55 protein-coding genes and 1 pseudogene (1 of these 56 cut by a window edge) are annotated in these 55,730 nt (G+C 73.1%); 23 read left to right on the forward strand and 33 right to left on the reverse strand.

Features of this window, described 5'->3' with window-relative positions:
• The first annotated feature begins 46 nt into the window (after positions 1-46).
• From dhaK to C3492_RS31550, 3 genes are all read left to right on the forward strand, one after another.
• A complete protein-coding gene (gene dhaK, locus C3492_RS31540) occupies positions 47-1,039 on the forward strand; it encodes a dihydroxyacetone kinase subunit DhaK (RefSeq protein WP_103816055.1) in 993 nt (330 codons plus the stop codon).
• A 67-nt stretch (positions 1,040-1,106) separates the two neighbouring features.
• Positions 1,107-1,712, forward strand: coding sequence for a dihydroxyacetone kinase subunit DhaL (gene dhaL, locus C3492_RS31545; RefSeq protein ID WP_103816056.1), 606 nt, complete (start codon positions 1,107-1,109; stop codon positions 1,710-1,712).
• Positions 1,709-2,119, forward strand: coding sequence for a PTS-dependent dihydroxyacetone kinase phosphotransferase subunit DhaM (locus tag C3492_RS31550; protein ID WP_103816057.1), 411 nt, complete (start codon positions 1,709-1,711; stop codon positions 2,117-2,119). The genes dhaL and C3492_RS31550 overlap by 4 nt, the downstream gene beginning before the upstream one ends.
• Positions 2,120-2,390: 271 nt before the next feature.
• On the opposite strand, the gene C3492_RS31555 is transcribed toward C3492_RS31550, so the two are convergent.
• Positions 2,391-3,092 (reverse strand): glycoside hydrolase family 75 protein, encoded by a 702-nt coding sequence (locus tag C3492_RS31555; protein ID WP_258056010.1) that lies wholly within the window; start codon positions 3,090-3,092, stop codon positions 2,391-2,393.
• 419 nt (positions 3,093-3,511) lie between these two features.
• On the opposite strand from C3492_RS31555, the gene C3492_RS31560 reads away from it, so the two are divergent.
• Positions 3,512-4,489 carry a fibronectin type III domain-containing protein gene (locus C3492_RS31560; RefSeq protein ID WP_103816058.1) on the forward strand — a complete coding sequence of 326 codons (978 nt, stop codon included), beginning with the start codon at positions 3,512-3,514 and terminating at the stop codon, positions 4,487-4,489.
• 218 nt (positions 4,490-4,707) lie between these two features.
• The gene (locus C3492_RS31565) at positions 4,708-5,298 is read left to right on the forward strand and encodes a hypothetical protein (RefSeq protein ID WP_103816121.1); all 591 of its coding nucleotides are present in this window, start codon (positions 4,708-4,710) and stop codon (positions 5,296-5,298) included.
• Positions 5,299-5,333: 35 nt separating this feature from the next.
• Here the strand turns inward: C3492_RS31565 and C3492_RS31570 are convergent, their stop codons facing one another.
• The 4 genes from C3492_RS31570 to C3492_RS31585 form a co-directional block, all read right to left on the reverse strand.
• Complete coding sequence (locus tag C3492_RS31570; RefSeq protein ID WP_103816059.1) at positions 5,334-5,879, reverse strand: PadR family transcriptional regulator; 546 nt, start codon at positions 5,877-5,879, stop codon at positions 5,334-5,336.
• A 31-nt stretch (positions 5,880-5,910) separates the two neighbouring features.
• Entirely contained in the window at positions 5,911-7,926 is a 2,016-nt protein-coding gene (locus C3492_RS31575; RefSeq protein ID WP_103816060.1) for an FAD-dependent oxidoreductase, read from the reverse strand.
• A gap of 162 nt (positions 7,927-8,088) precedes the next feature.
• Positions 8,089-8,463 carry a hypothetical protein gene (locus tag C3492_RS31580; RefSeq protein WP_103816061.1) on the reverse strand — a complete coding sequence of 125 codons (375 nt, stop codon included), beginning with the start codon at positions 8,461-8,463 and terminating at the stop codon, positions 8,089-8,091.
• 94 nt (positions 8,464-8,557) lie between these two features.
• Positions 8,558-9,439 carry a hypothetical protein gene (locus tag C3492_RS31585; protein WP_103816062.1) on the reverse strand — a complete coding sequence of 294 codons (882 nt, stop codon included), beginning with the start codon at positions 9,437-9,439 and terminating at the stop codon, positions 8,558-8,560.
• Positions 9,440-9,772: 333 nt separating this feature from the next.
• Between C3492_RS31585 and C3492_RS31590 the strand changes: the two genes are divergently transcribed.
• Entirely contained in the window at positions 9,773-11,851 is a 2,079-nt protein-coding gene (locus C3492_RS31590; protein WP_103816063.1) for a SpoIIE family protein phosphatase, read from the forward strand.
• Positions 11,852-11,922: 71 nt separating this feature from the next.
• Here C3492_RS31590 and C3492_RS31595 read toward each other — a convergent pair whose 3' ends face one another.
• Entirely contained in the window at positions 11,923-12,720 is a 798-nt protein-coding gene (locus C3492_RS31595; RefSeq protein WP_103816064.1) for a putative protein N(5)-glutamine methyltransferase, read from the reverse strand.
• Positions 12,721-12,927: 207 nt separating this feature from the next.
• Positions 12,928-14,022: a hypothetical protein gene (locus C3492_RS31600; protein ID WP_103816065.1), complete on the reverse strand. Its 1,095-nt coding sequence runs from the start codon at positions 14,020-14,022 to the stop codon at positions 12,928-12,930.
• A gap of 126 nt (positions 14,023-14,148) precedes the next feature.
• Between C3492_RS31600 and C3492_RS31605 the strand changes: the two genes are divergently transcribed.
• Positions 14,149-14,547 (forward strand): MarR family winged helix-turn-helix transcriptional regulator, encoded by a 399-nt coding sequence (locus tag C3492_RS31605; RefSeq protein WP_258056019.1) that lies wholly within the window; start codon positions 14,149-14,151, stop codon positions 14,545-14,547.
• A gap of 33 nt (positions 14,548-14,580) precedes the next feature.
• On the opposite strand, the gene C3492_RS31610 is transcribed toward C3492_RS31605, so the two are convergent.
• On the reverse strand, positions 14,581-15,342 hold the full coding sequence (locus C3492_RS31610; protein WP_103816067.1) for a GNAT family N-acetyltransferase: 762 nt from the start codon (positions 15,340-15,342) through the stop codon (positions 14,581-14,583).
• A gap of 277 nt (positions 15,343-15,619) precedes the next feature.
• On the opposite strand from C3492_RS31610, the gene C3492_RS31615 reads away from it, so the two are divergent.
• From C3492_RS31615 to C3492_RS31640, 6 genes are all read left to right on the forward strand, one after another.
• Complete coding sequence (locus C3492_RS31615) at positions 15,620-16,225, forward strand: sulfite oxidase-like oxidoreductase (RefSeq protein WP_103816068.1); 606 nt, start codon at positions 15,620-15,622, stop codon at positions 16,223-16,225.
• Positions 16,218-16,973 (forward strand): ferredoxin reductase, encoded by a 756-nt coding sequence (locus C3492_RS31620; RefSeq protein ID WP_103816069.1) that lies wholly within the window; start codon positions 16,218-16,220, stop codon positions 16,971-16,973. Before C3492_RS31615 ends, C3492_RS31620 begins: the two co-directional genes overlap by 8 nt.
• Positions 16,974-17,297: 324 nt before the next feature.
• Positions 17,298-17,882: a DUF3592 domain-containing protein gene (locus tag C3492_RS31625; protein WP_181140657.1), complete on the forward strand. Its 585-nt coding sequence runs from the start codon at positions 17,298-17,300 to the stop codon at positions 17,880-17,882.
• A gap of 246 nt (positions 17,883-18,128) precedes the next feature.
• Positions 18,129-19,097, forward strand: coding sequence for an acetylxylan esterase (locus tag C3492_RS31630; RefSeq protein WP_103816071.1), 969 nt, complete (start codon positions 18,129-18,131; stop codon positions 19,095-19,097).
• 109 nt (positions 19,098-19,206) lie between these two features.
• Positions 19,207-20,406, forward strand: coding sequence for a serine hydrolase (locus C3492_RS31635; protein WP_103816072.1), 1,200 nt, complete (start codon positions 19,207-19,209; stop codon positions 20,404-20,406).
• A 153-nt stretch (positions 20,407-20,559) separates the two neighbouring features.
• Positions 20,560-21,303 (forward strand): GntR family transcriptional regulator, encoded by a 744-nt coding sequence (locus C3492_RS31640; RefSeq protein ID WP_103816073.1) that lies wholly within the window; start codon positions 20,560-20,562, stop codon positions 21,301-21,303.
• Here the strand turns inward: C3492_RS31640 and C3492_RS31645 are convergent.
• The 3 genes from C3492_RS31645 to C3492_RS31655 all read right to left on the reverse strand — a co-directional run bounded on the left by C3492_RS31645 (position 21,273) and on the right by C3492_RS31655 (position 23,283).
• Entirely contained in the window at positions 21,273-22,046 is a 774-nt protein-coding gene (locus C3492_RS31645) for a class I SAM-dependent methyltransferase (protein ID WP_103816074.1), read from the reverse strand. The genes C3492_RS31640 and C3492_RS31645 overlap by 31 nt on opposite strands.
• A 130-nt stretch (positions 22,047-22,176) precedes the next feature.
• Complete coding sequence (locus C3492_RS31650; protein ID WP_258056011.1) at positions 22,177-22,641, reverse strand: hypothetical protein; 465 nt, start codon at positions 22,639-22,641, stop codon at positions 22,177-22,179.
• A gap of 27 nt (positions 22,642-22,668) precedes the next feature.
• Positions 22,669-23,283, reverse strand: a complete 615-nt coding sequence (locus C3492_RS31655) for a PadR family transcriptional regulator (protein WP_103816075.1) — start codon at positions 23,281-23,283, stop codon at positions 22,669-22,671.
• A 75-nt stretch (positions 23,284-23,358) separates the two neighbouring features.
• Between C3492_RS31655 and C3492_RS31660 the strand changes: the two genes are divergently transcribed.
• A complete protein-coding gene (locus tag C3492_RS31660; RefSeq protein ID WP_103816076.1) occupies positions 23,359-23,757 on the forward strand; it encodes a nuclear transport factor 2 family protein in 399 nt (132 codons plus the stop codon).
• Positions 23,758-23,787: 30 nt separating this feature from the next.
• Here the strand turns inward: C3492_RS31660 and C3492_RS31665 are convergent, their stop codons facing one another.
• Positions 23,788-24,672, reverse strand: coding sequence for a hypothetical protein (locus C3492_RS31665; protein ID WP_258056012.1), 885 nt, complete (start codon positions 24,670-24,672; stop codon positions 23,788-23,790).
• A 112-nt stretch (positions 24,673-24,784) separates the two neighbouring features.
• On the reverse strand, positions 24,785-26,035 hold the full coding sequence (locus C3492_RS31675; RefSeq protein WP_103816077.1) for a cytochrome P450: 1,251 nt from the start codon (positions 26,033-26,035) through the stop codon (positions 24,785-24,787).
• A 392-nt stretch (positions 26,036-26,427) separates the two neighbouring features.
• Between C3492_RS31675 and rho the strand changes: the two genes are divergently transcribed.
• Positions 26,428-27,576 carry a transcription termination factor Rho gene (gene rho / locus C3492_RS31680; RefSeq protein ID WP_103816078.1) on the forward strand — a complete coding sequence of 383 codons (1,149 nt, stop codon included), beginning with the start codon at positions 26,428-26,430 and terminating at the stop codon, positions 27,574-27,576.
• A 103-nt stretch (positions 27,577-27,679) separates the two neighbouring features.
• Positions 27,680-28,522: pseudogene (locus C3492_RS31685) on the forward strand (D-alanyl-D-alanine carboxypeptidase family protein); the annotation flags it as partial.
• A 59-nt stretch (positions 28,523-28,581) separates the two neighbouring features.
• Here C3492_RS31685 and C3492_RS46705 read toward each other — a convergent pair.
• From C3492_RS46705 to C3492_RS31745, 12 genes are all read right to left on the reverse strand, one after another.
• Complete coding sequence (locus C3492_RS46705; RefSeq protein ID WP_103816080.1) at positions 28,582-30,006, reverse strand: glycosyltransferase family 87 protein; 1,425 nt, start codon at positions 30,004-30,006, stop codon at positions 28,582-28,584.
• Entirely contained in the window at positions 30,003-31,421 is a 1,419-nt protein-coding gene (mptB, locus tag C3492_RS31695) for a polyprenol phosphomannose-dependent alpha 1,6 mannosyltransferase MptB (protein WP_103816081.1), read from the reverse strand. The genes C3492_RS46705 and mptB overlap by 4 nt, the downstream gene beginning before the upstream one ends.
• Before the next feature lie 211 nt (positions 31,422-31,632).
• Positions 31,633-32,562 (reverse strand): glutaminase, encoded by a 930-nt coding sequence (locus tag C3492_RS31700; RefSeq protein ID WP_373309367.1) that lies wholly within the window; start codon positions 32,560-32,562, stop codon positions 31,633-31,635.
• A gap of 203 nt (positions 32,563-32,765) precedes the next feature.
• Positions 32,766-34,178, reverse strand: coding sequence for an aspartate ammonia-lyase (gene aspA, locus C3492_RS31705; protein WP_103816082.1), 1,413 nt, complete (start codon positions 34,176-34,178; stop codon positions 32,766-32,768).
• A 118-nt stretch (positions 34,179-34,296) separates the two neighbouring features.
• Positions 34,297-35,313: an asparaginase gene (locus C3492_RS31710; RefSeq protein WP_103816083.1), complete on the reverse strand. Its 1,017-nt coding sequence runs from the start codon at positions 35,311-35,313 to the stop codon at positions 34,297-34,299.
• A 40-nt stretch (positions 35,314-35,353) separates the two neighbouring features.
• The gene (locus C3492_RS31715) at positions 35,354-36,793 is read right to left on the reverse strand and encodes an amino acid permease (protein ID WP_103816084.1); all 1,440 of its coding nucleotides are present in this window, start codon (positions 36,791-36,793) and stop codon (positions 35,354-35,356) included.
• Complete coding sequence (locus C3492_RS31720; RefSeq protein ID WP_103816085.1) at positions 36,790-37,467, reverse strand: FadR/GntR family transcriptional regulator; 678 nt, start codon at positions 37,465-37,467, stop codon at positions 36,790-36,792. Before C3492_RS31720 ends, C3492_RS31715 begins: the two co-directional genes overlap by 4 nt.
• A gap of 185 nt (positions 37,468-37,652) precedes the next feature.
• Positions 37,653-38,489 carry an undecaprenyl-diphosphate phosphatase gene (locus C3492_RS31725; RefSeq protein ID WP_103816086.1) on the reverse strand — a complete coding sequence of 279 codons (837 nt, stop codon included), beginning with the start codon at positions 38,487-38,489 and terminating at the stop codon, positions 37,653-37,655.
• Positions 38,490-38,907: 418 nt separating this feature from the next.
• The gene (locus C3492_RS31730; protein WP_103816087.1) at positions 38,908-39,867 is read right to left on the reverse strand and encodes an SMP-30/gluconolactonase/LRE family protein; all 960 of its coding nucleotides are present in this window, start codon (positions 39,865-39,867) and stop codon (positions 38,908-38,910) included.
• A gap of 53 nt (positions 39,868-39,920) precedes the next feature.
• The gene (locus C3492_RS31735; protein ID WP_103816088.1) at positions 39,921-40,208 is read right to left on the reverse strand and encodes a helix-turn-helix domain-containing protein; all 288 of its coding nucleotides are present in this window, start codon (positions 40,206-40,208) and stop codon (positions 39,921-39,923) included.
• 190 nt (positions 40,209-40,398) lie between these two features.
• Positions 40,399-41,961: a glycosyl hydrolase 53 family protein gene (locus C3492_RS31740; RefSeq protein WP_103816089.1), complete on the reverse strand. Its 1,563-nt coding sequence runs from the start codon at positions 41,959-41,961 to the stop codon at positions 40,399-40,401.
• 107 nt (positions 41,962-42,068) lie between these two features.
• Positions 42,069-44,090, reverse strand: a complete 2,022-nt coding sequence (locus C3492_RS31745; RefSeq protein ID WP_103816090.1) for a beta-galactosidase — start codon at positions 44,088-44,090, stop codon at positions 42,069-42,071.
• Between the two features lie 237 nt (positions 44,091-44,327).
• Between C3492_RS31745 and C3492_RS31750 the strand changes: the two genes are divergently transcribed.
• From C3492_RS31750 to C3492_RS31765, 4 genes are read left to right on the forward strand one after another with little or no spacing between them, the layout of a single operon-like run.
• Complete coding sequence (locus tag C3492_RS31750; protein WP_103816091.1) at positions 44,328-45,644, forward strand: ABC transporter substrate-binding protein; 1,317 nt, start codon at positions 44,328-44,330, stop codon at positions 45,642-45,644.
• Positions 45,641-46,567, forward strand: a complete 927-nt coding sequence (locus tag C3492_RS31755; RefSeq protein ID WP_103816092.1) for a carbohydrate ABC transporter permease — start codon at positions 45,641-45,643, stop codon at positions 46,565-46,567. Before C3492_RS31750 ends, C3492_RS31755 begins: the two co-directional genes overlap by 4 nt.
• Complete coding sequence (locus C3492_RS31760) at positions 46,564-47,469, forward strand: carbohydrate ABC transporter permease (protein ID WP_103816093.1); 906 nt, start codon at positions 46,564-46,566, stop codon at positions 47,467-47,469. The genes C3492_RS31755 and C3492_RS31760 overlap by 4 nt, the downstream gene beginning before the upstream one ends.
• Positions 47,466-48,497, forward strand: a complete 1,032-nt coding sequence (locus C3492_RS31765) for a LacI family DNA-binding transcriptional regulator (protein ID WP_103816094.1) — start codon at positions 47,466-47,468, stop codon at positions 48,495-48,497. The genes C3492_RS31760 and C3492_RS31765 overlap by 4 nt, the downstream gene beginning before the upstream one ends.
• On the opposite strand, the gene C3492_RS31770 is transcribed toward C3492_RS31765, so the two are convergent.
• Positions 48,478-48,825: a hypothetical protein gene (locus C3492_RS31770; protein WP_103816125.1), complete on the reverse strand. Its 348-nt coding sequence runs from the start codon at positions 48,823-48,825 to the stop codon at positions 48,478-48,480. The genes C3492_RS31765 and C3492_RS31770 overlap by 20 nt on opposite strands.
• A 460-nt stretch (positions 48,826-49,285) precedes the next feature.
• Here C3492_RS31770 and C3492_RS31775 point away from each other — a divergent pair, with 460 nt between their 5' ends.
• On the forward strand, positions 49,286-49,636 hold the full coding sequence (locus C3492_RS31775) for a VOC family protein (RefSeq protein WP_103816095.1): 351 nt from the start codon (positions 49,286-49,288) through the stop codon (positions 49,634-49,636).
• Between the two features lie 73 nt (positions 49,637-49,709).
• On the forward strand, positions 49,710-50,132 hold the full coding sequence (locus C3492_RS31780; protein ID WP_103816096.1) for a MarR family winged helix-turn-helix transcriptional regulator: 423 nt from the start codon (positions 49,710-49,712) through the stop codon (positions 50,130-50,132).
• Here the strand turns inward: C3492_RS31780 and pqqB are convergent.
• From pqqB to C3492_RS44850, 6 genes are all read right to left on the reverse strand, one after another.
• The gene (pqqB, locus tag C3492_RS31785) at positions 50,129-51,025 is read right to left on the reverse strand and encodes a pyrroloquinoline quinone biosynthesis protein PqqB (RefSeq protein ID WP_258056014.1); all 897 of its coding nucleotides are present in this window, start codon (positions 51,023-51,025) and stop codon (positions 50,129-50,131) included. The genes C3492_RS31780 and pqqB overlap by 4 nt on opposite strands.
• Before the next feature lie 280 nt (positions 51,026-51,305).
• Entirely contained in the window at positions 51,306-51,704 is a 399-nt protein-coding gene (locus tag C3492_RS31790) for an SseB family protein (protein WP_103816097.1), read from the reverse strand.
• Between the two features lie 425 nt (positions 51,705-52,129).
• A complete protein-coding gene (locus C3492_RS31795) occupies positions 52,130-52,717 on the reverse strand; it encodes an isochorismatase family protein (RefSeq protein ID WP_103816098.1) in 588 nt (195 codons plus the stop codon).
• The gene (locus tag C3492_RS31800) at positions 52,714-54,267 is read right to left on the reverse strand and encodes a cytosine permease (protein ID WP_258056015.1); all 1,554 of its coding nucleotides are present in this window, start codon (positions 54,265-54,267) and stop codon (positions 52,714-52,716) included. The genes C3492_RS31795 and C3492_RS31800 overlap by 4 nt, the downstream gene beginning before the upstream one ends.
• 88 nt (positions 54,268-54,355) lie before the next feature.
• The gene (locus C3492_RS31805; RefSeq protein WP_103816099.1) at positions 54,356-54,679 is read right to left on the reverse strand and encodes a DUF2795 domain-containing protein; all 324 of its coding nucleotides are present in this window, start codon (positions 54,677-54,679) and stop codon (positions 54,356-54,358) included.
• A gap of 9 nt (positions 54,680-54,688) precedes the next feature.
• Positions 54,689-54,844, reverse strand: a complete 156-nt coding sequence (locus C3492_RS44850; RefSeq protein ID WP_181140654.1) for a hypothetical protein — start codon at positions 54,842-54,844, stop codon at positions 54,689-54,691.
• A gap of 182 nt (positions 54,845-55,026) precedes the next feature.
• Here C3492_RS44850 and C3492_RS31810 point away from each other — a divergent pair, with 182 nt between their 5' ends.
• Positions 55,027-55,221 (forward strand): DUF2795 domain-containing protein, encoded by a 195-nt coding sequence (locus C3492_RS31810; protein ID WP_014670942.1) that lies wholly within the window; start codon positions 55,027-55,029, stop codon positions 55,219-55,221.
• Positions 55,222-55,280: 59 nt separating this feature from the next.
• Here C3492_RS31810 and C3492_RS31815 read toward each other — a convergent pair whose 3' ends face one another.
• A protein-coding gene (locus C3492_RS31815; protein ID WP_103816100.1) for a cytosine permease crosses the window boundary here: on the reverse strand, positions 55,281-55,730 show its final stretch. It continues 1,266 nt past the right edge of the window; 450 of the gene's 1,716 nt are visible here — the last part of the coding sequence; its start codon lies off the right edge, out of view; the stop codon is at positions 55,281-55,283.

The raw sequence follows: 55,730 nt of genomic DNA on the forward strand, positions 1-55,730 counted from the left end.
CGACGCCGGTCCTGGGCGAAAGCGCCGAGCTCACGAGGAGATACGCATGAAGATGCTGATCAACGTCCCGGAGACCGTCGTGGCGGACGCGCTGCGCGGTTTGGCTGCCGCGTACCCGGATCTGAACGTGGACGTGGAGCACCGGGTGATCGCCCGCCGGGACGCGCCCGTGGCCGGTCAGGTCGCGCTCGTGTCGGGCGGCGGCTCGGGGCACGAGCCGCTGCACGGCGGGTTCGTCGGCCCGGGCATGCTGTCCGCCGCCTGCCCCGGAGAGGTGTTCACCTCGCCGGTGCCCGACCAGATGGCGCGTGCCGCGGCGGCCGTGGACAGCGGCGCGGGTGTGCTGTTCGTGGTGAAGAACTACACCGGCGACGTGCTCAACTTCGACATGGCGGCCGAGCTGGCCGAGGACGAGGGCATCCAGGTCGCCAAGGTGCTCGTCGACGACGACGTGGCCGTCACCGACAGCCTCTACACGGCCGGCCGGCGCGGCACCGGCGCGACGCTCTTCGTGGAGAAGATCGCGGGCGCCGCCGCGGCCGAGGGGCAGCCTCTGGAGCGCGTGGAGGCCATCGGCCGCCAGGTCAACGAGAACTCCCGCAGCTTCGGCGTGGCCCTGAGCGCCTGCACGACCCCGGCGAAGGGCAGCCCGACCTTCGATCTGCCGGACGGCGAGCTGGAGTTGGGCATCGGCATCCACGGCGAGCCGGGCCGCGAGCGGCGGCCGATGATGACCTCCGGGGAGATCGCCGACTTCGCGGTCAACGCGATCCTGGAGGACATGCCGCCGCGCAGCCCGGTCCTGGTGCTGGTCAACGGCATGGGCGCGACGCCGCTGCTGGAGCTGTACGGCTTCAACGCGGAGGTGCAGCGGGTGCTCCGGGAACGCGGGGTCGCCGTGGCCCGCACCCTCGTCGGCAACTACGTCACCTCGCTGGACATGGCGGGCGCCTCGGTGACGCTGTGCCAGGCCGACGAGGAGCTGCTGCGGCTGTGGGACGCGCCGGTGAAGACCCCGGCGCTGCGCTGGGGAATGTGATACGGCGGAGCAGACGGCGACCGATCCCGGCCGAACGGCCGACAGCCCTACCACGCGAGGAGATCCAGTGCTCGACGCCGCATTCTTCCGCCGTTGGATGACGACGGCCGCCGCGTCCGTCAGTCGCGAGGCGGAACGGCTCACCGCCCTCGATTCGGCCATCGGGGACGCGGACCACGGCAGCAATCTGCAGCGCGGGTTCACGGCCGTGGCGGCCGCGTTGGAGAAGGAGGCGCCGGACACCCCGGGGGCCGTGCTGACGCTGGCCGGGCGGCAGTTGATCTCGACGGTCGGCGGTGCGTCCGGACCGCTGTACGGCACCCTGCTGCGCCGGACCGGCAAGGCGCTCGGGGACGCCGCCGAGGTCGGCGAGGAGGAACTGGCCGCGGCGCTGCGCGCGGGCGTGGACGGGGTCATGGCGCTCGGCGGGGCCGCACCGGGCGACAAGACCATGATCGACGCCCTGCTGCCGGCCGTGGACGCGCTCGGGGCCGGGTTCGGCGCCGCGCGGGCCGCCGCGGAGGAGGGCGCGCTGGCCACCACACCGTTGCAGGCGCGCAAGGGGCGCGCGAGCTATCTGGGCGAGCGCAGCATCGGCCACCAGGATCCGGGGGCGACCTCGTCGGCGCTGCTGATCGCCGCGCTGGCCGACACGGCGGAGGCGGAGCGGTGAGCGGGGAGAAGCTGGTCGGGATCGTGCTGGTGTCGCACAGCGCGGAGGTGGCCGCGTCTGTCGCCGAGCTGGCCAAGGGGCTGGCGGGCGGGGCGACGGCGGTACCGGTGGCGCCGGCGGGCGGCACCGAGGGCGGCGGGCTCGGCACCAGCGCCGAGCTGATCTCCGCCGCGGCGGCCTCGGTGGACCGGGGGGCCGGGGTGGCGGTCCTCACCGACCTGGGCAGCGCGGTGCTCACGGTGAAGGCGCTGCTCGCCGAGGGCGACGAACTGCCGGACGGCACGCGCCTGGTGGACGCGCCGTTCGTGGAGGGCGCGGTGGCCGCCGTGGTGACATCCGCCGCCGGGGCGGACCTGGACGCGGTGGAGGCCGCGGCAGCGGAGGCGTACAGCTACCGCAAGGTGTGACGCCGGGGGCCCCGGTCTGGTCCGTGACCCGACCGGGCTCCCCTGAGCGCGCCGACGACCAGCGGCGGCCGGCCCGGGCATCCCGCACCGGGCCGGTCCCTTGAGGCGCGACGCGCCCCGGCCGCCCCGGCCGCCCCGTCCGGGGCGGCCCGGGTGTGCCTGGGCCGGTCGGCCAGTGCCCCCAAGGGTTCCCCGACCGGGGCCGCCCCCGGGTCAGCGGGGTTCCCGGGGCCGCAGTGGTGGCGGCCGACGGGTCGCCCGGGCCGGGCGGTCAGTCGGTCGTGAGGAACTGTCTGGCCAGCCGCTCCCCTGTGGTCACCGCCTCCTCGTGGTCCTCGATGGGGGTGATCAGGGAGTTCCGGAAGAGGATGTACGTCACGTCGGAGGGTGCCCCGCCGGTGAGCGGGTCGGGGTCGATGCCCAGGCCCTGGGCGGTGGCGTAGGAGGCCTCGCCGATGAGGTCGCTCGGACCGGTGTCGCCGACGACCGCGTACTGCACCCGGTCACCGTGGACGACGGCCGCCACGGAGCCGCCCCGGATGCCGTGCGCGCGGTAGTCCCAGCGGGCGCTCGGGGCGGGGACCACGACGTAGGGCAGCTTCTCGGCGTTCAGGTGGAGGCCGTCGGACTGCTGGAAGGCCGTGGTGGGGGCGAAGACCGGGTCGGTGCTGGAGTTGCAGTGGATGGTGGGCCGGCCGTCGCAGTCGACGTCCAGGTCGGCCTTCCAGAAGACGGCGTCGTCGGTGCCGCAGACGGGGACGGTCGCGGGGCTGTCTGCGTCGGTGCGGTACCGGCCCCGGGAGAGCTCGGTGCACGTGTCGGTCCGGGCCAGCAGGTCGGCGGCGGTGACCCCGCCCTCGTCCCGGGCCGCGGGCCGCTCGCGGGGCGGGACGGCGGTGGCCGGGGCGGGCAGCGCCGCCGGGGCGATCAGGGCGGCGCCGGCCGCGGCCAGGATCAGCGACGGGACACGCACGATGGGGGACCCTCTCGTCGGGGACATGGCGGACATCCAGCACACTGTGGTGCGGCTCCGGGCGCAGGGCTACGGGGGCCGCCGCGAAGGGGCCGGATGGAGCACGCTTCTGACACCCCGTAAGGGGACAACCGGGCGAGCCTCGGGGCCCGGCGGAGACAACAGGGGCCGGGGATCCGGACCGGGTACCGGTCCGGATCCCCCGGCCACCCGCGCCGGCGCGGGATCGGCGACGACAGCGTGTCCGCGCCACAGGCATGAACTTCCCTGCCCTCTTGGGTAGTTCAGCCGTAGGGACACTCAGCATACGTAACATCCGGCGATGCTCACCAACGCGGCCCCCTTGCTGCGGCCGCACCGGCCGGGCATATTGGTCCGGACCTTTAGGGATGCCGAGGCCGTCCGGGGGAGGCAGAGCCGTGCGACGCGTTCCCGTTCCGCTCGTCCTGGTCTGCGGCTCGCTGCTGCTGGTCGCGTCCTGCGGCTGGAGCCGGTCCGACGACGGTGGCGGCGAGGGCCGGGTGCCCGGCGCCCCGGCCGGGGTCACCGCCGCGGCGGGCAGCGCCACGAGCGTCCATGTGATGTGGAACGCGGCACCGGAGGGCTCCGGGGTCCGCAGCTACGAGGTCTACCGCGGCCCCACCAAGGTGGCGGATGTACCGGGTTCGCAGCACATGGTGGACGTCACCAGGCTCAGGCCGTCCACCATGTATGCGTTCACCGTGCGAGCCCGGGACAGCGCGGGCCGGCTGGGCCCGCCGAGCCGGACGACACGCGCCCGGACGCCGGCGGCGACAGCGGCGGACCACTCGGCACCGACCCGGCCGACGAAGACCACCGGGCGGGCCGTGGGCAGCCGGGCGGTCCAGTTGTCCTGGGGCGCGTCGCGGGACGACCGGGGCGTGCTGTCGTACGACGTCTACCAGGGCGGAGTGAAGATCCACAGCGTCGGCGGGAACCAGACCGCCACCGTCGTCACCGGTCTGCGCCCCGGCAGCCGTTACGTCTTCACGGTCCGGGCCCGCGACGCCGCCGACAACCTCTCCCCCGCCGGCGCACCGGTCCGTCTGACCACACCGGGCACCGACGACGGCCGGAACACCGCGCCCACCGGGTTCAGCGCCGCGACCCACCGCGCCGGCGGGGCCCACTACATCGATCTGGCCTGGGACCCGCCGCGCACGGACGGGGTGATCACCGAGTACCAGATCGAGCTGGACCGCAGTGCGACCACCTCGCTGGTCTGGGGCGGCACACCGCCGCGCGGCCGGGCACGCCACAGCTTCTACGCCGGCACCGATGCCGGAGAGGAACACCGCGTGCGACTGCGGGCTCGCCTGCCGGACGGCACCTGGGGCGGCTGGTCGGCGGAGCGGACGGTGACCACGGGCGGCTGACCGGCGCACCCGCCAGGCGCGACCACGCACGGCCGACCGGCGCGGCCAGCCGACGTGTCCCGTCTGCGCCGGACGGCGGAACGCGTCACCCGACCGGGTCCGCCCCGCGTGCGGGCGGGTCGGGGGGCGCGTTGGCTGCGGTTGAGGCAGCACGGACGTTTCCCGACCCCCGGCGGCGCATGGGACGTACCGCCGACCGTGCCGCCGGAGGCCAGCCCATGCACACCTCGCGACTTCTGCTCCGACCCGGCCTGACCCTGGCGGCCGCCGCCCTCCCGGCCGTGCTCGCCGGGCCGTCCGCCGCGGTCTCGGGCATCTCGGTCAGCACCACCGGCACCACGGTCTCCGTGGTCACCAGCGCCTGCACCCTGATCAACGGCAGCTGGGGCACGGCGGCCCTGCTCACCAACCGGCAGGCGAACTTCGCCCAGGGCCGGCAGGTGGCCCTGTCCGGCACGTCCGTCAGCCAGTCCGCCGCCTGGACCGGGGTGAACCCGGGGACGTACACCGTGGTGGTGGTCTGCTCCAGCGGCCTCACGGCGGGCAGTCAGTCGGTGATCGTGTCGGCGTCCGCGCCCGTGTCCGCGAGACCGACGATCCCCGCGACGCGACCGACGGTCACCGCGACGCGACCGACGATCTCCTCGACGTCCAGCCCGGCACCGTCCCGGGGCGTGATGGGCGGGCTCGGCGGCGCCGCCCGCGACTACGGCACGTTGACCCTGGGCGTCGGCGCGGCCCTGGTCGGCGCCGGGGTCGTCGCCACGGGCTGGGTCCTGCGCCGCCGCTCGAAGCCGTACCGGCTCTGAGCGGCCCGCACGGCCGTACCCGCGGGCGAGCACCCTCAGTCGGCGTCCGGCAGCTCGGCGAACTCCGCCAGGGCGTGGGTCAGCCACTGGGTCCAGAAGGTTTCCAGGTCGATGCCCGCCCGAAGGACCAGGTGGCGCAGCCGGTCCTGCGGGGCGTCCCGGTCCGGCGGGAAGTCGCGCTGCTCGATCTGCCGGTACTCGGCCAGCTGCCGCCGGTGCAGCTCCAGATGGCGGCGCAGATCGTCCTCCAGCCCCGCGGTGCCGACCACGGCCGCCGCGCGCAGCCGCAGCAGCAGGGGATCCCGCAGGGTCTTCGGGTCCTGCGCGGCGGCGGTCCAGCGGGCCAGCTCGGCGCGGCCCGCGGGCAGGACCTCGTAACTCTTCTTCTGCCCGCGGGCCGGCTGCTCGGCCGGCAGGGTGCGGATGAGGCCCTCCGCCTCCAGCTTCCCCAGCTCGCGGTAGATCTGCTGGTGCGTCGCGGACCAGAAGTAGCCGATCGACTTGTCGAACCGGCGGGTCAGCTCCAGTCCCGACGACGGCTTTTCCAGCAGGGCGGTGAGGATGGCGTGCGGGAGTGACATGGGCTCATCCTAGGGAGGCGCGCGCGGGCCCCTACAGCGCCGCCGCCAGCTCCGTGCCCTGCTTGATCGCCCGCTTGGCGTCCAGCTCGGCCGCGACGTCCGCGCCGCCGATCAGGTGCGCGCTGCGCCCGGCGGCCACCAGCTCCTCGTACAGCTCCCGGCGCGGTTCCTGGCCGGTGCAGAGCACGACCGTGTCGACCTCCAGGACCGTGCTCTCGTCACCGACGGTGATGTGCAGCCCGGCGTCGTCGATGCGGTCGTAGCGCACGCCCGGCACCATGGTCACGCCCCGGTGCTTCAGCTCGGTGCGGTGGATCCAGCCGGTGGTCTTGCCGAGTCCGGCGCCGACCTTGCTGGTCTTGCGCTGGAGCAGGTGGACCTGGCGGGGCGGCGCGGGCCGCTCGGGGGCGGCGAGGCCGCCCGGCGCCCGGTAGGCCATGTCGACGCCCCAGTTCCGGAAGTACGTCTCCGGGTCCTCGCTCGCCTTGTCACCGCCGTCGGTGAGGAACTCGGCGACGTCGAAGCCGATGCCGCCGGCGCCGAGGAGGGCGACGCGGTCGCCGACGGGCGCGCCGTCGCGCAGCACGTCGAGGTAGCCGAGGACGCGGGGGTGGTCGACGCCGGGGATGTCCGGGGTGCGCGGGGTGACGCCGGTGGCGACGACGACCTCGTCGAAGCCCTCCAGGTCGCCGGCCTCCACCCAGGTCTCCAGGCGCACGTCGACGCCGTGGGCGCCGAGCTGGTGGCGGAAGTAGCGCAGCGTCTCGTCGAACTCCTGCTTGCCGGGCACCTTGCGGGCGACGTTGAGCTGTCCGCCGATGTCGCTCGCCGCGTCGAACAGGGTGACGGTGTGGCCCCGTTCGGCGGCGGAGACCGCGCAGGCGAGGCCGGCCGGTCCGGCGCCGACGACGGCGACGCGCTTCTTCAGCCGGGTCGGCGCGAGGACCAGCTCGGTCTCGTGGCAGGCGCGCGGGTTGACCAGGCAGGAGGTGATCTGCCCGCTGAAGGTGTGGTCGAGGCAGGCCTGGTTGCAGCCGATGCAGGTGTTGATGGCCTCCGGGGTGCCGGCGGCGGCCTTGGCGACGAAGTCGGGGTCGGCGAGCATCGGGCGGGCCAGGGAGACCATGTCCGCGCAGCCGTCGGCCAGCAGTCGCTCGGCGAGTTCCGGGGTGTTGATGCGGTTGGTGGTCACCAGGGGCACGGACACCTCGCCCATGAGCTTCTTGGTGACCCAGGTGTAGGCGCCGCGCGGCACGGAGGTGGCGATGGTGGGGATGCGGGCCTCGTGCCAGCCGATGCCGGTGTTGATGATCGTGGCCCCGGCGGACTCGACGGCCTTGCCGAGCGCGACCACCTCGTCCAGCGAGGAGCCGCCCGGGACCAGGTCCAGCATGGACAGCCGGTAGATGACGATGAAGTCCTCACCGACGGCCTCGCGCACCCGCCGGACGATCTCGACGGGGAACCGCATCCGGTTCTCGTAGGAGCCGCCCCAGCGGTCCGTGCGCCGGTTCGTCTGCGCGGCGATGAACTCGTTGATCAGATAGCCCTCGGAGCCCATGATCTCGACCCCGTCGTAGCCGGCCCGCCGGGCGAGGCGGGCGGCGCGGGCGTAGTCCTCGATGGTGCGCTCGACGTCGGCGTCGGTCAGCTCGCGGGGCACGTAGGGGCTGATGGGGGCCTGGAGCGGGCTCGGCGCGACAAGGTCCTGGTGGTAGGCGTAGCGGCCGAAGTGCAGGATCTGCATCGCGATCCGGCCGCCCTCGCGGTGCACGGCCTCGGTGACGGTCCGGTGCCGCTCGGCCTCCGCCTCGGTGGTGAGCATGGCTCCGCCCTCGTACGGCCGTCCCTCCTCGTTGGGAGCGATGCCGCCGGTGACGATGAGTCCCACTCCCCCACGCGCGCGGGCCGCGTAGAACGCCGCCATCCGCTCGAAGCCGCGCTCGGCCTCCTCCAGGCCGACGTGCATGGAGCCCATGAGCACGCGGTTGGGCAGCGTGGTGAAGCCCAGGTCGAGCGGGGTCATCAGATGCGGGTAACGGCTCATCGGGCCCTCCGTGCGCGGTGTCGTCTCCTCCTGTTGTAGAGGAAGCCCGAGCCTTTGTGCAACTAGTTGCACAACCGCCCGCGCGGGGGCACGGTCGCTCTGATGCAGTACGCCCCGGTCGGCGGGGAGCCGACCGGGGCGTTGCTCAGAACCCTGACGCGTTCAGCGGCTCTCCAGGCGCAGGTGCAGGTCCCGCTCCTGGTCGCCGGAGGCCGTGCAGGTCTCCTGCACGGTGAACATCGAGTCCAGGGTGTGACGGAACCGCTCCACCGCCCAGTAGCTGCCCTGCACGTCCGCCTGAACGGGCGAGTCGAGGTGGACCGGCGGGCAGCCCCCGCCGCGGGCGTCCGCCACGTCGTACGTGCCGAGCCATACCATCGGACGGGTCTCGTGGAGCTGCTGCGGTACCTCTTCCGGAGCCCGGTCGGAGGCGAAGCAGGCGCTGAGCGCTTCGAAGACGAGCCGGGCGTCGTCCTTGGAATAGCCGCTGATCTCCACCGAGACGGTTTCCGGATGCGACCGCTCCGTGTCTGCCATGATCGCTCCTTTCGTGGCCGCGCTGCGGTGGAACGGGGTACCCCGCCGAACCGCATTCATCCACAGCAAAGCACCACCGGCCGCCGGGCACACCTCAGCCGCGGGAGAACTTGTACGTCTTGCTGTCCGTCAGCACGCAGAAACCGGGCGAGACCACGATCACGCGCAGGGTGCCGCTCCGGCGGTCGTAGTCGATGCCCTCCGCCTCGAAGGTGCCCGAGCAGGAGCTGCGCAGCGGCAGCTGGCGCAGCGCCGTGACATGGCCGGAGACGTCCGCCGTGCCGTCGGGCGCGGCCGACAGGTCGATCTGGAACAGCGGCTTGGTGACTCCGAACAGGCTGCCCTCCGGGTCGTCGGAGGAGCACAGCAGGGTGGTCGGGCCGGAGAAGTCGCAGCCCTGGACGTCGCGGACGGCGTGGTCCAGGCGGACGGTGGAGGCCAGCGGGAGGTTCGCCGAGGGGGAGGTGGCCGGGTTGACGCCCGGGGTCGGGAAGACCAGCAGCCGGGTCATCGTGCCCCACTCACCGGACAGCATCCACTGGCCGTCGGGCGAGATCGCGGCCCAGGAGTTGTTCAGCGCCTCGCCCGCGCTCAGCGTGTGGACGTACTCCGACCAGGCGCCACCGGGCGCCTGCACCCGGAACATCTTGGAGTTGCCGGAGTCGCGCTGGTAGGGCTCGATGTAGTAGCCGTCGTACGAGGCGTCGGGGTCGCCGACGTGGTTCCAGCCGCGGCTGGAGACGCCGAGGGGGATGGTGCCGATGCCGGTGTAGCGGTTGGGGCTGTTCGCCGGGACCTCCACCGAGGTCAGGCCCTGGCTCTCGGTCAGCGGGTCGGCGCGGTCGGAGCCGGTCTCGGTCCAGGTGTCGGCCGCGCGGGCGGGCGCGGGTGCGGCGAGCGACACGACGGCGGCGGTGGCGAGGGTGACGAGTCCGGCGAGAACTGCGTGACAACGTTGCCGGGCGGACGCGGGCATGGCCGACTCCTCTGACGGGGGCACCCAGGGTGAGCGGGCGGGGACACTCGGTCGGCGGACAGTCTGGCGTGGCGCGGTAGTCATGTACAGACCAAGGAAGCAACATGAGCGTGAACTCTCACGGCCCGCGGGACCGCGCTGTACGGTCTCGGCAGGAGGTCCGTCACCGCGCGCACCGCCGTCGCGACGGCTTCGGCGGACGGCCGCGCCGTGGTGAGAGATGGTGGAGGTAGACGGCGAAGGCGTCGGAGAGTCGGGTGTGAGCGCGGTAGAACAAGGGGAGTCGGCACGGGGGACGGCGTACCGTGCGGACGGGCGAAGGCGGTGCGTGGCATGAGTGCACCCGGGGCTCCGGCGACGGAGAGCGGCGAGCCGGCGCGTGGGCCGGTGCCTCCGGGCGGCCTGCTCGACGTCCTCGGCGTGGCGTCGGTGGTGCTGGACACCGACGGCCGGATCGTCCTGTGGAGCCCGCAGGCGGAGGAGCTCTTCGGCTACACCGCGCAGGAGGCCCTCGGCCAGTACGCCGCCCGGCTGATGGTGCACGAACGGCACATCCAGCTCGTCGGCAAGCTCTTCGCCGACGTGATGCGCACCGGCCAGAGCTGGGCGGGCGGCTTCCCGGTCCGGCACAAGGACGGCAGCACCCGTCTGGTGGAGTTCCGCAACATGCGGCTGCTGGACGACCAGGGGGACGTGTACGCGCTCGGGCTCGCCGCCGACCAGTCGACCGTACGGCGGCTGGAGCAGGACGTGGCGCTGTCCGAGCGGATGGTGATGCAGTCACCGATCGGCTACGCCGTCCTGGACACCGGCCTGCGGTACGTCTCGGTCAACCCGGCCCTGGAGAAGATGAACGGGGTGCCGGCCGCCGGGCACGTGGGCCGGACGCTGCACGAGGTGCTGCCGCTGCTGGACACCGAGTCCCTGGAGGCCGCCGCCCGGCAGGTGCTGGAGACGGGAGTGCCGGTGATCGACGCCACGCTCGTCGGCCGCACGCCCGCCGACCCGGACGCGGACCACACCTGGTCGCACTCGCTGTACCGGCTGGAGGACGCCATGGGCAACGTGCTCGGGGTGGCGGTCTCGATGACCGACATCACCGAGCAGCACCGGGCGTCGGTGGAGCGGGAAGCCGCACGGCGCCGGCTCGCGGTCATCGCGGACGCCTCCGCCCGGATCGGTACGACGCTGGAGCTGGAGCGCACCGCCTGCGAGCTGGCCGAGGTCGCCGTGCCGGAACTGGCGGACGTGGCGGCCGTGGACCTGCTGGAGGCGGTGGTCGAGGGCCGGCGCAGCACCCTGGGTCCCACGGAGTCAGCGGTGATCCGGGCCCTGGCGGTCCGTCCGGCGGAGGGCTCGGAGGCGGTGCTGGCCGCCGACCCGCCCGGCCAGATCGCCCGGTACGCACCCGACCGCCTGGTCACCGAATGCGTACGCACCGGCGAGGCGGTCCTGGTGCCGCAGGTGAAGGACGAGGACCTGCCGCGCATCGCCCGCTCCCCCGAGGCGGCCGTGCTGCTGGGCCGGGCGGGCCTGCACTCGTATCTCGCGGTGCCGCTGATCGCGCGCGGCGAGGTGCTGGGCGCGCTCGACCTCAAACGCACCCGCAATCCGGCGCCCTTCGACGACGACGACGTCCTGCTGGCGCGCGAGCTGGCCGCCCGCGCGGCCGTGCAGATCGACAACGCGCGCTGGTACCAGAACGCCCGCAACACCGCGCTGACCCTGCAGCGCAGCCTGCTGCCCAGCCATCCGCCGGTCACCACCGGACTGGAGGTGGCGTCCCGGTACCAGCCGGCGGGCGCCACCAGCGAGGTCGGCGGGGACTGGTTCGACGTGATCCCGCTGGAGGGCGGCAAGACCGCGCTCGTCGTCGGTGATGTGATGGGCAGCGGCATCAGCGCGGCCGCCACGATGGGCCGGCTGCGCACCGCGACGACCACCCTGGCCGCCCTCGATCTCGATCCGGCGCGGCTCCTGGAGCATCTGGACAAGACGACCTCGGCCCTGAACCACTCGATCGCGACCTGCGTGTACGCCGTCCACGACCCGCATCTGCGGCAGTGCCGGATCGCCAACGCCGGCCATCTGCCGCCGGCACGGGTACGGCCCGGCCGCCCGGCGGAGCTGCTCGACCTGCCCACCGGGGTACCGCTGGGGGTGGGCGGGGTCGACTTCTCCACCGTCACGGTCGACTTCGACCCCGGCGACGAGCTGGTCTTCTACACCGACGGACTGGTGGAGACCCGCCGGCACTCGCTGGACGAGCGCCTGGCCTCCCTGCTGTCCCTGCTCGACGACCCGGCCCGCCCGCTGGAGGAGGCCTGCGACCTCCTGCTGCGCACGCTGCACCACCCGGACAACCACGACGACGTGGCCCTGCTCATCGCCCGGGCGCAGGAGCTGCCGTAGGGCCCCCGCGGCCTCCGGCGGCCGAGTGAGTCACGACGGTTCGAGGAACCGGCGGCCGTGGCCGACCGGAATCATCCTCCGGCCCGGGGCCGTACGCCGATCACCACATGTGCGTACAGGTCCTCGCTCACCGCCAGACGGGTCGTCAGGCCCGCGGTCTCGAAGGCCCGTACGGCGGCCGGTGCCTGGCGTTCGCTTGTCTCGGAAAGCAGGCAGCCGCCGGGGGCGAGCCACTCGGGTGCCCCGGCGGCCACCCGGCGCAGCACGTCGAGTCCGTCGGCTCCGCCGTCCAGCGCGGTCAACGGCTCGTGCTCGCGGGCCTCCGCCGGCAGCAGGGCCACCTCGTCGGTGGGTACGTAGGGCACATTGGCGGTCAGGACGCCCACCCGGCCGCGCAGGCCGGCGGGCAGGGCGTCGTACAGGTCGCCCTGGTGCGCCCGGCCGCCGTACGCGGCGAGATTGCGGCGGGCACAGCGCACGGCGGCCGGATCGATGTCGGCGGCGTGCACCTCCGCCCCGTCCAGGGCGGCGGCCAGCGCCGCGCCGAGCGCGCCGGAACCACAGCACAGGTCCACGACGACGGTCGCGTCCGGCGCAGCGGCCAGCGCCTGGCCGACCAGGAACTCGGTACGGCGGCGGGGGACGAACACCCCTGGTTCCAGGGTGACGCGCAGCCCGTGGAACTCGGCCCAGCCGAGGACCTGTTCGAGCGGCAGCCCGGCGGCGCGCCGGTCCACCATGCCGGCCGCCTCCTCGGGCGTGCGGGCGGTGGCGAGGATCAACTCGGCCTCGTCCTCGGCGAAGACGCACCCTGCGGCGCGCAGCGCGGAGACGACGGCGGACGGGGAGAACGGGACAGGAGCGGGCATGGAAGCCGAGAGCCTTTCGGGAGCGCGAAGCCTTCAGGGCGCTCCCGCGGTCACCGGCGCCGGCGTACCGCGCCGTCACGAGGAGGGAGCACCCCAGCCGACACAGCGGTAATGGGTCTCACCTCCTCGTCGTCGAAGCCGCGGACGCCGCGGCCAGGACGGCCACCTTACCCCACGGCCCCCGACGGGCCCTCGGGGACGCCGGGTTCAGACACCGACCGTCTCCTCGGTCTCCTCCTCGGCCTCCCGCGCGGCCTCCTCCTCGGTGGCCCGCCGGGCCGTCCGCTCGGGCTCGGACACGGCCGGCGCGGCCTCGGCCCCGGGGACGGTTGCTTCCTGACGGTCGGTGCGGGTGCGCTCGTACAGGGCCGCCACCACGGTCACCAGGACACCGGCGAGCAGCCAGGCCACCAGGGTCCACACGCTGCGGCCGAGGCCGTCGTCGCCGAAGTAGAGCAGGCTGCGGGCGCCCTCGACAAAGCCGGCGCCGTTCCAGAAGGCGTGCAGGGTGCCGAAGAAGCCGTTCTGGAGTTCGGGCTGGAACAGGCCGCCGGAGCTGGTGAAGTTCAGCATCACGAACAGCACCATCATGGTGAGCGTGGTCCACCGCTTGAGGAACGTGTGCAGACCGACGCCGATGAGGAGGATGCCCGCCGAGTACAGCGAGGCCATGCCCCAGACGCCCGCGAGGTCGTGGTGGGCGAGGTGGAAGACCGGCCCGGCGAGCAGCGCGCCGATGCCGCCGACCACGGCGGCGACGCCGAGCGCGAGCAGCGCCCGGACCCGCATCGCGAGGCCGGCGCCCGCGGCGCCGAGCGCGGCGACCGAGGCGTACGAGCCGATGCTGACCGCGATCAGCAGGAAGAACAGGCCCTGGCCGGTGGGGTCGTCGGCGACCGGGGCGGCCACGTCGGTGACCTTCAGCGGGACGCCCTCCTCGGCGGCGACCGGCGTGAAGACCTTCTCGACGGCCGTGGCCCCCATGTCGGACGCGGCGGTCGCCACCAGCAGCTCGGGCGCCTTGGCGCTCGGCACATAGGCGCCGGTCACATCGCGGGACTTGAGCAGGCCGACGGCGTCGGCCCGGGTGGCGACGGTGCGGACGTCGAGCTTGTCCCCCGCGGCGTCCTTGACGGTCTGCGCGAAGACCTTCGCCTTCGGGGCGGTGCCGACGACGGCGACCGGCAGGTGGTTCGGCTCCGGGGTGACGAACGCCCCCATGTACGCGAGCCCCATGCCGATGCACATCAGCAGCGGGGTGATCAGGTGCGTGAGCACATGGCGCAGTGCCGGTGACCTCATCGCGCGCGACCCTCCAAAGGTTGGCTTATACAACTCTCAGTTCAAGTTGTACTATACAACTAGACCGTCGGAGGAGGTATTCCCGTGAGCGCAGCGGAGTCGGCCGTCGAGACGATCCAGCGCGAGATGACCATCTTCGCCCGCCGGGCCCGTGCCTCGGCGGGCCGCATGCACCCCGAGCTGTCCCTGGTGTCGTACACCCTGCTCGGCCACCTGGAGGAGAGCGGCGGCTGCCGGGCGACGGACCTGGCGGCCCACTACGCCCTGGACAAGTCCACGGTCAGCCGCCAGGTGGCGGCCCTGGAACGGGCCGGGCTGATCGAGCGCCGGCTGGACCCGGAGGACCACCGGGTCCAGGTGCTGCATCTGACGGAGGCCGGCCAGGAGATCCTGGCCCAGGTCACCCGCAGCCGCCGGGCCGCGTTCCGGGAACGGCTCGCAAACTGGCCGGAGGAGGACCTGGTGCGCTTCGCCGCCTACCTGGAGCGGTACAACGCGGGCCCGGGCGGCGCGGACGCGGACTGAGGCGGTGGCCGGGCCGCGGGGGGCCGCGCCGGATCACGGCACCGGTACCGCCGCGCGGTCCTCCGCCGGCCGCTGCGGTGCCCTCGCCGCGAGGAACGCCGTACGGCGGCGCAGCCGGAAGCCGAGGGACTCGTACAGCCGGATGGCGTTCGTGTTCTCGGCACTCGTGTGCAGGAACGGAGTCTCCCCGCGCTCCCGGATGCCGTGCGCGACCGCGAGGATCAGGCGGGTGGCCAGGCCCTCCCCGCGGAACGCGGGGTCGGTGCAGACCGCGCTGATCTCGGTCCAGCCCGGGGGATGCAGCCGCTCCCCGGCCATGGCGATCAGCGCGCCGTCGCGGCGTATGCCCAGGTAGGTGCCGAGCTCGACGGTCCGGGGAAGGAACGGTCCCGGCTGGGTCCGCGCCACCAGGTCCAGCATCTCGGGTACGTCCGCCGGGCCGAGGCGCACCGCCTCCGGGTCGGGCGCCGCGGCGAGGCCGTCGTCCACGAACTGCACGCCCTCGACCCTGAAGGTGATCTCCCAGCCGTCCGGCACCTCACCGCGGAAGCCGGGCAGCGGGACCTCGGCGCCGGGGCCGGCCAGCGCGGCGAGGTCCGCCCAGTCCCGCGCGTCCGGCTCGTCGGGCAGGGCCAGCCACGGGGAGACGTCGACCGGATAGCGCAGCACCCGGCCGCGCCGCTCGGCGAAGTGGGCGTGCGGGCCGGTCAGGGAGGCGAGCGCCGGGTTGTCGAGGACGTGCGGGACACCGGCGGCGGCCGGACCGGGGACGCCCGGGCCGCTCACGGCGCTCATCCGGCCACCTCGGTCACGGTCCTGGAGACATGGGCCTGGAGCATCCTCGTTTCCTCACTTCTCTCGCGCTGTCACCGGCGCACCGGAGCCGGCACCGATCGCCAAGGAGCGGCGTCGGGCCGGTATTCCCGGCCCGGGACAGTGTTCATACGGCTGCAATGACGTGCGATGAGCCGCGGTACGGGGCGCCGCGGCGCCGTCAGTCGCGGCCCGCCGTACTGCCGCGGGGCCGCCGGCCGGGATCCGGGCATCCCGGCCGACCACGTACGGTTGAACCATGAACGTCACGCGAGGCTTCACGGGTCGCCCGCGCGTCCACAACCCGGGGCTGCCGCCCGGGCAGTACGACGCGCGCGACGACTGGCCCGTCCTGTCCGCCGAGGTCACCCCCGACCTCGCCCCCGCCGACTGGTCCTTCCGCATCGACGGCCTGGTCGAGCACCCGCACACCTGGGACTGGGACGCGGCACACGCACTGCCGGCGTCGGCGTACGACGGTGACATCCACTGTGTGACCGGCTGGTCGAAGTTCGGCGTGCGGTTCGGCGGCGTCTCGCTGGACGCCTTCCTCCATGTGGTGCGCCCCCATGGGTCCGCCACACATGCCGTCGCCCGCTCCCACACGGGCTACACCACCAACCTGCCGCTCGCCGACCTCACCGGCGGGCGGGCCTGGATCGTCTGGGAGTACGACGGCGCACCGCTGCCGCCCGAACACGGCGGACCGGCGCGGCTGCTGGTGCCCCACCTGTACTTCTGGAAGAGCGCCAAGTGGATCGCGGGCATCACGCTCCTCGACCACGACGAGCCGGGCTTCTGGGAGCGCAACGGCTACCACGCGCGCGGCAACCCGTGGGAGGAACAGCGGTACTCCGGTGACTGAGACGACGACTTCCGTGACCCGGTTCGCGGTGCCCGGGCGGATCGCCGTGAGCGAGCAGACGGCCTCGGTGTGGCAGACGGCCACCCTGACGGAGATCCGGCGCGAGACACCGCACGCGGCCACGTTCCGGCTGGCGGTGCCGGGCTGGGCGGGGCACCTGCCGGGCCAGCACCTGCTGCTGCGGCTGACCGCCGCCGACGGCTATGTGGCGCAGCGCCACTATTCGATCGCGTCGGCGCCGGACGGCTCCGGGCACATCGAGCTGACCCTCGACCGGGTGCCGGACGGCGAGGTCTCCGGCTGGTTCCACACCGTGGCCCGGCCGGGTGACACGGTCGAGGTGCGGGGCCCGCTCAGTGGTTTCTTCGCCTGGCCGGGCGACCGGCCCGCGCTGCTGATCGGGGCCGGTTCCGGGGTCGTACCGCTGATGTCGATGATCCGGCACCACCGGGCGCGCGGCCTCGCCGTCCCGCTGCGGATGCTGGTGTCGGCACGCAGCCCCGAGGAGCTGATCTACGCGTCCGAGCTGGGCGCGGAGACGACACCGGTGTTCACGCGCAGCGCTCCGCCCGGGGTTCCGGTGGGACGTATGACGACCGCACATGTGACGCCGCTCCTGGCCGAACAGCCCGTCGGTGGGTGGGAAGCCTATGTGTGCGGGTCCAACGGTTTCGCCGAACACGCTTCCCGACTGCTGGTGGCGGCGGGACAGCCGGTGGACCGCATCCGCATCGAGCGCTTCGGCTGACCGGTCGGGGCCGGCCGGGGGCGCGGTGCCCCCAGCACGTCGGCCGGGACCCGGCCGACCCGATGTCGGCCAGGGGCAAGCGGTGCGGTCGGGGCCTCGCGGGGCAGCGCCCGGGTCGCGCCGGGGAGCACCGCGCGCGATCGTGGGGCGCATGGTGTGTGCCGTGCGCCATATGGGCTGGAACTCGCGGTTCGCGGCGTGCGCGAGGTGCGCCCAACGGGGTACGAGACGAGTGTGGACGCTCGTGTCCGTGAGCGGCGGGGGCGGTGGACCGGCGACCGGCTCCTCCCGCTCTCCGGCTCCGGCGGTGGCGAGGAGGTGGACATGCGTGCCCGGGTGCGTGGCTGGCGCTGGCGGCGCAATCCGCTGCGGCGCCGGTCGGACGTCGTGGAGGCGTGGACGGTGCTGGTGGTCGCCGTCCTGATGTTCGTGGTCGCGCCCCTGGCCGGGGTGGCCGCGGGTTTGCACGCCCACGGCCAGGCCCGGGCGCTCGCCGCCGCCCAGCGGGCCGAACGCCATCAGGTACGTGCCGTGGTGGTCGGCGACACGCCCGAGCGGCTGACCGCGTCGCAGAGCGACCACCGGCAGCCCTACCGCGCCCAGGTCCGCTGGACCGAGCCGGGCAAGGGCGTCCGGACGGCGTGGGCCCGGGTGCCGGCGGGCACCCGCCCCGGAGAGCCGGTGCCGGTGTGGTTCGACTCCCGGGGCCGCAGTGTCGCGCCGCCCGCGGACGACGTCGCGGTGTGGCAGCACACGGTGACCGTGGGGCTGTGCGCGGCGGGCGGTGCGGCGACCGTCGTCTTCCTCGGGCACGCGATCGAGCGCCGGATCGCCCTGCGCCACCGGCTGGCCGAGTGGGAGCGGGAGTGGGCCCGGACCGGACCCCGGTGGACCCAGCCGCGCGCATGACCCCGGCCGCCGGGGGCGGCTGCCAGGGCGACCCGACGGCTCCCGGGTGACCCGACCACTGAGCGCGTCCCCCTGCACCCGCCCGGCCCCCTTGGAGCAAGCGCTTACTCACCTCCGGGCCAGCCATGACGCCACCCGTGAAGGGGCAACCGAACCCGGGCGGCGCCCCCTGCTGACCCTGGCGAGTCATCCGATCACCCACGTACGGTGAGGCGACGCAGTCTCCCTTCACGAAGGCGGTTGTTGATGGCCCTGTTCGATCTGCCCCTCGACGAACTCCGCGCGTACCGCAGCGAGTCCCCCGAGCCGGACGACTTCGACGCCTTCTGGGACAAGACGCTCCAGCAGGCTCGCGAGCACGAGCTGGACGCGCGCTTCGAGCCGGTGGAGACCGGACTGTCCACGGTCGAGGTGTACGACGTGACGTTCGCGGGGTTCGGCGGCCACCCGGTGAAGGGCTGGCTGCGGCTGCCGGCCGGGGCCGCACAACCGCTGCCGCTGGTCGTGGAGTTCATCGGCTACGGCGGCGGCCGCGGCCTGCCGCACGAGAACCTGCTGTGGGCGTCGACGGGCCGGGCCCACTTCGCGATGGACACCCGGGGGCAGGGCAGCGCCTGGGGCGGCGGTGGCGGCACGCCGGACCCGGTGGGCGCGGCGCCCGCGTACCCCGGGTTCATGACACGGGGCATCGACGCGCCGGAGAACTACTACTACCGCCGGGTGTTCACGGACGCCGTGCGCGCCGTCGAGGCCGCCCGTTCCCATCCGCTGGCCGACCCGGCGCGGACGGCGGTGACCGGCGGAAGCCAGGGTGGCGGCATCGCCCTGGCCGTCGGCGGCCTGGTCCCGGACCTGGTGGCGGTCGCCCCGGACGTGCCGTTCCTGTGCGACTTCCCGCGCGCGACGACCCTGACCGACCGTCACCCGTACCGGGAGATCGGCCTGTTCCTGAAGACCCACCGCGGGCGCTCGGCGGACGTGCTGCGCACGCTGTCCTACTTCGACGGCGTGCACTTCGCGGCCCGGGGCCGGGCACCGGCCCTGTTCTCGGCGGCCCTGGAGGACCAGACCTGCCCGCCGTCGACCGTGTTCGCGGCGTTCAACGCGTGGGCGCACGAGGACAAGGCGATCGAGGTGTACGACTTCAACGACCACGAGGGCGGGGGCCCCTTCCAGGAGGCCGAGAAGGTGCGCTGGCTGCGGTCGTACGCCTGAGGACCGGCGTCGGCGGCGCCGGTCTTTCCTCCGGTCCGACCAGTCGGTACGTTGGGAGCGCCCGGGCCGCACTGTCGCGGCCCGGGTTCCCGGCGACGACGGAGGCCACATGTCCGCGCACGAAGCCCAGGAGACACGGCAGACACCGGAGACGGACACACGGATCCACGGGCACTGCGATCCGCGGTTCGCCGCGGTACGGGAGGCGTTCGAGGAGAACTTCCGTGAACGCGGGGAACTCGGCGCGGCAGTGGCGGTGACCGTCGCCGGGCAGACGGTGGTGGACCTCTGGGGCGGCTGGGCCGACGCGGCCCGCACCCGGCCCTGGGCACGGGACACCCTGGTGAACGTGTGGTCGACCAGCAAGGGGCCCGTGGCCCTGTGCGCGCACGTCCTCGCCGACCGGGGGCTGCTCGACCTCGACGCGCCGGTGGCCACCTACTGGCCCGAATTCGCCGCCGAGGGCAAGGACAAGGTGCTCGTACGGCACCTGCTGTCACACCGCGCCGGGCTGTCCGGGCTGCGCGAGCCGCACACCCTGGAGGAGTTGTACGACTGGGAGCTGACCACCGCGCGGCTCGCGGCCATGGCGCCCTGGTGGGAGCCGGGCACCCGGTCCGGGTACCACGCGCTGACGTACGGTTTCCTGGTCGGCGAGGTCGTGCGGCGCGTCTCGGGACTGCGGCCGGGGGCCTTCCTGGAGCGGGAGGTGACCGGACCGCTCGGGCTGGACTTCACCGTGGGCCTGCCGGAGCGGGACGCCGGCAGGGCGGCGGAACTGGTGCATCCACCGGCCGCGTCGCGCGACCAACAGGCAGCCTTCTTCAGCCAGTTGGCGCCGGCCGCGCTGGCGGCCCTGACCAACCCCCTCGTCAGGGCGGCCGAGGCCAACAGCCCGGCCTGGCGGGCGGCGGAGATCCCGGCGGCCAACGGTCACGGCACCGCCCGGGCGGTCGCGGCGCTGTACGGCGTCTTCGCCGGGCGCGGCTCGTACGGCGGCCGGCGGATCCTGTCACCGAAGACGGCGGAGCGGGTGCGCGAGGGTCAGGGCCGCTGCCGTGATCTGGTGCTCGGCGCGGGTTTCGAGGGCGAGACCGAGGTGGGGCTCGGGCTGTGGCTGAGCGGGCCCGAGGGGTCGTACGGCCCGAACCCGCGAGCTTTCGGCCACGATGGATTCGGCGGTTCCTGCGGGCTCGCCGATCCGGACACGGGGGTGTCGCTGGGCTACGTCATGAACCGGATGGGGCCGCACATCGCCAATGATCCACGGAAGACAGCGCTGGTGGACGCCCTCTACAGCGCCCTGTGAGGGGTGCGGCTCGGTGCCTGGTGACCGCCGTGCGCGCGGGTGGATTTCGGTCGAACCGACCGACCGCTCTTCCGTTGTGGTTTAGACCAATGGTAGTCATGGTCGCGCACTGAACCCGCATGACTACCTTTTGTCACCGACAGGAGGCGCGGCATGGCCCGCACCACCCCGCACGATCCCCCGCCCGGCGACGACCGGCCCCTGTACGGGCGGATCGCGGCGCTGCTGCTCGACGAACTGCACGCCGGCACCGTTCCACCGGGCGAACGGCTGCCGGGCGAACGGCACTTGGCCGCGCACTACGGGGTCAGCCGGGAGACCGTCCGGCAGGCACTGGAAGTGCTGCGGCGCAGCGGCGCGGTCGCCACCGACCGGAGGGGCAGCCACGCTACGCTGCCCGGCCGGCCCGTCGAGACGGCGGAATCGCTCACCTTCCCGGTGGGCGCGCGGCCGGTGGACCCGTACGCGGTCGACCGGGCCACGGTGACCTGGGAGGAGCCGCCGCCGGAGCACGCACGGGCGCTGGGTCTGGCCCCGCACCGGCCCACGCTGGTGCACCGGTACCGGTCGGTGACGCCGGACGGCCGGTCGCTGCGCACGGCGGTGACGTCGTTCTCCGCGGTGGTGCTGGCCGAGGTGGCGGAGCTGGCCCGCTACCGGGACCGGGCCGACGGGGCCACGCCCGCGCAGCTGCGGCGGGCCTACGACTGGATGCGCAAGGCGGGCCTGACCCTGCACCACCGGGACGCCATCACCCAGGTCGGCGACGCCTCCTCGGTGCGGGTGACCCGGCGCGTGCACGACCAGTACGCGCGCCCGCTGGAGATCACCGACCTGGTGGTGAACGGCGAACGCGACGCCCTGGTCTACGAGTTCACGCTGCCTGCCGCGGGCTGACCACCGAGGGTCGCCGCGTCGGCTCGGCGGGCCACCACCAGCCGGGCGCGCGGGCTGCCGTCGGCTCGCCGGCCGAACCCGGGCAGGACGCCCAGCTCGACCGCCAGGCCCGCGCGCTCCAACTCCCGCAGCACGGTGCTCAGTCGGAAGGTCCCGTAGTACATGACGAACGGCGGTCGCCACAGCGCGTTGCGCACCCGCATCACCGCGTCGAAGCCGAGCAGCGTCCAGAAGGCGGGGTGTGCCGGGCCGGACGGCGCGAACACCGGGAAGGCGAAGCGGCCACCGGGCCGCAGCACCCCGCGGACCTGGGTGAAGAGGCCCGGCAGTTCGCGGGGCAGGAAGTGACCGAACGCCCCGAACGAGACGACGAGGTCGAAGGCGGCCGTGAACGGCAAGGCCCGGGCGTCGCCGCGGACCCAGGCGACCCCCGGCCCGTCGGCGGTCGGCACCCGCCGCCGGGCGACGTCGAGCATGCCGGCGCTGAAGTCGACCCCGGTGACGCTGCGCCGGCACAGTCCGGTCAGCAGGTGTGTTCCGGCGCCGGTGCCGCAGCACAGGTCCAGTCCGTCCGTGAAGGGGCCGAGCGGGGCGAGCGCCCTCGCCACGGAGTCCAGTACGGCGTCGGGCGTCCGGAAGGGGGTGTGATCGAACTTCGGCGCGAGCAGGTCGTAGCCGTGCTCGACGGACGACAGCGCCTGCACGGTCAGCTCGCGGAGCGTGGGGCCTTCGGGACCGAACATGACGTCAGCCTATGACGGTGGTGCCGCGGCGCGGGCGGAAGCGACAAGACCGACGACCGGGTTCCGCCGCGGGCTCGGGTCCGCCGCGGGCTCGGGTCCGCCGCGGGCTCGGCCGGCCCCGGTGCCGCGTTCAGCCGAAGGTGTCGTGGCACAGCCGCGCGATCTCCGGTGTGGTCACGCCGTCCGCCTGGCGGCACAGGTCACGCATCCGGACGGCGGCGGGCGGCCGGGAGGCGGGGCGGGGGCGCCGGACCGGGCCCCGTACCGGTGCCCGGCGCTCGGGGCGGGGGCGTCGCACCGGCGGGGCGGCCGGTACGACTGCCCGGGGAGGCGCCGCGGGCACCGGTTGACGGCCGGTCGCGGGGCGCCGGCGCGGTCCGGCCGACGAACGGGGCCCGGGGCCGGTGCGGACCAGCGCCGCGTGCCCGGACGGCACTTCGGCCGGCTCCTGGAGCACCGGGGGCCGCACCACCGTGTCCGGGGCGGGGGAGCGCCGGGGGCGGGCGGCGTCGGGCCCGGGAGCGGAGCTGACGGTGGTGCAGCCGGCGACGGTCACCAGCGCCGCCACCAGCAGCGGAAGAAGTCGGCGAGGCACCCGCCCACTGTGCCGCGCCGCCCGGGGTCACGACCCGTTCCGCAGGGGATCACCACCCTGATGAGCGATCCGCCGCGCTGACCCGGTGTCGGCACGGCGTCGCAGCACCGCGAGGACCCGCTCGCACCAGCGCATGTTCTCCTCCTCGAAGGCGATCCCGGCCAGGAGCGTGAGGTACGGCCCGACCCGGTCGGCGGTCCGGAGGAAGTCCTCCTCCGTACGCCCGTCGAGCAGGCGCTCGCGCACCCGGCGGTAGCGGTCGAGCTTGCCGCGCGCCCAGCCCATGCGCTCCTCGATCAGCGCCCGGGTGACCTCCGGCTCGCCGCCGTCCATGGCCTGGACCTTGATGAGGAGTTCGTCCCGGATCGCGGTGGGCCGCTTGGGCGGCTCGGCGGCGAACGCGCTCAGCTCGGCCCGGCCGGCCTCGGTGAGCGTGAACATCCGCTTGTTGGGGCGGCGTTCCTGCTGCACGGTGCGGGCCTGGACCAGCCCGTCCCCGGCGAGACGCTCCAGCTCCCGGTAGAGCTGCTGGGGGGTCGCGGGCCAGAAGTTCGCGAACGAGACGTCGAAGGCCTTCGACAGCTCGTAGCCCGAGGCCTCGCCCTCCAGCAGGGCGGCCAGGACGGCGTACTTGAGCGACATGTGGACAGGCTAGCAGTCAGTTGAGTAATCTCATTGGCACTTATTCAATTAGTTGAGTAGTGAGTGGGTGAGCCGATGCGCGCGTTCCGCGAGGCGGTGGAGGCCAGGGACCTGGACGCCATCGAGGCACTGCTGGCCGAGGACGTCGTCTTCACCAGCCCGGTCGCCTTCAAGCCCTACCCGGGCAAGGCGATCACCGCGGCGGTGCTGCGCGCGGTGGTCCAGGTCTTCGAGGACTTCCGGTACGTCCGGGAGATCGGCGACCCGGACGGCCGGGACCACGCGCTGGTCTTCCAGGCCCGGGTCGGGGACCGGGAGCTGACGGGCTGCGACTTCCTGCATGTGAACGAGGACGGCCTGATCGACGACCTCATGGTCATGGTCCGACCGCTGTCGGGGGCGCAGGCCCTCGGCGAGGCCATGGGCGCGCGGTTCGAGCAGATCGTCAAGGACGCCGGGGCGCGGTCGGCGTGAACCGCCGCGCTCACCGCGGCACGGCGGCGATCAGTCCTTCAGCTGCCGCAGCGTGGCCTTGGCGTCGGTCTTCAGCCAGTCGGTGACGTCGGTCAGCGCGGGTGGGTCCTTGTCCTCGTCGTACGAGGTGAGGTAGACGCTGTAGCTCATCGTGTACGTCACCCAGCCGTCGCGGACGGCGAGCGTGGCGTACCGGGAGCCGCTGGAGGAGGAGCCGTTCGTGGTGTCCTGGCTGACCAGGTAGGCCTCGTCGCCGATGCCCTCGACCGGGTCGACGTCGTAACCGGTGTGGCTGTCCCCGTAGTTCTTCCAGGTGGCGGTGAACTCGGGCGCGGGGTCGGTCTTCTTGTGCAGGTCCAGCTGCATGGTCAGATAGGCGTCCGCGTAGGAGGAGCCGGACTTCTTCAGGCCCAGGCTGCAGTAACTCTCGTCCAGCGCCTTGTCCTTGAGCGAGGTGCGGGTCGGCGAGGAGTCGTTCTCGGTGTACTCGTCCTTGAAGGAGGAGTAGTCGGCGCTGGAGCACATGTTGGAGGGCGCCGAGTAGCCGCGCAGGTCCGCGCTGTCGCTCCGGCCGCCGATGAGGAGGACACCCGCCGCCCACGCGGCGGAGGCGACGACCGCGCCGACGGCGGCCCACAGCACCGCCCGGCCGGCCCCACCGCCGCCGGCCGGACGGGCGGGCGGCACGGGACCGTACTGGGGTGCCTGCGCATACGGGTTGCCCGGCTGGGGCTGTCCCGGTGCGGGCTGGGCGGCCAGGGTGGGCTGCGCGTGGAACGTCCCCGGCGGGGGTGACTGCGGGTTCGGGTACGGGTAGGCCGTCGGCTGGGGCGGGACGGTCGGCTGCTGCGGGGGCCGCGGGGGCTGCTGTGCGGGCTGGTCGGCCGGCTGCGGGGGCTGCGGGGGCGTGGACATGTCGCGAAGATAGGGCACGGTTGACGGTCAAGTCCCCCGACGTCCGGGATCGTTACGGTCTGGGGACTTCTGTTCCCGGCCCTGACGTCAGCCGGTTCGCGCCCGGGGTGGGTCACCCCGCCGCGAGCCGCACCGGCAGACTCCGCACGCTGTTGCCGACGAAGCCCGCGTGCGGCACCAGGTCGGCTTCCGGCAGGGCGAGTCGCAGCGACGGGAAGCGGGTGAACAGCCGCTCCAGGGCGACCGTGGCCTCCAGCCGGGCGAGCGGCGCGCCCAGGCAGTAGTGGGCGCCGTGCCCGAGGGACAGGTGCCGTACGGCGCCGGGCCGGGCGGAGCGGGTGAGGTCGAAGCGGCCGGCGTCCGGGCCGTGCGCCGCCGGGTCGCGGCCGGCGGCGGAGTAACCGGCGAGCACGGGGGTGCCGGCGCGGACGAGCGTGCCGGCGACGGTCAGGTCCCGCACGGGATAGCGGAACGGGAAGTAGCTGACCGGCGCGTCCCAGCGCAGCGTCTCCTCCACCACGTCCGCCCAGCTCGCCCGGCCCGCGCGCACCAGGGCGAGCTGCTCGGGGTGGGCACACAGGGCGCGTACCGCGTTGGTGATCAGGTTGAGCGTGGTCTCGTGCCCGGCGATGATCATCAGCAGCAAGGTGCCGATCAGCTCCCGCTCGCTCAGCCGGTCGCCGCCCTCGTCGCGGGCGGCGAGGAGCGCGCTCGTGAGGTCGTCTCCGGGCCGCGCTGCCTTCGCCGCGGCGATCTCGCCCAGGACGGCGACGATGTCGCGGTTGGCCGCGACGGCCTCGGCCGGTGCGGTGCCGGTGGCCACGACCAGGCTGCCGAGCCGGTGCAGGCGGTCCCGGAACTCCACGTCCACGCCGAGGAGTTCACAGATCACGCCCATCGGCAGGGGCAGGGCGAAGTGCCGCCGCAGATCGGCGACCCCGTCGCCCGCGGCGGCTGCCTGGGCCAGCCCGTCCAGCAGTGACTCCGTCAACTCCTCGACGCGTGGCTGCAGTTCCGCCACCCGGCGGGGCGTGAAGGCACGCGCTGCCAGGGTCCGCAGGCGCCGGTGGTCGTCACCGTCGGCGGTGGTCATGCCCGGCACGGTGGCGAACGTCAGCAACGGCCAGCCCTCGCCGATCCTCCCCTCCCGCAGGGCGGTGAAGTGGCGTGCGTTCTTCGCGACCTGGGGGTGCTGCAGGAATTCCTTCAGCGCCTCGTGCCCGAGGACGGCCATGCCCTCGACTCCGCCGGGCAGCTCGACCGGAGCCACGGCCCCCTGGGCCAGCAGTCGCGCGTTGACGGCGTGCGGGCAGCCGCCGGCGGGGTCCAGGCGGTGCGGGGTGCGGGCGGCCGAGGTGTCCACCCGATGCTCCTGATGCTCCCCTGACAAGGTGGATCCTCCTGACGTCTCCCTGAGCGGACGCCCACCCCCGGGAACAGCCCCGTCCGGTGGTTTGTTGACGTCATCACGGACGTGGTACTCCCCCGAGTGGTACCGTTCCCTCAGCACTCGTGCACGGCCACGGTGGCCGCCGGTGCCAGTTTCTCTCCTTCACGCTGATCCGTCCGCCGTTTCCGGATGTCCGGCTCCCGGCGCGTCAGCTTCCCAGCACCACCTCGTCACGGGCCTTGCGCGCCGTATCCGAGGTGCCGTTCCCGCCGCCCGGAGGCAGTCACGGGCGCCTCCCCCTCGCGGCCTCTCGCCCCTCATCCCTGATCTTCTCCTCCCCGATCCGTCCGCGAAAGGACCCCTCCATGACCACCACACTCGACAACCCGCCCGCGGCCCGGCAGGCGCAGACCGCCCCGCTCGTCGCCGGTGTCCTCGACATCGACGCGCACGGGAAGGGGCACCTGAGGGCCGCGAGCCTCCTGCCCTCCCCCGCCGATCCGCAGGTCGCGCCGGCGCTGATCCGCCGCCATGGGCTGCGCAAGGGCGACCTGGTCGAAGGCGTCCGGGGTGCGCAGCGGGCCCTGACCGAGGTCGCGCGCGTCAACGGACGCGCTCCCGGAGAGCCGGCCTCCCGGCCGCACTTCCGCGACCTCACCCCGCTCCACCCGCACCGGCGCATCCGTCTGGAACACCCCGCCTCCGGCCTGGCCGGACGCGTCACCGATCTGCTCGCGCCGGTCGGCAAGGGCCAGCGGGGCCTCATCGTGGCCCCGCCGAAGACCGGCAAGACGGTGCTGCTCCAGCAGTTCGCCGCCGCCGTCGCCGGCAACCACCCCGAGTGCCGGCTGATGGTCCTCCTGCTGGACGAGCGGCCCGAGGAGGTCACCGAGATGCGCCGCTCCGTGCGGGGCGAGGTGTACGCCTCCACCTTCGACCGGCCGGCCAAGGAGCACATCGCCCTCGCCGACCTGGTCGTGGAGCGGGCCAAGCGCCTGGTCGAGGCCGGTGAGGACGTCGTCGTCCTGCTGGACTCGCTGACCCGGCTGTGCCGGGCCCACAACAACGCCTCCGCCGCCGGCGGCCGTACCCTGAGCGGCGGTGTGGACGCCGGTGCGCTGCTCGGCCCCAAGCGGTTCTTCGGCGCCGCGCGCCAGGCCGAGGAGGGCGGCTCCCTCACCATCCTCGCCACGGTCCTCGTGGACACCGGCTCGCGCGCCGACGGCTACTTCTTCGAGGAGCTGAAGAGCACGGGCAACATGGAACTGCGCCTGGACCGGGAACTCGCCGGCCGCCGCGTCTTCCCCGCCGTCCACATCGACGCCAGCGGCACCCGGCGCGAGGAACTCCTGCTCACCCCGGCCGAGTTGACGGCCGTACACGGTCTGCGCCGCGTCCTGCGCTCCCGGGACGGCGGACTCTCCGGACTGGAGACCCTGCTGGAGCGGCTGCGCGCCACACCCGGCAACGCCGCGTTCCTGCGGCAGGTCCGGCCCACCCTGCCGGGCGCCTGACGCGCGGCCGGGGGCGGCCGGGTGCGGCATCCGGGTTGCCCCGGCGACCCGAACGGCCCGGCGGCGTGGTGGATACACGCCGATTTCGTACTTTGATCATATGATGACCGGATTCTCTTATCGCGCGGCGGTGTCGGCCTGCTCCCTCTGTGTGGCGGGTCTGCTGGCGCTCACGCCGGCCGCTGCCGCCGCCGGGCCCCGCGCCGCGCAGCCCGCCGGGGAGCCCGCCCCGCCCCGCCCCAGGGCGGCGGTGCCGGGGCCGTCCCTGCTCTACCGCTCCGGCGTCCAGGTCCGGCCGCACCGGGACACACCCGGGCTGCCGGACGTCTCGGCGCTCTCCTGGCTCGTCGCCGACGCGGGCAGCGGCGAGGTGCTGGCCGCGCACGACGCCCACCGCGAGCTCCCGCCCGCCAGCACCCTGAAGACCCTCTTCGCGCTCACCGTGCTGCCGGTGCTGCCCAGCGGGCAGCAGCACACCGTGCGGTACGGCGAACTGGACGACGTCGGCGAGGGCAGCAGCCTGGTCGGTGTCGAGGAAGGGCACACCTACCAGGTGGCCGACCTGTGGCGCGGCGTCTTCCTCAGCTCCGGGAACGACGCCGTGCACGTGCTCGCCCGGATGGGCGGCGGCTGGGAGGCGACGGCCGCCCGCATGCAGGACAAGGCCCGCTCGCTCGGCGCCCTGGACACCCATGTGGTCTCCCCGGACGGCTACGACGCCCCCGGCCAGGTCTCCTCCGCCTACGACCTCGCGGTGTTCGGCCGGGCGGGCCTGCGCAACCCCGACTTCGCCCGGTACTGCGCCACCGCCGAGGCCCCCTTCCCCGGTGACGGGTCGCCGTACCCCATCGAGAACACCAACCGGCTGCTGACCGGCGAGGACGGCGTGGCGCCGTACCCCGGGCTCATCGGCATCAAGAACGGCTACACCAGCAACGCGGGCAACACCCTGGTGGCCGCGGCGCGCCGAGGCGGGCGCACCCTCCTGGTGACCGTGCTGAACCCTCAGGCCGACGGCGGGTTCACCGTGTACGAGGAGGCCCGCGCCCTGCTCGACTGGGGCTTCGCGGCGGCCGGGCGGGTCGACCCGGTCGGCTCGCTGGACGGGCTGCGACCGCACTCCTCCCGGCCGACGGCGTCCGCGACCCCGGTGGCGGCGGCCGTGGCACCGGACGACGACTCGGACTGGTCCGGCACCGCCGTCGTCGCGGGGCTGTCCGGGCTCGGCGCCGGGGCCGTGGCGCTGGTACTGCGGGCCAAGGGCAACCGGGGGGCCCGCGACTGACCCACCGGCAGACCGAGCAGCAGGCCCAGCGAGATCCACGTGTAGAGATTGCTGCCCAGGAACCCGTCGAGGCCCGAGGCGTCGTCGAACCACAGCCACACCACGCTGGTGCACGGCACCGTGTACAGGGCGGCCGCGATCCGCGGGTGCCCGGCGCGGACCAGCACCGCGAAGGAGGGCAGCAGCCACACCAGGTGGTGCACCCAGGTGATCGGGCTGACCAGGCAGGCCGCCGCACCGGTGAGCGCGAACGCCGCCGTCCAGTCGCCGGCCGCGACCGCCCGCCGGGCGCGCCACGCCCAGACGCAGAGGGTCAGCAGGACCGCCGCCGCCCACAGGGGCCGGCCGGTCTCACCGAGGCGGGCCAGCACCCCTTGCAGCGACTGGTTCGACACGTAGTCGAGGCGGCCCACCCGGCCGGTGTCCCAGAGCGCCTCGGTCCAGTAGAAGCGGGAGGCCGCCGGATCCGCCCAGGCGGCCAGCGCGGTCGCGGCCAGGGCGACGGCCGTCGCGATGCCGGCCGCCCGCCGTCGCCCGGCGAGCAGCAGCAGACCGATGAAGAGGGCGGGGGTGAGCTTCACGGCTGCGGCGAGCCCGGTCCCCGCGCCCGCCCAGCGGCCCCGGCCGGTCGCCAGCAGCCGGCAGTCACCGAGGACGAGGGCGAGCAGCACCAGGTTCACCTGGCCGAAGCTGACGGTGTCCCGCAGCGGCTCGAACAGGGCGAGCAGGCACAGGCACAGCGCCCACCGGTACCAGCCGTGGCGGCGCCGGCGCGGGCCGGCCAGGGTCCGCAGGACCACGGCGAGCGCGGCGAGGTTCACCAGCAGCGACAGCACGATCGCCGCGGTCCGGCCGAGCAGGGCCAGCGGCAGCATGGCGACGGCGGCGAACGGCGGATACGTGAAGCCGTAGGCGGTGCCCGGCACCTTGTAGTCGTAGACCCGGCCGCCGTGGTGCACCCAGGTGTGCACGGTGCCGTAGTACACCCGCAGGTCGAAGAAACCGCGCAGCAGCGGCACGGTGGCCGTGAACACGGTCACGGCCACCGCGAGGAGCACGACCAGCAGCAGCCGGCCCCGGTCCGTGCGCGGCCCCGCCTCGCCCAGCGGCCCGGGCAGCCCCAGCCGTCCCCACCGGCCCGTCATGCCACGGGTCCCGGAACCGGGGCCCGGGCCGTCCGGTGGGCCTGGCGGGCCTGGTGGGCCTGGTGGGCCTGCCACAGGACGACCACCCCGAGCGCCCCGCCGGAGACCGCGAGCACCAGCTGCCCGAGGTCGGCCGGGCCGCCGCTGGGCAGTACGGCGAGCGCGAGCACTCCCGCCAGGGCTGCCACCCGGTGCCGTACCGAGGTGCTGGGCGCGGCGGCGGCGATGAGGAACAGGCCCCACAGCACGTACCAGGGGCGGATCGCGGGGCCGAGGACGGCGACCGCGAGCAGGCTCAGGCCCAGCGCGTACACCGGCCGGGGCCGTAGCCGGAGCCATATCAGCAGGACGGCCACGGCGGTGGCGGCGAGGCCCAGCAGGTGCCAGGCCGGGAGGGCCAGCGGGGCCAGGCCGCTGCCGAGGTGTTCCAGCAGGGCGCCGGTGGCGCGGCCGAGCAGGCTGGTCAGCGCCCAGTTGTGCGGGGAGACCGGGGTGTCCAGAGCGCCGATCCAGCCGTAGCCGGTGCCGGCGACGGCCGTGGCGGCGACCGTCGTCGCGGCGGAGGCCGCAGCCGTAATCAGCACGGCCGGCAGCGGAGGGCGGCCGGAGCGGACCCGCAGCGCCACGACGGCAGGCAGGCCGAGTGCCGCCGGTGCCTTGACCAGGGCGGCGAGGGTGACGAGGACGGCGCCGACGGCCGGTCTGCCTCGCGCGGCGACCAGGCCGAGCCCGAGCAGGCCGAGCATCAGGGCGTCGTTGTGGGCGCCCGCGACCAGGTGCAGCAGCACGAGGGGGTTCAGGGCGCCCAGCCACAGGGCGGCGGCCGGGTCGGCGCCGCTGTGCCGGGCGAGGCGGGGCAGCGCCACCGCCATGAGGGCCACGCCGAACAGGGCGACCAGGCGCATGCCGAGCAGGCCGGCGGGCATCTCGCCGCGGGTCAGTTCTGACAGCGCCGAGGCGAGGCCCAGGAAGGCGGGGCCGTAGGGGGCGCCGGTGTGCCGCCACATCGGGGCGACCTCGTCGGCGAGCGGGCCGCCGAGCCGCGCCGGGCCGTGGGCGTAGACGTCCATGTGGGCGTCGACCATGGCGCCCTGCGCGAGATAGCTGTACACGTCCCGGCTGAACAGCGGCGGGGCCAGCAGCAGCGGGGCCGCCCACACGGCCAGGACGAGCAGCAGGGCGCGCGGGGTGGGCGGCTCGGGACCGCGGAGAAGCCGGCCGAGGAGCGCCCAGGCGGCGATGAGCAGGACGACCCCGAAGTAGACCCCGACCAGGCCGAGCGCCGCCTGTGCCGAGGCGGGCGCCAGGAGGTCCCGGGCGGGGAGGGCGCCGGCCGTCTCACCGCCGAGGGCGAGGAAGGCGGTGCCGGCCAGGCCCATCACCTGGCAGCGGCGGAGATCGACGGGGAACGCCATGGCCAACACCTGGTCAGCGTGTCGACGCCGGGTGGCCGGAAGGCGACGGCAGCCCTGCCGGGCGGGGGCCGGGGTATGACCGGCACGTGGTGTGTTCCGGCCGGATTCCCGGCGCCGGTCCGCCGTGGCTCGCCGCCTCCCCGAGGCTTCGCTCGAACCCGGTCCCCCTCGCGGGTCGGTTCCCTGTTCCCGGGTCGGAGGGTGGCGCGCCTCAGAACACCGACAGCCCGGTCAGGGTGGTGAAACGGTCCAGGGCGGCCACACCCGCCACCGAGTTGCCGCGTTCGTCCAGGCCCGGGCTCCATACGCAGAGCGTGCACCGGCCCGGTACGACGGCGATGATCCCGCCGCCGACCCCGCTCTTGCCGGGCAGGCCGACCCGGTAGGCGAAGTCGCCGGCCGCGTCGTACGTGCCGCAGGTCAGCATGACCGCGTTGACCTGCTTGGCCTGGCTGCGGCTGAGCAGCCGGCTGCCGTCGGCGCGGATGCCGTGCCGGGCGAGGAAGCCCGTGGCGAGGGCCAGGTCGGCGCAGGAGGCGGCGATGGAGCACTGCCGGAAGTACTGGTCGAGCAGGACCGGCACCTCGTTGTCGATGTTGCCGTAGGACGCCATGAAGTGGGCGAGGGCGGCGTTGCGGTCACCGTGGGCGGTCTCGGAGGCGGCGACCTCCTCGTCGAAGCCGAGATCGGGGTTGCCGCTCTCGGCACGCAGGAAGGACAGCAGCTCACCGGCCGCGTCCCCGGTACGGGTGTGCAGGCGGTCGGTGACGACGAGCGCGCCCGCGTTGATGAAGGGGTTGCGCGGGATGCCGTTCTCGTACTCCAGCTGGACCAGGGAGTTGAACGGGTTGCCGGAGGGCTCGCGGCCCACGTGCTCCCAGAGTTCGTCGCCCTCGCGGGCCAGGTCGAGGGCGAGCGTGAACACCTTGGTGATCGACTGCGTGGAGAACGGCTGCCGCCACTCCCCCACCCCGTACACCGTGCCGTCCAGTTCGGCGACGGCCATGCCGAAGCGGCGCGGGTCGCGGGCGGCGAGCGCCGGGATGTAGTCGGCGGACCGGCCGCGCCCGGGAGTGCGATCGATCTCCGCCATGATGCGATCGAGGACCGGTTGGAACTGCGAGGACATGATCGTCATCATGCCGCACCCCTGGTGCGGGGGCGCTCCAGGGGCGCCGGCGACTCCTTTCGCGGCGGTGTCGGGACCGACGGGGGGAATCCCCGGGGGTGACGGGCACCCGCGGGCCGGTCCGGCCGGCAAGACGGGCCAGGCGGCATGACGGTCCGGGCGGCAAGACGGGCCGGGCGGCAAGACGGGCCGGCCGGCACGCGGGTGCCGTCGGGTCAGATCGCCGGGGCGGTCCCGCTGCCCGCGAGCACTTCGGGCCGGAGGAGTCCCGTGAGCTGTTCGGCGGGCAGCAGGCCCTTCTCCAGGACGAGTTCGGCCACGCCACGGCCCGTCGCGAGGGCCTCCTTGGCGATGTCGGTGGCGGCGGTGTAGCCGATGTGCGGGTTGAGCGCGGTCACCAGACCGATGGAGTTCTCGACGGTGGCGCGCAGCCGCTCGGTGTTGGCGGTGATGCCGGACACGCAGCGCTCGGCCAGCGTCAGGCACGCCGTCCGCAGGTGCGTGACGGACTCCGACAGGGAGTGCAGGATGATCGGCTCGAAGGCGTTGAGCTGGAGCTGTCCGGCCTCGGCGGCCATGGTGATGGCGACGTCGTTGCCGATCACCTCGAAGGCGACCTGGTTGACCACCTCGGGGATGACCGGGTTCACCTTGCCCGGCATGATCGACGAACCGGCCTGCACGGGCGGCAGGTTGATCTCGCCGAGACCCGCGCGCGGACCGGAGGACAGCAGCCGCAGGTCGTTGCAGCTCTTGGACAGCTTGACCGCGATGCGCTTCAGAACGCCGGACATCTGGACGAAGGCGCCGCAGTCCTGTGTGGCCTCCACCAGGTTGGCCGCCGTCACCAGCGGCAGGCCGGTGATGGCCGACAGGTGCCGGCGGGCCGCCTCGGCATAGCCGGCGGGAGCGTTGAGGCCGGTACCGATGGCCGTGGCACCGAGGTTGATCTCATGGATCAGCTCGACGGCCTCGGCGAGACGGCTGCGGTCCTCCTCGATCATGACGGCGAACGCGGAGAACTCCTGACCGAGCGTCATCGGTACGGCGTCCTGCAACTGTGTACGGCCCATCTTGAGCACGTCACGGAACTCGACGGCCTTACGGGCGAACGCGTCCTGGAGTACGGACATCGCCTTCAGCAGTCCACGTACGGCGAAGATCGTCGCCACCTTGACGGCCGTCGGGTAGACGTCATTGGTGGACTGTCCGAGGTTGACGTCCTCGTTGGGGTGCAGATGCGTGTACTGCCCCTTGGCATGGCCGAGCAGTTCCAGCGCGCGGTTGGCCACGACCTCGTTGGCGTTCATGTTGGTGGACGTGCCCGCACCGCCCTGGATGACGTCCACGACGAACTGGTCGTGCAGCTCCCCGGCCCGGATCTCCCGGCAGGCGGCGACGATCGCGGCCGCCTTCTCGGGCGCCAGCAGCCCGAGTTCCTCGTTGGCCAGGGCGGCGGCCTCCTTCACCGCGGCCAGGGCGTCGATCAGGTGCGGGTAGGCGGAGATCGGCGTGCCGGTGATGGGGAAGTTCTCCGTCGCGCGCAGGGTGTGGACACCCCAGTACGCGTCGGCGGGCACATCACGGTCCCCGAGCAGATCGTGTTCGCTGCGGGTGGCGGCGGTCATGAGGGTACGGTCCTCTTCCTGAGGTACGGAGGTGGAAGCGCCCCCGGAAGGGGCGCGGGGAACTGCGCGACCGGCCATGACGGACCCGCGGGTCCGCGACGGCCGAGGCGGCGGAGCGTCACGCGCAGGCAGTGAGCGGAACCGGGTCCAGCGCACGCACGGCCCGCACACATCCCACCGGCTCCCCGCCCCCGAGCAGCGGCTCCCCCGCGAACTCGGTGAGCAGGGCGGGGTCGACGCCCGCGCGGGCGAGCGCCGCCGCGCCGACCGGGATCCGGGCCCGGTTCGCCCCGTCGGCGATCTTCACCGCGACGGCCCGGCCGTCCGGCAGCGCGGCGACCTGCACGCCCTCGAAGCCGTCCTTGGCCAGCAGCCCCGGCACGGCCCGCATCAGCGCGGCCACGTCCCGCCCCGAGCCGGAGGCCATCTCGGCGTGCTCGCGCATGGCGTCGGCGACCCGGGCCTCGGGTGTGCCGGGCGCTGCGGAGGTGATCCGGGCGAGGGCGCGGGCGAGTCCGTGCAGGGAGACGGAGAACAGGGGCGCGCCGCAGCCGTCGACGGTGACCCGGGCGACGCGCTGGCCGGTCAGCTCCTCGACGGTGGCGGCGACGGCCTGCTGGAGCGGGTGCTCCGGGGCGAGGTAGTCGTCCAGGGACCAGCCGTTGAGCTTGGCGGTCCACAGCATGGCGGCGTGCTTGCCGGAGCAGTTCTGGGCGAGCCGGGAGGGCAGCCGGCCCTGGCGGACCCAGGCGTCCCGCACGACCGGGTCGAACGGCATGTCGGGCACGTTGCGCAGGTCGCCCTCGGTGAGACCGGCGAGTTCGAGGATGCGGCGGGTGCCGGCGAGGTGGCGTTCCTCGCCGGAGTGGCTCGCGGCGGCCAGCGACAGCAGTTCGCCGTCGAGCGGCAGCCCGGCCCGCAGCATGGCCACGGCCTGGACGGGTTTGAGGGCCGAGCGCGGGTAGAAGGCCGCCTCGATGTCGCCGAGCTGGAACCGCACCTGGCCGTCGGCGCCGAGGACGACGACGGAGCCGTAGTGGACGCCCTCGACGACCCCGCCGCGGACGAGGTGGGCGACGGGGGCGTGGAGGGGTTCGCGGACGACGGGCGCGTCGGCGGGGGAACTGCTGTGCATCACTGCCTGCATCATGGGTAGGGTTCGGCCGGTACGCGGGTCACGCGCCGGCGCCGGTGGATGTGCGGGTCATACGGGCGCGGATGGCGTACCAGCCCGCGACCAGTGCGGCGACGATCAGCGGCAGACAGAGCACGGTGGTGCGTCCGGCGCCGCCGTCGGCGTACATGAGGACCAGGACGGAGGCGAGGAACGCCAGCGTCACGAGTTCGGTCCAGGGGGAGCCCGGCAGCCGGTACGACGGCCGGGTCAGCTCGCCGCTGCGGGTCTTCCGCCAGAACAGCAGGTGGCAGAGCATGATCATGCCCCAGGTGGCGAGGATGCCGATCGCCGCGAAGTTGAGGACGATCTCGAAGGCGTCGGAGGGGACCACGTAGTTCAGGCCCACGCCGAGGACACAGATTCCGCTGGTGAGCAGGATCCCGCCGTACGGCACCTGGCTCCGGCTCATCCGGCCGGTGAACTCCGGGGCGGAGCCGCTCATCGCCATGGAGCGCAGGATGCGGCCGGTGGAGTACAGGCCGGAGTTCAGCGACGACATGGCGGCGGTGAGGACGACCAGGTTCATCACACCGCCGGCCGCCGGGACGCCGATGTGGGACAGGACCGTCACGAAGGGGCTCTCACCGGCGGAGTACTTGTTCCACGGGAGCAGCATCGAGAGCAGGACGACCGAACCGACGTAGAACAGGCCGACGCGCCACATGATCGAGTTGATCGCCTTGGGCATGATCTTCTCGGGGTTCTCGGTCTCGCCGGCTGCGACGCCGACCAGCTCGACGGAGGCGTAGGCGAAGACGACGCCCTGGATGATCAGCAGCATGGGCAGCAGGCCGCTCGGGAAGACGCCGCCGTTGTCGGTGATCAGGGACGGGCCGGGGTGGTGCCCGTCGACCGGGTGCTGGGTGACCAGCAGGAAGATGCCGATGCACATGAACACGACGAGCGCGCCGACCTTGACGATCGCGAACCAGAACTCCAGTTCGCCGAAGATCTTGACCGAGATCAGATTGACGGTCAGCACGACCGCGAGGGCGATCAGTGCGATCAACCATTGCGGGACGTCCGAGAACATGCCCCAGTAGTGGGTGTACGTGGCGACCGCCGTGATGTCGGCGATACCGGTGGTCGCCCAGTTCAGGAAGTACATCCAGCCCGCGGTGTACGCGCCCTTCTCGCCCAGGAACTCCCGGGCGTACGACACGAAGGCGCCGGAGGACGGGCGGTACAGGACGAGTTCGCCGAGGGCCCGGACGACCAGGAAGGCGAAGACGCCGCAGACGGCGTACGCGATGAAGAGGGAGGGGCCGGCGTCGGCGAGCCGGCCGCCCGCGCCGAGGAAGAGGCCGGTGCCTATGGCACCGCCGATGGCGATCATGTTGACGTGCCGGTGCTTCAGACCTCTGCTGTAGCCGGCGTCTCCGGCGTCGACATGGCCGGACGAGGGGCGCGTCTCGTCTTTGAGGTGCTGCTCGCTCACGCCTCGGGTCCGCCTTCCGTAGGGGGGTCCGTCCGCTGGGGACGCACGATGTCGGTGAGGGTCGTCTCGACGCGGTCGAGGTGGTGGCTCATGGCCTCCACGGCGTCGTGCTCGGAACCGTCGGTCAGCGCCTCGACGATCGCCCGGTGCTCGCGGTTGGACTGCTCGCGGCGCCCGCCCAGCTCGTTGAGGAAGGCCGACTGGCGCGCCAGTGCGTCGCGGATCTCCTCGATGACCCGGCGGAAGACCGGGTTCTGGGCGGCCTCGGCCACGGCGAGGTGGAAGAGGGTGTCCATCGCGACCCAGGCGGTGGTGTCCGTCTCCCGCTCCATGCGGTCGAGCAGGTGGGCCAGGTGGTCCAGGTTCTCCGGGGTGCGGCGCACGGCCGCGTACCCGGCGACCGGGATCTCGATGTGGCGGCGTACTTCGAGCAGGTCGCTGGCGGCGTAGTCGCCGAAGGTCGGGTCCTCGACCGCGTTCGCGACGACGAAGGTGCCCTTGCCGGTCCGGGACACGGTGAGGCCCATCGTCTGCAGCGCGCGCAGCGCCTCGCGCAGCACGGGCCGGGACACCTCCAGGGTGCGGCACAGCTCGGCCTCGGAGGGGAGCTTGTCGCCGATGGCGTACCGGCCGCGCTCGATGGCGTCGCGGAGGTGGGCGAGCACCGCTTCCATGGCGCTCACGCGCCGCGGGGCCGGGCCACCTGTCTGGCTGTCTGACAGGTTCACGGGAGCGATCCTGCGGGTTGCGGGCAGGGACTGTCAAGGCATCCGGTAAGGAGACATTCACGGGGTGCGGCGCCTGAATGCAGGCATCCGCACCCCGTGGGTGATCAGCGGCGTTCTCCCGGCCGCTGGGCTCAGCTGCTGAGCGTGCCGGTGGCCAGCAGGCCGAGGAGGCCGACGCCGATGATGATCCGGTAGATCACGAAGGCGTTGAAGGAGTGCTTGGCGACGAACTTGAGCAGCCAGGCGATGGAGGCGTAGGCGACCACGAACGAGACGATCGTGCCGACGGCCAGCGGTGCGGCGCCGACCCCCGCGCCGAGGGCGTCCTTCAGCTCGTACAGGCCCGCGCCGGTCAGGGCCGGGATACCGAGGAAGAAGGAGAGCCGGGTGGCGGCGACGCGGTCCAGGTCCAGGATGAGCGCGGTGGACATGGTGGCGCCGGAGCGGGAGAAGCCGGGGAAGAGCAGGGCGAGGATCTGCGAGCAGCCGACCCACATCGCGTCCTTGAAGGACGTGTCGTCCTCACCGCGCTTGTGCCGGCCCATCTGGTCGGCGGCCCACATCACGCCCGAGCCGACGATCAGCGACCCGGCGACCACCCACAGCGAGGCGAGCGGACCGTCGATCAGCGGCTTCGCGGCCAGACCCACCAGCACGATCGGGATGGTCGCGGCGATCACCCACCAGGCGAACTTGTAGTCGTGGTGGTAGCGCTCCTCGCGGTGGGTCAGGCCGCGGAACCAGGCGGTGACGATCCGCTTGATGTCCTTGAAGAAGTACACGAGCACGGCGGCGATGGCGCCGACCTGGATGACGGCGGAGAACCCGACGACGGACTTGTCGTCGACGGGGATGTCCATGAGCCCCTCGGCGATCTTCAGGTGGCCGGTGGAGGACACGGGCAGGAACTCGGTCACCCCCTCGACTACTCCGAGGACGACGGCCTGACCGACGGAGATGGCGCTCATGGGATCCAGTTCTGAGGAGAGTTGGTCGACATTGCTGTAGACAGTACTTGCTGTGCCCGGCCGTGCGGCAAGCGCCCGGGCCCCCGGGGCGACGGCGGGTGAGGCCCTGGTGAAGGCCGCCGCGGGACCCGCCGGCACGCCACGCTTGCCACGACGTCCAGGGCAGCGTAGAGGCCCGGGCCGGCCCCGGTCAGCCGGGGCCTCGTGCGCCGACGAGGGCTCCGGCGACGACGAGCGGCCGGTTCACAACGACTTCTTACCTCCGCTGTCCGTTTTATCTGGTGCGAGCGGGTTCGGACCGCCGCCGCACGGGCCCCTGGGCCGCGGGATCGCCGGCTCCGGGAAGGTCATGCCGGTGGGTCCCCTGTCCGGCCCCGTCCCGACGGACGGTCAAGGCCGGGACCAGGCTACCGCCGCCTCAGCGTGCGGCGGGCCGGGCGCAGACCGCCACACCGGACTCCCAGAGGCTGCCGAGCACCAGGTGGTCGCCGACGGCGCACACGCTGGTGACCATGCGGAAACGGGAGTGCCGGCGGGTGAGGTGGTGGACGGTCCGGCCCGCGTCGTCGACGGCGACGACGCCGACGGTGCCGCTCGGGCGGTACGGCGCGTGGACGGCGGCCCGCGCGGCGGCGCGGCGGACGGCCGGCGGGGTGCGGTGCAGCAGGTCGAGCGGGGGGACGCGGGGGCCGGCCAGGGCGACCCAGACCGGCCCGTCGGAGCCCTCGCGCCAGAGGTTGTCCGGCATCCCGGGGAGGTCGGCGAAGGGCTCGGCGTGTCCGGCGCGGGGGCCGGTGAGCGGGCAGCGGGTGAGCCGGCAGGAGCCGGTCTCGGCGATCACCAGGAAGGAGCGGTCGGCGCTGAGGGCGAGCCCGTTGGCGAACTGCAGCCCGTCCAGCAGGACTTCGGGTTCCCGGTCGCCGGGGGCGAGCCGGAGCAGGCGGCCGGTGCCGGTGTGTTCGACGATGTCGCCGATCCACCGGTCCAGGGGGTGGCGGCGGCTGGAGACGGTGAAGTAGAGGGTGCCGTCGGGCAGGGCGACGGCGTTGCTGCAGAAGCGGAGCCGCTCCCCCGCCACCGCGTCCGCGAGGACGCGGACGGTTCCGTCGTGCGGGCTGACCCGCAGCAGGCCGCGTTCGGCGTCGCACACCACGACGTCCCCGTCCGGCAGGAGTTCGAGCCCGAGGGGACGGCCGCCTGTCTCGGCGAGCACCTCGGCGCGGGCCGTGAGCGGGTCGCCGAGGTGGTGGACCCGGAGGATGCGCCCGTCCGCCACTCCGGTCAGGACACGCCCGTGCGGGTCGGCGACGACGTCCTCGGGGCCGCGGGCGCGCAGGGAGACGTAGTGGAGCGGTACGAGTGCCGTCGATCGGTCCATGTGCGGTCCCTTCCGTCGGTGCCCCTGTCGGCAGCCGCCCCGTGGCCGTCCTCTCACCAGCCCTTTTCGAACATGCGGGCCACCTCGGCGATGCGGATCTCGTCGCGCCGGTAGTAGGTGCGGCCGTGGATCCGGCGGGTGCGCAGGACACCGAGGCGGGTGAGGAAGTCGAGGTGGGCGAGTGCGGTCCGGCGGGGCACGCCCAGCTTGGCGGCGACGGCCCGCGCGGTGACGCCGGTCTCGGCGGGGTCGCGGCGGCGCGACACGCGGAAGTGGGCCGGCGGGTCCTTGAGCAGGGTCAGGATGGTCTGCCGCATCCGGCCCGAGGGAGTCCCCGTCATCCGTCCGCCCTCCCGTCCCCGGCCTCCTCGTACGCAGTCTTCCCACTGTGGCGCGGGCGACGCCGTCACGTCCGGGACTCGGCGGCCGTTGTCCGGTACCGAACGGCCGTGCGTCCGGGGAGGGATCCGCCGCCCCGGAACACGGCGAGGGCCCGGCCGCCGCGCACGACCGGGCCCGGACACGGACGGCTCAGCGGTGACCGAACCACGTCATGGAGGACAGCGCCCTGTCGTCGTAGCCGAACAGGGCCTGGTTCTCCCAGCCGTTGCCGGACGTGGCGTCCGCCGGGTCCCAGCCGTTGCCGGTGACGGCGGTCCAGGTCGCCTCCCAGTAGAAGACGCCGAGACCGCGGCCGTTCGGGACGGCCTCCACGATGCTCGCCACGTCGTTCATCCACTTGGTCTGGCCGGCCACGGTCGCCGGGTAGCCGGAGACCAGTTCGCCGGTGGTGTCGATCTGGTTGGTGAGCGCGTCGTCGCTGTCCAGCCGGAACGGGTAGGCCGTCTCGGCGACGAACACCGGCTTGCCGTAGCGGGAGGCGGCGTCGTCCAGCGTGCTCTGGAAGTCGGAGAGCGGGCCGTGCCAGTAGCCGTAGTACGACAGGCCGATCGCGTCGAACCTGACGCCGTTCGCGACCGCGTTGTCGAACCACCACTCGGTGCCGGCCCTGTCCCCGCCCTTGGCCAGGTGCAGCGCGACCGTCGTGGAAGGGTTGACCGCCTTGACGGCGTCATAGCCGGAGTTGATCAACCCGGCGAGTCGGCTCCAGTTGTCCGTGGATCCCTCGGACCACAGCATGCCGCCATTGATCTCATTGCCCACCTGGACCATGTCGGCGGTGGTGCCTTGAGCCTTCAAGGCGTTCAACACGTCATACGTGTGGTTGTACACGTCCGTCTTGAGCCGGCTGTACGTGTGACCCGCCCACGCGGCCGGCTTGTTCTGCTGCCCCGGGTCCGCCCAGCTGTCCGAGTAGTGGAAGTCCACCAGCAGCTTCATGCCCTGCGCCTTGACGCGCTTGGCCGTGGCCAGGACGTGCGCCTTGTCGTTGAAGCCGTCGGCCGGGTTCACCCAGACCTTCAGGCGCGCGTAGTTCATGCCGGACGACTTGAGGATGGACAGCGCGTCCCCGGTCGTCCCGGAACCCGTCCTGTAGACGCCGCCCTTGGCCTCGCTCTTGGCGAGGGAGGAGATGTCGGCACCATGGATGGATGTACCGGTGGTGCCGGATGAGAAGGTGAGATCGTCAACATTGATCCAGTCACCGGCGTTCGCGTCACTGTTGACGCTGATGGTGCACTGGTTGTTGGTCACCTTGACCGACGTGACGATCCGTATCCACCCACTGGACGAGACCGGCAGATCGGTGCGCTGTTCCGCACTGCCGCAATTCTTGAGCGACATGTACGCGGCCTTCTGCCCGCCGCTGGACCGGACCCACGCCGTCAAGGTGTAGGTCCCGTTGGTCAGCCCGGACAGGTACTGGTACGTCTCCACCTTGTAGGCGGACGACGCGTAGTGGCTGAGGCGGTAGCTCCCGCCGTGGCCACCGGGCTCGGTGTACGAGGCGCCGGTGTCGCCGTACTCGGACCAGCCGGCGGGCGTGGCCGTGCCCGTGCCGTCGGACTCGAAGCCGCCGTTGGTGAGGGTGCTCGCGGCCTGGGCGGTCGGGGCGGGCAGGGCGGTGAGGGCGAGCCCGGCCGCGAGCGGCGGCAGCAGGGCCCTGATGGTGCGTCTGGGATGGAACTTCATCGTCCGTCGTCCCTTCGACGTAACTGGGGAGGTGTCCTCCGGTGCGACCGGAGGAGAACCCCTCCGCCCACGGCTCTCGTGGCACACGCGGGCGGAGGGGAGCCGGCTCAGCCGTCGAGTCGTACGACCCGGACGGCCCCCGCCGGGACCGCGAGGCGGCCCATGGCGTGTTCGCCCGTCAGCAGTTCGGTCCCGGGCGTGTCCAGCGGCACCTTGGTGTCGCCGGCGGTGTGGTTGATGACGAAGAGGTAGCTGCCCGAGTCGCCGCGGCGGCGCACGACCTCGACGTCGCGGGGCAGGTCGGCGCGCGGGGCGAGACGGGCGTCGTCGGCCGCCCAGCCGATGACCGCGTCCAGGCCCTGGGCGTCGAGGCGGGTGGAGACGTACCAGGCGGTGCCCCGGCCGAGCCGGTGCCGGGTGACGGCGGGACGGCCCGCGGTGAGCCCGTCGGCGTAGGTCCACACGGTCTCGGCACCGCGCGGTACCACGAACTCCGTCCACACGTCCCCGGTCAGCTCGGAGCCGTCCGGGCCGGTCAGGCGGACCCGCTCGTCCTTGAGCAGCGGCGAGAACTCCTCCACGGTGAGCCCGAGGACATCGCGCAGCGCGCCCGGGTAGGCACCCTCGTGGACGGCGTCGTGCTCGTCGACGATGCCGGAGAAGTACGACACCACGAGCGTGCCGCCGTTCTCGACGTACTCCCGGACGTTGTTCCCGGCGGCCTCCGTCATCAGGTACAGGGCCGGCACGACGACCATGGGGTACCTGGACAGGTCGGCCTCGGGGTGCGCGAAGTCGACCGTGAGGTGGCGGTCGTAGAGCGCCTCGTAGAAGGAGTCGGCGCGCTCGCGCGGGTCGTGGTCCTCGCTGGGGCGCCAGGCGAGGTTCTGCGCCCACCAGGACTGCCAGTCCCACAGCATGGCCGCGTCGGCCTCGGTGCGGGTGCCCCGGATCTCGCTCAACGCGCCCACGGAGGCGCCGAGTCCGACCACCTCGCGCCAGACGCGGGTGTCGGTGCCGCCGTGCGGCAGCATCGCCGAGTGGAACTTCTCGGCGCCGCGCCGGGACTGGCGCCACTGGAAGAACATCGCGCCCTCGGAGCCGCGCGCCACGTGCGCGAGGGAGTTGCGGGCCATCTGGCCGGGGGCCTTGGCGGGGTTGCGGGGCTGCCAGTTGACGCCCGAGGTGGAGTGCTCCAGCAGCAGCCAGGGCGCGCCGCCGGCGACGGAGCGGGTGAGGTCGGCGGCCATCGCGAGGTTGACGTGGGTGCGGCGGCCGTCGGTGATCAGGTAGTGGTCGTTGGTGACGAGGTCGACCTCGCGGCCCCACGCCCAGTAGTCCATGGAGTCGCACTGGCTGAGCGCGGTCATGAAGTTGGTGGTGACCGGGACGCCCGGTGAGAGGCGGTGCAGGATGTCCCGCTCGGCGCGGAAGTTCTCCCGGATGACGGCGTCGGCGAAGCGCTTGTAGTCGAGGGCCTGGCCCGGGTTGCCGACGGTCGGGGTGGCCCGGGGCGGGTTGATCTGCGCGAGGTCGGTGTAGCGCTGGCCCCAGAAGGCCGTGCCCCACGCCTCGTTGACGGCCTCGACACTGCCGTAGGTGTCCGCGAGCCAGCGGCGGAACCGGTCCGCGCAGGACTCGCAGTAGCAGGCCGAGACGGGGACGCCGTACTCGTTGTGGACGTGCCACAGGGCGAGCGCCGGGTGGTCGCCGTAGCGCTCGGCGAGGCGGGTGGTGATGTTCGCGGCGGCGGCGCGGTAGTCGGCGTTGCTGTGGCAGATCGCCCCGCGGGAGCCGAACTCGTAGCGCGTGCCCTCGGCGGTGACCGGCAGGGCCTCGGGGTGGGCCCGGTAGAACCAGGCGGGCGGCACCACGGTGGGCGTGCCGAGGTCGACGCGGATGCCGTTCTCGTGCAGCAGGGTGATGACCCGGTCGAGCCAGCCGAAGTCGTACTCCCCCGGTGCCGGCTCCAGCAGCGCCCAGGAGAAGATCCCGACGCTCACCATCGTGACGCCGGCCTCGCGCATCAGCCGGACGTCTTCCTGCCAGACGGATTCCGGCCACTGCTCGGGGTTGTAGTCCCCGCCGAAGGCGAGCCTGGTGAGGCCCCTGGGGCTGGTGTCCGGCATGGATCTCTCCCGGGAAATCGATCATTTGGGAACGTGCACACACATCGTCGGCGGTGCGAGCCCAACATAACCGCACAGCAACAACCATTGACAAGTGTCCGGGATGTTTCTCTACTGTGAACGCTCACAGAAGCATGGCAGGGGGCTCCCGAGCGACGAGCACCCGGGTCATGTGAACGTGCACATCTGCATGGCAGGTCCCCGCAGCGGGCGGGGACCCAGGTCAGGGGAGAAACCATGCCGCACACGAAGCGCCGTCGCCTCGTGACAACCGCCCTCGCCGTGTCCCTCGGCGCCACCGCCCTCGCCGCCTGCGGTTCCGGGGACGACACCAAGGCCGAGTCGGGTCCCGTCTCGCTCACGTACTGGACCTGGACACCCGGCATGGACAAGGTCGTGGACCTGTGGAACAAGGGGCCGGGGAAGAAGGACCGGATCACCGTGACAGTGAAGAAGCAGGCATCCGGCGACACGCTGGTCACCAAGATCCTCACCGCGCACAAGGCGAAGAAGGCCCCCGACCTGGTGCAGGCCGAGTACCAGGCGCTGCCGACGCTGGTCAGCAACGACGCCCTCGCCGACATCTCCGGGGAGGTCGGCGACGTCAAGGGCAAGTTCGCCGAGGGCGTCTGGCAGCAGACCACCCTCGGCACGGACGCGGTCTACGCGGTGCCGCAGGACATCGGCCCGATGATGTTCTACTACCGCGAGGACCTCTTCAAGCGTTACGGCCTCAAGGTCCCCACCACCTGGGAGCAGTTCGCCGAGACCGCCCGCCTGCTGAAGAAGAAGGCGCCGGACAAGGACCTGACCACCTTCTCCGCCAACGACTCCGGTCTCTTCGCCGGCCTCGCCCAGCAGGCCGGCGCCAAGTGGTGGACCACCTCCGGCGACAAGTGGAAGGTCGGCATCGACGACGCCGCCACCCGGAAGGTCGCGGAGTTCTGGGGCGGTCTGGTCAAGGAGGGCGTCATCGACAACCAGCCGATGTACACCCCGTCCTGGAACAAGGCGCTGAACACCGGCAAGCAGATCGCCTGGGTGAGTGCCGTGTGGGCGCCCGGCACCCTCACCACGGCGGCGCCGGACACCAAGGGCAAGTGGGCCATGGCCCCGCTCCCCCAGTGGTCGGCCGACCAGGACGTCACCGGCAGCTGGGGCGGCTCCTCGACGGCGGTCACCACCGACTCCGCGCACAAGGAGGCCGCCGCCGAGTTCGCGGCCTGGCTGAACACCGACCACGACGCCCTGAACGCGCTGGCGAAGGAGGGCGGCATCTACCCGGCCTCCACTTCGGCCCAGCTCAGCGGCGCCTTCTCCAACCCGCCGGCGTACTTCTCCAACCAAGCGGACTTCTACACCAGGGCCGCCGACATCGCGAAGACCACCGCGCCGTCCGCGTGGGGCCCGAACGTGAACGTCGCCTACACCTCCTTCAAGGACGCCTTCGGCGCCGCCGCCAAGAACAAGTCGGACTTCACCGCCGCCCTGAGGAAGATGCAGGACGACACGGTCGCCGACATGAAGAAGCAGGGCTTCGAGGTCGCTCGGTGAGCGGCTCCACCAGCCGGAGGTCGTACGGGGTCAAGGGGGCCCCGTACGGCTTCCTCCTCCCCGCCGCGATCCTGTTCGCCCTCTTCTTCGCGCTGCCCATCGGCTACGCCGTCTGGCTCAGCTTCCGCAAGGTGCGCGTCTCCGGCCTCGGCCTGGGGTCGGGCGCCCGGAAGGAGGTGTGGGCCGGCTTCGAGAACTACACCGGGGCCCTCCGGGACAGCGAACTGCTGGACGGCGCACTGCGCGTGCTCGGCTACGGCTGCATCGTCGTCCCGGTGATGCTCGGCCTCGCGCTGCTCTTCGCGCTGATGCTGGACTCCGACAAGGTGCGCCTCGCCCCGTTCACCCGGCTCGCGATCTTCCTGCCGTACGCCATCCCCGGCGTGGTGGCCGCGCTGCTGTGGGGCTTCCTGTACCTGCCGGACGTCAGCCCGTTCTACTTCGTGCTCGACAAGCTCGGCCTGCCGCAGCCGGACCTGCTGGACGGCGGTCCGCTGTATCTCGCCCTGTCGAACATCGCGGTCTGGGGCGGTACCGGCTTCAACATGATCGTCATCTACACCTCGCTGCGGTCCATCCCGGCCGAGGTCTACGAGGCGGCCAGGCTGGACGGCGCCACCCCGTTGCAGATCGCGGTGCGGATCAAGATCCCGATGGTGGCGCCCTCACTGGTGCTGACCTTCTTCTTCTCGATCATCGCGACCCTCCAGGTGTTCAACGAGCCGACCACCCTGAAGCCCCTCACCAACTCGGTCAACACGACCTGGAGCCCGCTGATGAAGGTGTACCAGGACGCCTTCGGCCGGAACGACGTCTACTCTGCGGCGGCCGAGGCCACGCTGATCGCCGTGGTCACGCTGCTGCTGTCGTTCGGCTTCCTGCGGGCCGCCAACCGCCGGAACAAGCAGGAGGCAGCGGGATGAGCACCCTCGCCGTCCGCAAGGCGGCCCCGGCCGCCGGCACCACCCCGGGTACCGCGCAGGGCCCCCCGCTGCGCCGCCGGATCGCGCTGATCCCGACGGTCACGCTGCTGCTCGGCGCGGTGTACACCCTTCTCCCGGTCGCCTGGGTGGTGATCGCGTCGACGAAGTCCGGGCACGAGCTGTTCTCCACGTTCACCTTCCTGCCCGGCACCGGCTTCGCCGACAACCTCAAGGACCTGAACGCCTACCGGGGCGGGATCTACTGGGAGTGGATGGGCAACTCCGCGCTGTACGCCGGTCTCGGCGCCCTGCTGTCCACCGCCGTGTCGGCGTTCAGCGGCTACGCGCTGGCGACCTACCGCTTCAAGGGCCGCGAGACGATGTTCAACGTCCTGCTCGCGGGCGTCCTGATGCCGCCGGTGATCCTCGCGATCCCGCAGTACCTGCTGCTGGCGAAGGCCGACCTCACGGACTCCTACCTGTCCGTGCTGCTGCCGCAGATCCTCTCCCCGTACGGCGTCTACCTGGCCCGGATCTACGCCTCCGCCGCCGTGCCTGCCGATGTGGTGGAGGCCGGGCGGATGGACGGGGCGAGCGAGTGGCGGATCTTCACCCGGGTCGCGCTGCCGATGATGGTCCCCGGCATGGTCACGGTGTTCCTGTTCCAGTTCGTGGCGATCTGGAACAACTTCCTGTTGCCGTTCATCATGCTGAGCGACGACGAGAAGTTCCCGCTCACGCTGGGTCTGTACACACTGCTGGAGCAGGGCTCCAACACGCCCGCGCTGTACACCCTGGTGATCACCGGGGCGTTCCTCGCGGTGCTCCCGCTGATCGCCCTCTTCCTGGTCGTCCAGCGCTTCTGGAGCCTCGATCTGCTGTCCGGGGCCGTAAAGTCATGACCATGAGCAATGCGGGGGGCCGGCGCAGACCGCCGACGATCCACGACGTGGCGCGCGAGGCAGGCGTCTCGCGCGGCACCGTCTCACGTGTGCTCAACGGCGGCCACTACGTCAGCCCCGCCGCCCAGGAGGCGGTCAACGCCGCCATCCGCAAGACCGGGTACGTCGTGAACCGGCACGCCCGTTCGCTGATCACGGGCCGCTCCGACTCGGTGGGCTTCCTGCTGACCGAGCCGCAGGAGCGGTTCTTCGAGGACCCCAACTTCAACGTCCTGCTGCGCGGTTGCACTCAGGCACTGGCCGCGCACGACGTCCCGCTGCTGCTGATGCTCGCGGGCACCGAGGACGAACGGCGGCGCATCACGCGGTACATCACCGCGGGGCACGTCGACGGGGTGCTGCTCGTCTCCAGCCACTCCGGCGATCCGGTCGCCGAGGAGCTGCGGAAGGCGGGCGTGCCGCTGGTGGCCTGCGGCAAGCCGATCGGGCTCGGCTCCAAGGTGAGTTACGTGGCCGCCGACGACCGGGACGGCGCCCGGGACATGGTCCGGCACCTGCTGTCCCTGGGGCGGCGGCGGATCGGGGTGGTCACCGGGCCGCTGGACACCCCAGGCGGTGTGGAGCGGCTCGCCGGGTACCGGGAGGTGCTCGCCGAGGCGGGCGTCGCGGCCGACGAGCGGCTCGTCGTCTCCGGCGACTACAGCCGGGCCAGCGGTGAGGCGGGCGCGGAGCGGCTGCTGGCGCAGGCGCCGGACATGGACGCCGTGTTCGTCGCCTCCGACCTGATGGCGCAGGGGGTGCTGGCGGCCCTGCACCGGGCCGGGAAGCGGGTGCCCGAGGACATCGCCGTCGGCGGCTTCGACGACTCGCCGGCGGCGACCGCCGCCACCCCGGCGCTCACCACCATCCGGCAGCCTTGGGACCGGATCAGCAACGAGATGGTGCGGGTGCTGCTCGCCCAGATCGGCGGTGAGGACCCGGCGGCGGTGATCCTGCCGACGGAGCTGGTCAAGCGCGACTCGACGTGACGTCGGGTGCGCTCCGGCGCACCTCCCGGCAGCTGACCCGCGGCGAGGCGCCGTACGGCACCACGGCGGTCTCGGTGCCGGTGACGGTGCCGTCCAGGCACAGGTGCGCGCCCATGATCCGCAGGTCGAGCGTGAAGCCCACACCGCCGGCGGACCGCCGGGGACCGTCCGTGCGTTCGTCGAGGTAGCCGAGGCCGCGCAGCGCTTCCTGGACCTGGTCCGGGGTGGGACCGGGCGTCTTCTCCAGGGCGTCGGTGATCCTGCGGGCGTGGGCGCGGGCCGCGCACTTCTCGACGCCGCTCGGCGCAACCTCCGCACGGGGGTTCACGGGGGAGCCGGTGGCGTCCGGGACGGGCGGGGCGCCGGGCAGCGTGGGCAAGGGCGTGGGCGGGCCGCCACGGACCGGCTGCCGGCGCCGTCCTTCCCCGCCTGCTCCCCGCCCTCTCGTTCGCTGCCGCACGCGGCGAGGACCAACGCGCACAGGGCGAGCGGCACCGCGCGGCCGGCGGCGCGGGTGAGCCTAACGGAGCGCGGCGCACGGGTGCGTGTGGTGAAGAGTGGCTTCATCCCGGCACTCTCGGATGCGTGCGGCTCCCCGGCATGAGTACGGCTGCTCAGGTACGGCTCCCAGGTGTGCGTGCGGCGTTGCGGCGGGGTGGCGCCCGTGCGGGCGAGAAGGCCCCGCCCGAAGCGGTCAGGATCGGAGAAGCCGCGGCGGGCTCCCCGGCCCTAGCGTGGGAGCACCGGCGGGGGACCGTCGGATCCCGCGTCTCGAAGGAGTGAGCACCATGACCGCCGGCCTGCAGACGATCATCTACCCGGTGAAGGACCTGGACCGCGCCAAGGCCCTGTTCGGCGCGCTGCTGGGTGTCGAGCCGTACGCGGACGAGCCGTACTACGTCGGTTTCAAGGCCGCCGGCCAGGACGTCGGCCTGGACCCGAACGGGCACGCCAAGGGCATGACCGGGCCGGTGCCGTACTGGCACGTGACGGATCTGCGGGAGCGGCTCGCGGCGCTGCTGGCGGCGGGCGCCGAGCTGCTGCAGGACGCGCAGGACGTCGGCGGCGGCCGGCTGATCGCCTCTGTGAAGGACGCCGACGGCAACCTCGTCGGGCTGCTCCAGGACGCGACGGCCTGACGTCACCACGCCCCCCGCGCCCAGTACTAGTTGCATACTCAACGATTGGCCGGATCGGTGCTACCGTGCGGGTATGGCAGGCACGACGGCCGAGACCCGGCTCGAAGAACGCTGGCGGGACATCCTCGCGGTGCACGCGCGCACGATGTGCGAGATCGACCGCGCCCTGCATCCGCACGGTCTGGGCGCCAGCGACTTCGAGGTGCTGGACATCCTGGCGACGGAGTCGCCCCGGCAGGGTGACCAGTGCCGGGTGCAGAACCTGGTCGGCCGGGTGCATCTCAGCCAGAGCGCGCTGTCCCGGCTCATCGGCCGGCTGGAGAAGGACGGCCTGGTGGAGCGCTCGGTGTGCGCGGAGGACCGGCGCGGGGTGTGGGTCGCGCTCACTTCCAAGGGCCGGGCGCTGCACGCCGAGGTACTGCCGGTGCAGCGGGCGGTCCTGCGGCGGATGCTGGCCCGGCAGCGCGGGACCCACCCCGGAGAACCGGCCGCCTAGAGCACCAGCTCCGTCCCGTCCGGCAGGATCTCGGCGCCGTATCCGGCCACGCGCGCGCGTGCGGGTGAGGCGGGGTCCAGGAGCGGGTTGGTGTTGTTGAGGTGGGTGTAGATCCGGCGCGCGCCGGGATACCGGGCCAGTGCGGCCAGCGAGCCCTGCGGACCGGTGACCGGCAGGTGGCCCATGGCGGCCTGACCGGCGCCGGGGCGCACCGCCGTGCCCATCTCGTCGGCGGCGAAGAAGGTGCCGTCCAGCAGCACGCAGCCGGCCTCGGCGCACAGCCCGTCCAGGACGGGGCTCCAGGCGCCGACGCAGGGCGCGTACACCAGCACTCCCCCGGTGGCCAGGTCCTCGACGCGGTACGCCGTCACCCACGGTCCCGGCTCCGTGGACGCCTGGTCCGGCACGTACTTCGGGACCTTCACCCCCACCGGATGGGCGGTCACCACGAGTCCGCCGGCCAGCACGAAACCGCCGTCGGCCAGGCTGTCGGCCCACTCCCAGGGGGCGTAGCGGTCCAGTGCGGCGCGGGCGGGGGCGAGAACGGCGCGCACCGGGGGCGCGGCGTAGATCTTCAGGCCCGCCGCCCCGCGCAGCTCGGTCAGGCCGGTCACGTGGTCGGCCTCGGCGTCGGTGAGCAGCACGCCGCGCAGCGGCGTGTCCCGGGGTCCGGGGCCGGGCCACAGGGCCCGGGTGGCGGCGAGCTGGATCCGCAGGTCCGGGGATGCGTTCAGCAGCCACCAGTCGCGGCCGTTGCCGGTGACGGCGGCGCACTCCTGTGTGCGGGAGGGCAGCCTGCCGTCCCGGGCGGCGGCGCACAGCGCGCAGGCGCAGTTCCACTGCGGGAAGCCGCCCCCGGCGGCGGTGCCCAGCAGGACGACCTTCACGACCATCGGCTCCTTCGCGCTCGCCCGATTCGTCTCCCGCTGGGATCTTCCCGCCGGAAGGGCCGGTGACCACCGGCGCCGGGGAGCACTTCCGGCCGTCCTGGACCGGGACACCTCGCTGTTCGCGCGCCGGTGCGCGCGGTGTGTGGGCGTGCGCCGGGCTTCGGCGTGGGGGCGTAGCCCTCAGCGTGCGGGCGTCCCCCGGCTCAGCGTGGGGACGTAGCCCGGCTTCAGCGTGGGGGCGTACGGCCGGGATTCAGCGTCCGCGTCCCTCAGGGACGGCGGATCACCGGGCCAGCAGGGTGCGTACCCCCTGGGAGGTGAGGGTCAGCCCGTGCGCGGAGCTGCCGTCGATGGCCAGGGAGAGGTCTCCCTCGGGCCACTGGGCGGCGAGCGCGCCGAGCGGGATCAGGCGGTAGCGCGAGACGAACGGCAGCAGCTCGGCCATCTCGCCCTCCGTGGTGAACACCGGGACGACCGGGTCGCCCCCGGGCTGTTCCAGGACGGGCAGCGCCACCGTCGAGGCGTCGGCGCCTTCTCCGTCCACCGCGTCGTCCGGTACGGGGACGAGCACGTCACTGTGGGCGAGGGTGTCCAGGGCGGCCTGGTCCTCGGCGTTCTCGGCCAGCGCGTCCAGTGCCTGCTGGGCCGGCGTCGGCTGGGCGTCGTGTGCGGGTGTCTCCATGGCTGGTCCCCAGGTAGCGGCGGTCGTACGGGCCGTCCGGGCGGGCTGGTGCCCGGACGGGCTCCCGCCTCGCGTACCCGGTGGGGTCCCCGGCATGCGTGGGGATCGGCGGCAGGTCCGGTGACGAGGCGGTGGACCCGGCGACGGCCGGGGAACGACCAGGTGAGCGCGGCACGACCAGTACCGCCGATCACCCCTCACGCGCGTGCGCCCCGATCGGCGGGCCGCACGACGTACCGGGCGTGACCTGGCTCGACGCGCCGACGCCGCAGGACGTGGACGAGTACGCCACGGTGCTCGCGTCGAGCTGGACGGGGAGCTCGGCCGCTACCGGGTACGGGGCGCACGCACCTGACGCGGAGGGCACCCGTCCCAGGTGCTCGCCGGGCGACCGCTCACCGCCGGTGGCCCGGGCGGGACACCGGTCACGGCCCGGCCTGCGCGAGCAGGTCGTCGATGGCGGTGACCCGGACCAGCGGCCGGTAGAGCTCCATGATCTGCAGGGCCTTGACGTGGGAGTCGTCGTCCACGCCGGCGCAGGCGTCCGCCACGACCAGCACCTCGGCGCCGGCGTCCGCGGCGGCGAGGGCGGTGGAGAGCACGCAGCACTCGGTGCTGACGCCGGCCAGTACCAGCCGGCCGTCCGGGCCGGTGCGGCCGGCGAGTTCGGGGGTCCACTTGCCGAAGGTGGCGGTGTCGATGACGTGGTCCGCGAGACCGGTGAACTCGTCGGTCAGCGCCCAGAGTCCGGCGTCGGGGGGCCGAAGGGCGAAGGGCCACTGGTCGTAGTAGGCACGCCAGGCGCCGGCCGGCCGCTCCGGGGCCAGGAAGCGTGTGAAGGTGACGCGGCCGGCGAAGGCCGGCAGCAGGGCCCGTACGCCGGCTGCCGCGTCGGCGTACCGGGGGGTGGCCCAGGGGCTCGCCGGGTCGGCGAACACGCGCTGCATGTCGATGACGGCGAGATGTCCGGGGCTCCTGCGGGGCACCCGGGCGCCGGGGTGCCCGGCGCTCATGGGTTCAGCACCCCTTCGTCGAGCGCCGGGCTCGGTTCCCGGGCCTCCTGGGAGCGGACCCGGGCCCGGCCCAGGAGCAGCGTGCCGACGAAGGTGAGGGCCAGGGCGACGAGGACGCCCAGGTTGGCGGAGGCCCAGGCACCGGTCCTGCCGCCGAGACCGAACGGCTCCAGCAGGTAGCCCTGCCAGGTCAGCCAGCGCGCGGCGCTGTTGGTGACCAGGCCCCAGCCGACCGCCGTGGCGGCGAGGGTGAGGACCAGCGGGCGGAGGGGGACGTCGCCGTAGCGGCCGTGCGGGCGGAACAGGTCGCCGTCGTCGTAGTCGCGGCGGCGCAGGGCCAGGTCGGCGAGCATGACGCCGGCCCACGCGGCGATGGGCACGCCGAGGGTGGTGAGGAAGCCCATGAACTGGACGAGGAAGGTGTCGGCGAAGAACACGATGTAGATCGCGCCGGCGATCATCAGCACGCCATCGAAGAGCGCGGCCAGATAGCGGGGCACCCGCAGGCCGGCGGAGAGCAGGGCCAGGCCGGAGGAGTAGATGTCGAGGACGGCGCCGCCGACCAGACCGAGGACGGCGACCAGGGCGAACGGCACCAGGAACCAGGTCGGCAGGAGTGTCGCCAGCGCCCCGATCGGATCGGCCGAGATGGCCTTGCTCAGCCCAGCGGAGGAACCGGCCAGCAGCAGGCCGAGCACCAGCAGGACGAGCGGGGCCAGGGAGCCGCCGAAGGCGGTCCAGCCGATCACGCCCCGGCTGGAGGAGTCGCGGGGCAGATAGCGGGAGTAGTCGGCGGCGGCGTTGACCCAGCCGAGGCCGAAGCCGGTCATCATGAACACCAGCGCGCCGATGAACTCCTGCGCCGAGCCCGCCGGGACGGCCTCGACCGTGCTCCAGTGGATGTGGTCGGCGACGAGGACGACGTAGACGATCGTGAGCGCGCCGGTGACCACGGTGATCCAGGTCTGCAACCGCATGATCAGGTCGAAGCCCATGACCCCGCCGACGACGGTCAGCGCGGCCACCACCATGAGGGCGACCGCCTTCGTCTCGGTGCCGCCGCCCCAGCCCAGGCTGTCGAAGACGGTCGCGGTGGCCAGCGTGGCGAGCGCGGTGAGGACGGTCTCCCAGCCGACGGTGAGCATCCAGGAGACGACGGACGGCAGCCGGTTGCCGCGCACGCCGTAGGCGGCCCGGCTGAGCACCATGGTGGGGGCCGAGCCGCGCTTCCCGGCGACCGCCACGAAGCCGCAGAGCAGGAACGAGACGGCGATGCCGAGCACGCCGGACAGGACGGCCTGCCAGAAGGAGATGCCGAAGCCGAACGCGAAGGCGCCGTAGCTGAGTCCGAGCACGGACACGTTGGCCCCGAACCAGGGCCAGAACAGGGAGCCCGGGGTGCCCCGGCGCTCCGAGTCCGCGATCACGTCGAGCCCGTGCGTCTCCAACTGGAGGGGACGGCCGGTGGCTCCGCCGTCGGCAGGACCGGTCGCTCCTCCGTCCAGAGGGCCGGTGGCTCCGCCGTCGAGAGGGTCGTGCGGGTGCGTCATCGCCGAGCCACCTGCCCTACCTGTCCGGACGTGTTCGATCACGCTAGGTCTGCCCTCGGGGGCACGGGAGCAAGCCCGGTTCAGCCGGTCAGCGGTCGAACTCCTCCTGGATCGGGGTCTTCGGCTCCTCCCGCAGATGCTGGGAGAGTCCCGGCTTGCCGCCCTGCCGTGCCTGTTCCGCCCGCTGGGTGGCGTTGGTGCCGAGGTCCGAGTCCGGGTCCACCCGGACCGACCTCGCCACGTCCGCGCGGTTGGTGTACTCCTCGGCGGGGATGCCGCGCAGGGCCTTCACGACCTCCTCGGAGGCTCCCGCCTCCCGCGCGGCCGAGACCAGCCGGTCCTTGTCCGCCGGGTAGGTCACGTCCTTCAGCGCGTCCAGCACCTCGGGAACGCTGGTGTGTGCCATGCCCATGACGCCTCCCTACGCGTCGCCGCTCTCGTCTGCGGTCTCTTCCGGCTGCTCGTCCGCGGGGTCCGCTCCTTCCGCCTGTGACGGAGTGGTGCGGGGCGGCTGATCGGCCTCGGGGGCACCCGGCTCCGGTTCGCCCTCGGCCTGGGAAGGGGTGTTCTCGCTCATCGGATGCTCTCCGTCCTCTCACGCGTGCGCGCTGTTCCGGAGCCCCGGGTACCCGGGCGACGCGGCACCCATCACCCGCGGAATCTCTGAATCCGCTTCCGCCGGATGGGTACCTGACCAGTCCGGCGCAGCATGCGGCGCCGGCCCGATGATCCTGAACCAACTCACCGCCTGGAGGAGCCATGGCGGGTATCACCCCACCTGACCTGCAGAAAGCCCTGTCGGGCGCGGATTACCCGGCCACTTCCGACCAGCTTCGGAAGGTCGCCGAGAACAACCACGCCCCCAAGGAGATCACCGAGCGGATCTCTCACCTCGGGAAGAAGAAGTTCGAGAACCCCGCCGAGGTCAGCAAGGCCGTCTTCCAGAACGAGTGACGGCACCGGACACGGGTGCGCGGCGGCCGGGGGCTTGCGCTCCGGCCGCCGCGCGGTGGTCAGCGGGGGCCGGGACCGTCGCCGGACCGCACGGTGGGCAGGGCGAGGGAGACCGGGCCGGGGGCACCCGTGCTGCTCTTGCAGGAGTCGTGGCAGTCCTGCTCCAGGCTGCAGCACAGTGAGCAGACCGCGCCCCGGTGGAAGGGGCAGGCGGCCATGTCCGGCCGTTCGAAGCCGGTCGCGCAGACGGAACAGGTCAGGACGGCGGCCGAGGGCAGCCCGTCCGCGCCGAGCGGCGGCTCGGACAGGTCGTCGGTGCGGGCGAGGTAGTAGCGGCCCCGGGTGAGCACCGCGAACAGCGGTGAGAGCACCATGGCCAGGAACAGCGCGATGAACGGCGAGAACGCCTTGCCGTACGCGCCGAATGCCTCGAAGTACGCGGCGATGGAGACCGCCGAGGCGATCAGCATCGAGCCGAAGCCGACCGGGTTGAAGTGGTACAGGTGCGC

The organism is Streptomyces sp. Ru62, assembly GCF_002920615.1.
In the GTDB taxonomy this organism is placed as follows: domain Bacteria; phylum Actinomycetota; class Actinomycetes; order Streptomycetales; family Streptomycetaceae; genus Streptomyces.

Coding starts and splice junctions, on each gene's coding strand:
- dhaK (WP_103816055.1), top strand. CDS start 47: ATGAAGATGCTGATCAACGTCCCGGAGACCGTCGTGGCGGACGCGCTG.
- C3492_RS31565 (WP_103816121.1), top strand. CDS start 4,708: ATGCACACCTCGCGACTTCTGCTCCGACCCGGCCTGACCCTGGCGGCC.
- C3492_RS31570 (WP_103816059.1), bottom strand. CDS start 5,879: ATGTCACTCCCGCACGCCATCCTCACCGCCCTGCTGGAAAAGCCGTCG.
- C3492_RS31575 (WP_103816060.1), bottom strand. CDS start 7,926: ATGAGCCGTTACCCGCATCTGATGACCCCGCTCGACCTGGGCTTCACC.
- C3492_RS31580 (WP_103816061.1), bottom strand. CDS start 8,463: ATGGCAGACACGGAGCGGTCGCATCCGGAAACCGTCTCGGTGGAGATC.
- C3492_RS31585 (WP_103816062.1), bottom strand. CDS start 9,439: ATGCCCGCGTCCGCCCGGCAACGTTGTCACGCAGTTCTCGCCGGACTC.
- C3492_RS31590 (WP_103816063.1), top strand. CDS start 9,773: ATGAGTGCACCCGGGGCTCCGGCGACGGAGAGCGGCGAGCCGGCGCGT.
- C3492_RS31595 (WP_103816064.1), bottom strand. CDS start 12,720: ATGCCCGCTCCTGTCCCGTTCTCCCCGTCCGCCGTCGTCTCCGCGCTG.
- C3492_RS31600 (WP_103816065.1), bottom strand. CDS start 14,022: ATGAGGTCACCGGCACTGCGCCATGTGCTCACGCACCTGATCACCCCG.
- C3492_RS31605 (WP_258056019.1), top strand. CDS start 14,149: ATGACCATCTTCGCCCGCCGGGCCCGTGCCTCGGCGGGCCGCATGCAC.
- C3492_RS31610 (WP_103816067.1), bottom strand. CDS start 15,342: ATGAGCGCCGTGAGCGGCCCGGGCGTCCCCGGTCCGGCCGCCGCCGGT.
- C3492_RS31615 (WP_103816068.1), top strand. CDS start 15,620: ATGAACGTCACGCGAGGCTTCACGGGTCGCCCGCGCGTCCACAACCCG.
- C3492_RS31625 (WP_181140657.1), top strand. CDS start 17,298: ATGCGTGCCCGGGTGCGTGGCTGGCGCTGGCGGCGCAATCCGCTGCGG.
- C3492_RS31630 (WP_103816071.1), top strand. CDS start 18,129: ATGGCCCTGTTCGATCTGCCCCTCGACGAACTCCGCGCGTACCGCAGC.
- C3492_RS31635 (WP_103816072.1), top strand. CDS start 19,207: ATGTCCGCGCACGAAGCCCAGGAGACACGGCAGACACCGGAGACGGAC.
- C3492_RS31640 (WP_103816073.1), top strand. CDS start 20,560: ATGGCCCGCACCACCCCGCACGATCCCCCGCCCGGCGACGACCGGCCC.
- C3492_RS31645 (WP_103816074.1), bottom strand. CDS start 22,046: ATGTTCGGTCCCGAAGGCCCCACGCTCCGCGAGCTGACCGTGCAGGCG.
- C3492_RS31655 (WP_103816075.1), bottom strand. CDS start 23,283: ATGTCGCTCAAGTACGCCGTCCTGGCCGCCCTGCTGGAGGGCGAGGCC.
- C3492_RS31660 (WP_103816076.1), top strand. CDS start 23,359: ATGCGCGCGTTCCGCGAGGCGGTGGAGGCCAGGGACCTGGACGCCATC.
- C3492_RS31665 (WP_258056012.1), bottom strand. CDS start 24,672: ATGTCCACGCCCCCGCAGCCCCCGCAGCCGGCCGACCAGCCCGCACAG.
- rho (WP_103816078.1), top strand. CDS start 26,428: ATGACCACCACACTCGACAACCCGCCCGCGGCCCGGCAGGCGCAGACC.
- C3492_RS46705 (WP_103816080.1), bottom strand. CDS start 30,006: ATGACGGGCCGGTGGGGACGGCTGGGGCTGCCCGGGCCGCTGGGCGAG.
- mptB (WP_103816081.1), bottom strand. CDS start 31,421: ATGGCGTTCCCCGTCGATCTCCGCCGCTGCCAGGTGATGGGCCTGGCC.
- C3492_RS31700 (WP_373309367.1), bottom strand. CDS start 32,562: ATGATGACGATCATGTCCTCGCAGTTCCAACCGGTCCTCGATCGCATC.
- aspA (WP_103816082.1), bottom strand. CDS start 34,178: ATGACCGCCGCCACCCGCAGCGAACACGATCTGCTCGGGGACCGTGAT.
- C3492_RS31710 (WP_103816083.1), bottom strand. CDS start 35,313: ATGCACAGCAGTTCCCCCGCCGACGCGCCCGTCGTCCGCGAACCCCTC.
- C3492_RS31720 (WP_103816085.1), bottom strand. CDS start 37,467: ATGGAAGCGGTGCTCGCCCACCTCCGCGACGCCATCGAGCGCGGCCGG.
- C3492_RS31725 (WP_103816086.1), bottom strand. CDS start 38,489: ATGAGCGCCATCTCCGTCGGTCAGGCCGTCGTCCTCGGAGTAGTCGAG.
- C3492_RS31730 (WP_103816087.1), bottom strand. CDS start 39,867: ATGGACCGATCGACGGCACTCGTACCGCTCCACTACGTCTCCCTGCGC.
- C3492_RS31735 (WP_103816088.1), bottom strand. CDS start 40,208: ATGACGGGGACTCCCTCGGGCCGGATGCGGCAGACCATCCTGACCCTG.
- C3492_RS31740 (WP_103816089.1), bottom strand. CDS start 41,961: ATGAAGTTCCATCCCAGACGCACCATCAGGGCCCTGCTGCCGCCGCTC.
- C3492_RS31745 (WP_103816090.1), bottom strand. CDS start 44,090: ATGCCGGACACCAGCCCCAGGGGCCTCACCAGGCTCGCCTTCGGCGGG.
- C3492_RS31750 (WP_103816091.1), top strand. CDS start 44,328: ATGCCGCACACGAAGCGCCGTCGCCTCGTGACAACCGCCCTCGCCGTG.
- C3492_RS31760 (WP_103816093.1), top strand. CDS start 46,564: ATGAGCACCCTCGCCGTCCGCAAGGCGGCCCCGGCCGCCGGCACCACC.
- C3492_RS31765 (WP_103816094.1), top strand. CDS start 47,466: ATGACCATGAGCAATGCGGGGGGCCGGCGCAGACCGCCGACGATCCAC.
- C3492_RS31775 (WP_103816095.1), top strand. CDS start 49,286: ATGACCGCCGGCCTGCAGACGATCATCTACCCGGTGAAGGACCTGGAC.
- C3492_RS31780 (WP_103816096.1), top strand. CDS start 49,710: ATGGCAGGCACGACGGCCGAGACCCGGCTCGAAGAACGCTGGCGGGAC.
- pqqB (WP_258056014.1), bottom strand. CDS start 51,025: ATGGTCGTGAAGGTCGTCCTGCTGGGCACCGCCGCCGGGGGCGGCTTC.
- C3492_RS31790 (WP_103816097.1), bottom strand. CDS start 51,704: ATGGAGACACCCGCACACGACGCCCAGCCGACGCCGGCCCAGCAGGCA.
- C3492_RS31795 (WP_103816098.1), bottom strand. CDS start 52,717: ATGAGCGCCGGGCACCCCGGCGCCCGGGTGCCCCGCAGGAGCCCCGGA.
- C3492_RS31800 (WP_258056015.1), bottom strand. CDS start 54,267: ATGACGCACCCGCACGACCCTCTCGACGGCGGAGCCACCGGCCCTCTG.
- C3492_RS31805 (WP_103816099.1), bottom strand. CDS start 54,679: ATGGGCATGGCACACACCAGCGTTCCCGAGGTGCTGGACGCGCTGAAG.
- C3492_RS44850 (WP_181140654.1), bottom strand. CDS start 54,844: ATGAGCGAGAACACCCCTTCCCAGGCCGAGGGCGAACCGGAGCCGGGT.
- C3492_RS31810 (WP_014670942.1), top strand. CDS start 55,027: ATGGCGGGTATCACCCCACCTGACCTGCAGAAAGCCCTGTCGGGCGCG.